The sequence below is a fragment of the Streptomyces sp. NPDC031466 genome, from assembly GCF_055581265.1.
In genome coordinates this window covers 113,933-170,217 of the sequence record NZ_JBVIJT010000014.1, presented here as the reverse complement: position 1 = coordinate 170,217, position 56,285 = coordinate 113,933, and the positions used below count along the sequence as shown (strand labels likewise).

Genomic DNA, 56,285 nt, shown 5'->3' with positions numbered 1-56,285 from the left:
GCGCCGAAGGCGACGCCCATGTAGAGGCCGATCTTGGTCGCCGCGACCGGGACGCCGACCGCGCGGGCCGCCTCCTCGCCACCGCCGACCGCGAAGATCCAGTTGCCGACGCGGGTCCGCAGCAGGATCCAGGTGGCGAGACCGATCAGGGCGAGCCACCACACGATGGTGATCTTGAAGTCGACGCCGCCGACGGAGATCGTGGAGGCGAAGACCTTCTTGGCGGAGGAGAAGCCCTCCATGTCGGCGATCGACTTGGTGGAGACCGTGCCGCTGATCAGCTTGGTGAACCCGAGGTTCATGCCGGTCAGCATCAGGAACGTGCCGAGCGTGATGATGAAGCTCGGCGGGTCGGTGCGGGTCAGCATGACGCCGTTGAAGACCCCGACGGCGAGGGTGGCGACGAGCGAGACGAGGACGCCGACCCAGACGTTCGCCGTCATCTGGTAGCTGAACATCGACGAGATCAGCGCGGAGGTCGTCACCAGGACGCCCGCCGACAGGTCGAACTCGCCGCCGATCATCAGCAGCGCCACCGGCACCGCCATGATGCCGAGGGTCGAGGCGGCGTACAGGACCGTGGCGAGGCTGTTGGTCTGCAGGAAGCTGTCCGCGACGATCGCGAAGAAGACGAAGACGGCGACGGCGCCGACGACCGACCCGAGCTCGGGGCGGCCCAGCAGCTTCTTCAGCGGCGAGGTCTTCAGGAGGCGCTCGTCGCTCTTGGTGTCCGGGGCCGGTGCCGGGGCGGTGGCGGTCATCGGGTGCCCCGCTTCGCGTAGTCCTCGAGCTCGTCGGCCTGGTTCTTGGTGACGATCTGCGGGCCGGTCAGGACGGGCTTGCCGCCGCCGAGCACGTCGGCGTTGTACTTGTACAGCCACAGCAGGTCGACGGCCTGGTAGCCCTGGAGGTAGGGCTGCTGGTCGACGGCGAAGCCGAGGGAGCCGGACTTCAGGCCGGCGGCGACCTTCTCGTTCAGGTCGAAGGTGTCGACCTCGGCCTTGCTGCCCGCGCCGTCCGCGGCCTGCACGGCGGCGTCCGCGAAGGGCGCGCCGAGCGTGACGACCGCGTCGATCGACTTGTCGGTCTGCAGGCGGGCCTCGATGGAGGACTGCACGTCGGGCATGTTGGTGCCGGTCACGTACAGGTTCTGCATCTTGCCCTCGAAGGTCTTCTTGGCGCCCTCGCAGCGCTGCTCGTGGCCGACGTTGCCCTGCTCGTGCAGGATGCACAGCGCCTTCTTGCGGCCGCGCTTGTTCAGCTCCTCGCCGACGGCCTCGCCCGCGATCATCTCGTCCTGGCCGATGTGGGTGAGCGCGCCGAACTTCCTGGACTCCGCGGAGCCGGAGTTCACGGTGATCACCGGGATGCCGGCCTTCTTCGCGCGGGCCAGGGCGCCCTTCATCGCGTCCGGCTTGGCCAGCGAGACGATGATCCCGTCGACCTTCTTGTCGATGTAGGAGTCCACCAGCTGGGCCTGCTGCTGGGCCTCGTCGTCATGGGCGTACAGGAACTTGATGTTGTCCTTGACGGCGGCCTGCTCGGCGCCGCTCTGGACGATGTCCCAGAACGTGTCGCCGTCACCCGAGTGGGTCACCATGCCGAAGGTCCAGCGCGGTGTGTCCACCGCGGCCCTCCCGCCCGCCGCCGCTGCCTTGCGGGCGTCCTCGGCGCGCTTGCCGCCGGTGCTGCTGCACCCCGCGAGGGACACTCCGAGCGCCGCCACCAGCACGGCGCCCACCGCGCGTACCCCTGTCCGAACCCTTGTCACGACGCCGTGCCCTTCTTGTTTCTGCTTCCTCGGTGCGGCCGGTGGGGATACCCGACCCCGGCCGCCCAAGTATCGACCACACGGCTCGCGCGTGCGTTCATCGGGTACCGCGGGCGGTGTGCTTGGGGGAGTTCTAGCGGCGGCCGCTCGGCAGCGTCAATGGCTTTGTCAGAACATTCTGTCGAACGTGGACGGCAGTGGACGACTGGAGACCTTACGGCCGTACGAGGAGCTGGAACTCGAAGGAGTACCGCGAGGCACGGTAGACGTGCGCGCCGAACTCGACCGCGCGGCCCGTGTCGTCGTACGTCGTGCGCCGCATGGTGAGCAGCGGGGCGCCGGCGGGTTCGGCGAGGCGCTCGGCCTCCTCGGCGGTGGCGGCGCGGGCGCCGACGGACTGGCGGGCGCTGTGCAGGGTCAGGCCGGCGGCGCGCATCAGGCGGTAGAGGCCGGTGGCCTCCAGGCGCTCGCTGCCGAGGTCGAGGAGACCGGGCGGGAGGTGGTTGGTGAGGTACGCCATGGGCTCGCCGTGGGCCAGGCGCAGCCGCTCGACGCGGTGCACCTCGTCGCCCTCGCCGACGCCGAGCGCGGCCGCGACGTCGGCGGAGGCGGGCTCGACGGTGTTGCGCAGGACGCGGGTCCCGGGGCGCTGGCCCGCCGTCTCCAGGTCGTCGTAGAGGCTGCTCAGCTCCAGGGGGCGCTTCACCTGGCTGTGCACGACCTGCGTGCCGACGCCCCGGCGCCGCACCAGCAGGCCCTTGTCCACGAGGGACTGGATGGCCTGGCGGACGGTGGGCCGGGACAGGCCGAGCCGCCCGGCCAGCTCGATCTCGTTGCCGAGCAGGCTGCCGGGGGTGAGGGCGCCGCGTTCGATCGCCGCCTCCAGCTGCTGGGCGAGCTGGAAGTAGAGCGGCACCGGGCTGCTGCGGTCGACGCCGAGCCTGAGGGTCAGGGCGGGGTCGGTGGCCCGCTTGTCCTGAGCTGGTTTGGCGACTGGTTTGGACACGGGCCGAGCGTAGTCCCGGTGGATGATGACGGGAAGTTCGGACGTTCCGTTGTCCGGACGATGTATTTGTCAGGACAAGGGATTGACAGGGCGGGCGGGCGTGGCGAGGGTGTGGCCATGCGTATCGGACTGGTCGGAACGGGCCGCATCGGCACATTTCACTCCGTGGCGCTGAGCCGTCATCCCGAGGTGACCTCGCTCGTCGTCGCCGACGCGGACCCCGTGCGGGCGGCCGGCCTCGCGGCGCGGACCGGGGCGGTGGCCGCCCCCTCCGTGGCGGACGTCTTCACCGTCGGCGTGGACGCCGTGGTGATCACGGCGGCGACGGCGGCGCACGCCGAGCTGATCGGCAGGGCGGCGCGCGCCGGGCTCCCGGTGTTCTGCGAGAAGCCCATCGCGCTCGGCCTGCCGGGCACGCTGGCCGCGCTCGCCGAGGTCGAGGCGGCGGGCACGGTGTTGCAGCTCGGTTTCCAGCGGCGCTTCGACAGGGGGTACGCGGCGGCGCGCGAGGCCGTGCGCTCGGGCCGGCTCGGGCGGCTGCACACCGTGCGGGCCCTCACCTCGGACCCGGCGCCGCCCCCGGCCGCGTATCTGCCGCTGTCCGGCGGGCTCTTCCGCGACTGCCTGGTCCACGACTTCGACGTCCTGCGGTGGGTGACGGGGCGCGAGGTCACCGAGGTGTACGCGACCGGTTCCGACGCGGGGCCCGTGATGTTCCGGGCGGCGGGCGACGTCGGCACCGCGGCGGCGGTCCTCACCCTCGACGACGGCACCCTCGCCACGGCGACGGCGACCCGGCTGAACGGCGCGGGCTACGACGTACGCATGGAACTGGCCGGTGAGATCGACCAGTTGGCGGTCGGCCTGGACGACCGCACGCCCCTCACCTCGGCGGAGCCGACGGGCCCGGCCGCGCCGCTCAAGCCCTGGCCCGGCTTCCTGGAGCGCTTCGCCCCCGCGTACGAGGCGGAACTGGCCGCCTTCATCGAGGTCGTACGCGGGGAGCGGACGAACCCCTGCGACGGCCGCGAGGCGCTGCAGGCCCTGCGGATCGCCGAGGCGTGCGAACTGTCGCGGCGGGAGCGGCGGTTGGTGGACCTGGCCGAGATCTCCGGGGGCTGAGAAGCCCCGGCGGGCCACTCAGCCTTCCTGGTCCAGCAGGCCCGCGTCATGCGCCAACAGCGCTATCTGTACACGGTTGTTGAGGCCCAGTTTCGTGAGGGTGCGGGACACATGGGCCTTCACGGTGGCCACGCTCAGGAACAGCTGCGCCGCGATGTCCGCGTTGGAGCCGCCCCGGCCCACGGCGACGGCGACCTCCCGCTCGCGTTCGCCGAGCGCGTCGAGCCGGGCCAGCGCGCGGCGCCTGCGGTCGAGTCGGGGGTCGGCGTCCGTCACCCGCGCGATCAGCTGCCGGGCCACCGCCGGGGACAGGACCGGCTCGCCCGCGGCGACCGCGCGCACCGCGCCGACGATCTCCGCGGGCGGCGTGTCCTTCAGGACGAACCCGGCGGCGCCCGCCCGCAGGGCCCGCAGGACCTGTTCGTCGGCGTGGAAGGTGGTGAGGACGATGACCTCGGGGGCGTCGGGGCGTCTGCGCAGCGCCTCCGTGGCGGCGAGACCGTCCATCGTGGGCATGCGGATGTCCATCAGGACGACATCGGGCCTCACTTCACCGACCAGCGGGGCGACTTCGCTGCCGTCGCCCGCCTCGCCGACGATCTCGATGTCGTCGGCGCCGCCGAGCATGAAGGAGAGTCCGGCGCGCACCAGCGGGTCGTCGTCGACGAGCAGCAGCCTGATCGGTTTCATGGCGCCCACGGTAGCCAGGCCTCCAGGTGGAATCCGCCGTCGGGCCCGGGTCCGTGGACGAGGCGGCCGCCCGCGAGCTGGGCCCGTTCGGTGAGCCCGATCAGGCCCTGCCCGGAGCCCGGCACCTCGGGCACGTCGCCGGGTGGCGCCGGGTTGCGCACGGTCAGCGTCAGGCCTTCGCCGGGCGCGCCCGCGACGGTGACGGTGACCCCGGCGCCGGGGGCGTGCTTGCGGGCGTTGGTCAGGGCCTCCTGCGCGATGCGGTACGCGGTACGGCCGAGGGCGCCGGGCACGCCCGAGGGGTCCCCGACGCGGCTGTCGAGGACGACCTGCATGCCCGCCTCGCGGGACTCGGCGACCAGCGCGTCCAGGGCGGCGAGCGTGGGCTGTGGGCGGCCCGGGGCGTCCGTGCCGCCGCCGCGCAGGACGCCGATCACCTGGCGCAGGTCCTGCAACGCCTCGTGGGCGCTCTCCCGGATGACACCCGCCGCGCGCACGATCTCGGGGCGGGGCGCGTCGGGGCGGAACTCCAGGGCGCCGGCGTGGACGCTGAGCAGGCTGAGGCGGTGGGCGAGGACGTCGTGCATCTCGCGGGCGATGGCCTCGCGGGCGAGCCGCTGGGCCTGTTGGGCGCGCAGGGCGGCCTCGTTCTCGGCGCGGACGGCGCGCTCGCGCAGGCTGAGCAGGAGTGCGCGGCGGGAGCGCACGAACATGCCCCAGCCGATGACCGTGAGGGTGATGAGCACCCCGAAGGCGACCGCCACGGCGTACGGCAGCTCGACGTCGGGCCGCATCCAGCACGCGACGGGGATCACCGCGATCGAGGCCCCGCCGATCCACGCGACGTGGCGGAGGGGTCGGTGCACGGCGAGGGTGAACAGGGCGACGGCCGTCGCGCCGCCCGCCGTGTCGGAGGCCATGCCGACCGGCACCATCGCGAGGGCGAGGCCCACCGGCCAACGCCTGCGCAGCCAGACCGCGGCGCAGGCGAGCGCCCCGAGGACCTGGTCGAGGTCCGCGACGCCCTGGGAGACGTGGGGATTGGCGGTGATGGCGTCGGCGCCGAACAGGCCGATGAGGACGGCCGCGACGAAGCAGCCGAAGTCGGCGAACCAGTCGCGTACGGTCCGCCGCGGCCTGCGCGCCGACCGCCCTGTCCTGCCCACCCGTCCCGGCCGTCCCGACCGCTCTGGCCGCTCGGCCTTGCCCGGGTAGAACTCCTGGGCGATCGCGGCGGGCAGTGCCCAGGCGCTCCTGGCCGGCAGCCCGGGCACGGCACGGGGTTCGGCGGGCTCGGGGCGCCCTATGGATTCGGTACCGCTCATGGTCGGCAAATCTACGCACGGGCCAGGGCCCGGGGTGCACTCCGTGCGCGGTCGTCGACCGAAGTCGCACGGGTCGCAGACTTTCGGACCGTGCGCCGGACGCATCCTCGCCCGGCGGCGGATGCGCGTGGGAAACGCGCGCGGCGAGGATCTTCGGCATGAAACGGCTACTGGAATTGTTCGGTTTCCTCCTGCTGGTCCAGGGCGCCGGCGGCGCGGTCCACGACCTCACCGACGAGCGCTACGGCTGGGGCCTGCTGCGGCGCTTCGGCGCCCTGGAGGGCTATGAGCTGTACGCGAGCATCGCGATGGTCGTGCTGGCGATCGCGCTGTTCGCCGCCGCGGAGAGCCAGAAGGAGGGCTGACCCCGCGCACACACGCTCGCCGCCGCTTACTAGTAGCTGCCGTATTCCGGCCGCCCCGCGCGCTCGTACGTGCTGATGACGACGCCCTTGGACGTCGTGCGCGAGCGGGTGAGCCGGAAGGCGGCGGGCGGGAAGCCCTCGGTGAAGAGCCGCTTGCCGGTGCCGAGGACGACGGGGAACGTCAGCAGGTGCAGGGTGTCGATGAGGTCCTGCGCCAGCAGGGAGCGGGCGAGGCCGCCGCTGCCGTGCGTCTGGAGTTCGCGGCCCGGCTGCTCCTTGAGCGCGGTGACGTCCTTGGCGAGGTCGTCGCGGCCGATGATCCGGGTGTGGGGCCAGTCGGCGTCGGTCAAGGTGGTGCTCGCGACGTACTTGGGCAGGGTGTTGAGCTTGGTGGCCACCACGTTGCCGGGGTCGGTCACGGCGGGCCAGTACCCGGCGAAGATGTCGTACGTCCCGCGCCCGAGGAGGAACGCGTCGGCCTGCGCGAACCCCTCGTCCACGAAAGCGCCGAAGTCCTCGTCGCCGTAGGGCACCGACCAGCCGCCGTGCTCGAAGCCGCCGCTGCGGTCCTCGTCCGGGCCACCGGGGGCCTGGAAGACCCCGTCCAGGGTGAGGAACTGGGTGAAGGTGAGCTTCATGGCGGACGCCTCTCCTTGAATGTGCCGTGCATATGCCGTGCATGTGCCGTGGTCGAGCCTTGGATGTGCGGTGCTGTCATCTACTCAGACCGTGCCACCGGCCCGAAGTCATCGCTGCCCGACGGGCACCTCGCAGATCGGCGTCCGTTTCCCGCCAGCCCCGTCCCATCCCACCGCGTTTCATTGAACCCGCAAGCACTTACCGCCCTGATCGGCGGAAACCCCTGACGCACACGGTGGTCCCCCTGCGGACCACGTGTGGCGCATACGCGGAAGAGGTACGGACATGTCCACTCCCACCCGGTTCACCGACCCCACCGGCCCGGCCGCTCTCACCGGCAGGACGGCGCTGGTCACCGGCGGCAGCCGCGGCATGGGCGCGGCGATCGCGCTGCGCCTGGCGCGGGAGGGCGCGGACGTGGCGATCACCTACGTCCACGGCGAGGCGGCGGCGCACGAGGTCGTCACGAAGATCGAGGCCATGGGGCGGCGCGGCTTCGCCATCCGGGCCGACGCGGCCGAGGCCGGGGACGCCGCCGGCGCCGTGGAGCGCGCGGCCGACGACCTGGGCCGCCTGGACATCCTGGTGAACAACGCGGGCATCGGTGTCCTCGGCCCCCTCGGCGACCTGACGCTCGCCGACGTGGACCGGGTCCTCGCGATCAACGTCCGCGGGGTGTTCCTGGCCTCGCAGGCCGCGGCCGGACGGCTGCGCGACGGCGGCCGGATCATCACCATCGGCAGCTGCATCGCCCAGCGCGTGCCCGGCCCCGGCGGCACGCTGTACGCGACGAGCAAGGCGGCGCTGATCGGCCTCAACAAGGCGCTGGCCCGGGAGCTCGGCGGGCGCCGGATCACGGCGAACCTGGTGCAGCCCGGCCCGATCGACACGGACATGAACCCGGCGGGCGGCCCCTTCGCCGAGGGCCAGAGCGCCATGACGGCGCTCGGCCGCTTCGGCTCCGCCGACGAGGTGGCGTCCCTGGTCGCCTACCTCGCGGGGGACGACGCCGCGTACGTCACCGGCACCGAGCTGTCGGTCGACGGCGGGCACGCCGCCTGACGCACGCCGGACATGAGTACGGGGCGCACCGGGGCTGTCCTCCCGGTGCGCCCCGCGTTGGGGGGCGGGGTCAGCCGCCCAGCTCCTGGTGGCGGGCGGCCAGCCCGGCCGCGCCGTCCTCGGTCAGCGAACCGAACAGGCGCAGGCGGGAGATGCCGCCGTCAGGGAAGATGTCGACGCGTACGTGCGTGCCGACGACCGGGGTGTCCAGGACGAAGCGGTGGTTGGTGTCGGGCTGCAGGCGGGTGCGGGGCAGCGCCTCGGCCCACTCGCCGTCCTCCCCGTCGCGCACGGAGAGGGAGGCCCAGCCGGCCGAGTTGCCCTTGAGGTAGGCGGTGTCGATCTCGACGGCGCGGATCTCGGACTGCTGGACGAGCCGGTAGCGGATCCAGTCGTTGCCGCGGTCGCGGCGGCGGCGGGTCTCCCAGCCGTCGTCCATCTTGCGGGAGCGGCCCGGCTGGATGGTGTTGGTGGCCGGGGAGTAGAAGCGGTCGGAGGCGTCCTCGACCTGGCCGCCGTTCTCCAGGGCGACGACGTCGAACGTGCCGAGCGCGGTGAGCCACTTCGGGTCGGCGGCGACCTCGCCGTAGACACGCAGGCGGGCGATGCCGCCGTCCGGGTGCTGGTTGACGCGCAGGTGCGTGAAGCGCTGCTCGACGTCGACGGCGAAGCCGTTGGCGGCGTGTCCGCCCACGGGCGTGCGCGGGACGAGCGTAGTCCATTTCACGTCGTCGCCGCACAGCTCCTCGGGCGTCGGGGAGCCCTCGACGCTGGTGCCCTCGACGGACACGGCCTGCGGGTAGTTGCCGCGGAAGTGGGCGGTGTCGACGACGATGCCGCGGATGACGCCGGGGGCGCCGAGGCGTACGAGCGCCCAGTCGTGGTCGTCGTCGGTGGGCCAGGGGTGCTCGCCGGAGACCCCGCGCCGGCGGCGGGTCTCCCAGCCGTCCATGACCTTGCCCTTGTGTCCGAAGTGCTCGGGGTCGAACACGGCGGGGTGCGCGAGCAGCAGGTTCTCGCGCATCGCGAAGAACTCGTCGTTGGCGGCGATCACACCGGCGCCGAGCTGTCGGTCGGCGAGGTTGGCGTACCGGGTGAAGGGGAAGTCGGCCGTGCGGTAGTCGGCGTAGGGCTCGCCGCCGCCGTAGGGGCTCGCGTCGCCGGTGTAAGAGGGTATCGCCGTCACTGTTTCAGTTGTTCCTTTCCAGAAGTCGGCCCGCGGGTTCGCTGAACTCGCCGCCGTGCAGGATGCGTTCGCCGCGCAGCCAGGTGGACTTCACGACGCCGCTGAGGGTCTTGCCCGCGTACGCCGTGACCCGGTTCCTGTGGTGCAGCTCCGCGGGGTCCACGGTGAAGGTCTCGTCGGGCGCGAGGACCGCGAAGTCGGCGTCGCGGCCGGCCTCGATGGCGCCCTTCTGGCCGAGTCCGGCCAGCTGTGCGGTGCGCGTGGACATCCAGCGCACCACGTCGTCGAGGGTGTGTCCCCGCTCGCGCGCCTCGGTCCAGACCGCGGACAGGCTCAGCTGGAGCCCGGAGATGCCGCCCCACGCGGTGGCGAAGTCCTCGGTCTTCAGGTCGGCGGTGGAGGGCGAGTGGTCGGTGACGACGCAGTCGATGGTGCCGTCGGCCAATGCCGCCCACAGCAGGTCCCGGTTGCCGGCCTCCCGGATGGGCGGGCAGCACTTGAACTCGCTGGCGCCGTCGGGGACTTCCTCGGCGGTCAGGGTCAGGTAGTGCGGGCAGGTCTCCACGGTCAGCCGGACGCCCTCGCGCTTGGCGGCGGCGATCAGCGGGAGCGCGTCCGAGGAGGACAGGTGCAGGACGTGCACGCGGGCGCCGATCCGCCTGGCGAGGGCGATGAGCCCCTCGATCGCGGTGTCCTCCGAGACACGGGGCCGGGTCCGGAGGTAGTCCGCGTACTTGGGGCCGCTCGTGTGCGGGGCGGCGTCCAGCTCGTGCGGGTCCTCGGCGTGGACGATGAGGAGCCCGTCGAAGCCGGCGATCTCGGCCATGGAGGCGGCGAGCTGGTCCTGGTTCAGCGCGGGGAACTCCTCGACGCCCGAGGGCGACAGGAAGCACTTGAAGCCGTACACGCCGGCGTCGTGCAGCGGCTTGAGGTCCGCGACGTTGTCGGGCAGGGCGCCGCCCCAGAAGCCGACGTCGATGTGCGCCTTGCCGCGGGCGACGTCCTGCTTGGTCCGCAGGTTGTCGACCGTCGTGGTCGGCGGCAGGGAGTTGAGGGGCATGTCCACGAGGGTGGTGATGCCGCCCGCCGCGGCGGCGCGGGTGGCGGTCCAAAAGCCCTCCCACTCCGTGCGGCCGGGGTCGTTCACATGGACGTGGGTGTCGACCAGGCCGGGCAGCAGGACGTCGTCGCCGAAGTCTTCGAGCCGGGCCCCGCGCGGCACCGCGTCGTCGTACCCGCCGACGGACACGATCTTCCCGCCACGGACGGCGACCGAGGCGGCGCGCGTCCCTTCCGGGGTCACGACGCGGGTGGAGCGCAGCACCAGCTCCGTACCCGCATCGACGCCCGCGTCCACGTCCACGCCCTGTTCGGACACCCGTGTCCCCTCTCTTCTGTTCCGCTTCACAGACCTTTTGTTTCCGCTTAACGGAATTCAACGTTCTGTTGAAGGAGTTTTCACGCTCGATCCGGTGGCGTCAAGAGTGGACTTCGGGCAGCCCTCCCCCAGCGGCAGCGTCTGGACGTTTCCACAAGGTGGAATTAGAATTCCACCTACCAGAACGTAGCTCCACACAGCCGCAGGTCGAGGCGCCAGGGGACAACCCAGCGAAGAACCGGGCAAAGTCCCCCCTGACCGGCGACGACGCCGCCGCGCGCGAGAACCCCCGCGAAGAACCGCCCGGTAGGCTGCTTCCTTGCCCGCCAGCACCGAAAGGAACGCGCCGTGCCGACGTCAAGCGCCAACGACGCCCCTGCTGAAGTCGCCGCCCCGAAGCCCCCCGCCGCGAGCGGCGGCGTCCAGTCACTCGAGCGCGCCTTCGATCTGCTCGAACGGATGGCGGACGCCGGGGGCGAGGTCGGTCTCAGCGAGCTCTCCGCCAGCAGCGGCCTGCCCCTTCCCACGATCCACCGCCTGATGCGCACGCTGGTCGCCTGCGGGTACGTACGCCAGCAGGCCAACCGCCGCTACTCCCTCGGCCCGCGCCTGATCCGCCTCGGCGAATCGGCCTCGCGGCTGCTCGGCACGTGGGCCCGGCCCTACCTCGCCCGGCTCGTCGAGGAGACCGGTGAGACGGCCAACATGGCGCTGCTCGACGGCGACGAGATCGTGTACGTCGCACAGGTGCCGTCCAAGCACTCCATGCGCATGTTCACCGAGGTCGGCCGGCGGGTCCTGCCGCACTCCACGGGCGTCGGCAAGGCGCTGCTCGCGCACACGCCGCCGGAGGAGGTCCGGGCGCTGCTCGCCCGCACCGGGATGCCCGCGGCCACCGAGAAGACGATCACCACGCCGGAAGGGTTCCTCGCCGCGCTCGAAGAGGTCCGCCGGGCGGGGTACGCCGTCGACGACAACGAACAGGAGATCGGCGTCCGGTGCCTGGCCGTCCCGGTGCCCAACTCGCCCACGGCGGCGGCGATCTCCATCTCCGGGCCCGCGGGACGGGTCACGGAGGCGGCCACGGAGCGGATCGTGCCGGTGTTGCAGCAGGTGGCGGTGGAGCTTTCCTCGGCGTTGGTCAGTGCGGGGGCTGGCTCCTGAGCCTGGGGCTGGCTCCTGAGCCTTGGGCGGGCGGCTCCTGAGCCTGGGGCGGGGGCTGGGGGGCCTTGTCCGCTTCGCGGTGGGTGGGTTGCTGTTTTTCCGCCCTTGCGGTCGGAGTAATTCGCCGCTTCGCGGCGGTCGCCTCCCACCCACCCGCCCGTTGCTCCGTGTTGGAAGGTGGGCGTAGGGGCTAGCCGTGGTGGAGGTGGCCGTCTCTCATCTCCGTCACTCGGTCCGCGCGGGTCAGCCCGGCCCTGTCGTGCGTGACCAGGACCGTCGCCGTGCCGCGCTCCTTCGTCAGGGTCGCGAGCAGCGCCAGCACCGCGGCCCCGCGCTCATGGTCCAGCGCGCTGGTCGGCTCGTCGACCAGCAGCACCGCGGGGCCGTTCATCAGCGCCCGCGCGATCCCCACCCGCTGGCGCTGGCCTCCCGACAGCTGGTGCGGCCGGCGCCCCGCCTGCTCCGCGAGGCCGACTGCCGCCAGCAGCCCCCGCGCCCGCTCGCGGACCCGGCCACCGGGGCGCCGCCCGTCCACATGCGCCATCAGCTCCAACTGCTCCAGCGCCGTCAGCGAGCCCAGCAGGTTCGGCTGCTGGAAGACGATGCCGAGGCGTCGCCGTCGTAGTTCCGCCTTCTCGGCCCGGCTCAGCGTCGCCGTGTCGACGCCGTCCACCATGACCCGCCCCCGCTCGGGCGTGACCAGCGTCGCCGCGACGGCGAGCAGGCTGGACTTGCCGGAACCGGAGGGGCCCACCACCGCGGTCATCGTGCCCGCCGGCACCTCCAGCCCCACGCCGTCCAGCGCGGTCAGCCGCCCCGCCCCGTCGGGGTACGTGAGCGTGACGTCCTCCACCAGCAAAGAGATGTTCATCGGGCACTCCCCAACGCGACCAACGGATCGACGGCGGTGATCCGCCGCACGGAAAGACCGGCCCCGACCGCGCCGAGCGCGATCATGACCCCGGCGGGCCCCAGCACGGTCGCCGGTTCCAGCACGAACGGGACGTCGCCGCCGCTGATGACCCCGCCGACCGCCGCCGCGATCCCGGACCCCACCGCCGTACCGGCGACGAGCATCGCCACGGCCTGGCCCAGCGCGTCCCGCAGCAGATAGGGAGTGGAGGCGCCCAACGCCTTCAGGACGGCGATGTCGGCGCCCCGCTGGATCGTCCACACGGTGAAGAACGCCCCTATGACCAGCGCGGAGATCACGAACAGAAAGCCCCGCATCAACTGGAGGGAGCCGTTCTCGGCCTGGTAGGAGCCGATGGCGGAGAGCGCTCCGTCGCGCGTCTTCGTCGCGGTCCCCGCGGCCTCGTCCCCGGCGGCCAGATCGACCCCGTCGCCGGTCCGCAGCGCGATCACCGTCGCCTGCTGCTCCCCGGACGGGCCCCGGACACCCCGGCGCCCGAGCCGCTGCCAGTCGTCGAGGGAGATCCACACCACGGGCGTATGGCTGTACGAGGCGTCGGACGCGATGCGTGCCACCCGCTCCCCGAGCAATCCGCCGCCGAGCCGGACGCGGTCGCCCACCCGGGCCCCGAGGTCCTCGGCCGCCTGCTCGGAGAGCACCGCGTCGCCCGGCGCGACACCGTCCGGCGCGATGCCGGCGTCCGGTGCGACGCCGAAGGCGGAGACCGCTGCCGAACGCTTGCCCGCGGTGGCACTGAGGGTGCTGATGCCGATGGGGTGCGCGGAGAGCACGCCGGGCCGTGCGGCCCACTTCTCCCAGGCACGCCGCTCCACCAGCGAGTTGGTGAAGGAGACCGACTGGCCGTCGGGCGGCGCGGCGAACGCCAGGTGGTCGGCCGGCAGCCCGGTGACGGCCGAGGTGTTCTCCCTGGCGAGCCCGGCGGTCAGCCCGGACAGCAGACCGACGAGCAGGGTGATCAGTACGACGACGGCCCCCATCAGGGCGAACCGGCCCTTGGCGAACCGCAGGTCTCTCCACGCGACGAACATGGCCCCACCCTGCGGCCAGGAGCGCGGGCGGGGCATCGCGCCACAGCACGGTTCACCCGGATCGAAGGGCGGCGCCGTACTTCAACCTTTCGGTTGACGGGGCCGAGGGGCTCCGCCCGTACCGTGGACGGGCACACGCGTACGCCCCAGCCGGCCGCAGCCCCAGCCCTCCCGCTCATCGAGCCCCGGACCTCCGAGACCCCATGCCCCGCACCCTCGTCCCCACGCCCACGCATCCGTCCGCCCGCACGCCCGTGGCCCTCGCCCTCCGCCTCTGCCTGCACGCCCTCCTCGCGGGGCTGCTGGCGCTCGCCGCGGTGAAGGCGCTGGCGCAGGACGGCCCGGCCCACTCACCGGGAGCGGCGCGTCCCGCGGCCGTCGTCGCGGCGGCGCTCCTCGTGGCCGCCGTGTACGCGGCCGGCACGCTGAGCACCGCCGTGGCCCGCTCGCGGCGCGCGGCGGCCTGGTGGCTGGCGGCGCTGGGCGCGGCCTGGCTGGTGTTGCTGGCACTGTCCCCGGACGGGCTGTGGGTCGCCTTCCCGCTGTACTTCCTGCAGCTGTGTCTGCTGCCGGTCCGCTGGGCGCTGCCCGCGGTCCTCGCCACGGCGGCGGCCGCCATCGGCGGCTTCCTGCTGCACGGCGCGCCGGTGACACCCGGCGGCTTCATCGGGCCGCTGCTCGGCGCGGCCGTCGCCGTGGCCACGGTCCTCGGGTACGCGGCGCTGTACCGGGAGAGCGAGCACCGCCGTCGGCTCATCGACGAACTGGTGGCCACCCGGGCCGAACTCGCCGCCGCCGAGCGCACCGCGGGCACCCTGGCGGAGCGGGAGCGACTGGCCCGGGAGATCCACGACACGCTCGCGCAGGGCCTGTCCTCCATCCAGTTGCTGCTGCGGGCCGCGCAGCGCGCGCTGCCGGACAGCTCCCCGGCGGCGCCGCACATCGAGCGGGCGCGGGCGGCCGCCCAGGACAACCTGGCCGAGGCCCGCCGCTTCGTGCGCGCGCTCTCCCCGCCCGGTCTGGAGCGCGGCTCGCTCGCCGGGGCCCTGGAGCGGCTGTGCGCGTCGAGCGCGGGCCCGCGTGTCCGGTTCTCCCTCAGCGGTACGCCGGTGGAGCTGCCCACGCCGTACGAGGTGGCGTTGCTGCGTGTCGCGCAGTCCGCCCTCGCGAACGCGGTGCGGCACGCGGGGGCGGCCCGTGCCGAGATCACGCTGACGTTCATGGACGGGTCGGTCACGCTGGACGTGGTGGACGACGGCAGGGGCTTCGATCCGGCGGGCGGCGAACCGCCACAGGGTGCGGGGGACGGCGGTTTCGGGCTGCCCGCGATGCGCGCGCGTGCCCGGGCGCTGGGCGGCACCTTCACGGTCGAGTCCGCACCGGGGCAGGGCACCGCGGTGGCGATCGCGCTGCCGCTGCCCGCCCGTCCGGCGGGGGCGGCGGCGTGACGCGGGCGTCCGGGGCGACGGTGCGTCTGCTGCTCGCCGACGACCATCCCGTCGTACGCGCGGGTCTGCGCGCGGTGCTCGACGCGGAGCCGGACTTCGAGATCGTCGCGGAGGCGGCGACGGCGGAGGCGGCGGTGGAACGGGCCGCGGCGGCGGGTCCGGACGGTGTCGACGTGGTCCTGATGGACCTTCAGTTCGGCGCCGGGATGCACGGGGCGGCGGCGACGGCCGCGATCACCGCGCGCGAGGGGGCGCCGCGGGTCCTGGTCCTGACCACGTACGACACGGAGGCGGACATCCTCGCGGCGGTGGAGGCGGGCGCGGCGGGCTACCTCCTCAAGGACGCGCCGCCCGAGGAGCTGGCCGCGGCGGTCCGCACGGCGGCGTCGGGGCGCTCCGCCCTCGCGCCCGCGATCGCGCACCGTTTGATGGACCGCATGCGGACCCCGGCGCAGGCCCTGAGCCGCCGGGAGCTGGAGGTGCTGCGCCTGGTGAAGGACGGCCTGTCCAACCAGCGGATCAGCAGGGAACTCTTCCTGAGCCAGGCCACGGTGAAGTCCCATCTGGTGCACATCTACGCCAAGCTCGGCGTGGACTCCCGCACCGCCGCGGTGGCGGCCGCGACGGCCCGCGGCCTGATCCGCAGCCGCCCCTGACGCCCCGCCCCGGGCGGTCCGCTCACTCCCCCACCAGCCGCGAAGTCCGCCGCCCACATGCCGCGCAGCGCCCGGCGCAGGCCCTTCGGCGGCCACGGGGACGGGACGCTCAGGACCGGGCAGGCGGTGCGGGCGCGGGCCCGGCGGTGGACGCGGCTCGGGCGGCGTCCGCCGGGGCGGGTGCCGAGCACGAGGAGGTCGTCGGGGTGGCGTCAGGCCTTGACCGCGAACCGCCGCCCGAGGGGACCGTGACACCCAGGCCGGTAACGCCGCCCGATGAGCTGGCGCGACATCCCGGCCCTCGAACTGCCGCCCCTGAGCGGCGTGACACCCCGGTCCCGAACCGCCGGCCACCGGAGTGGCGCAACGCCCCAGCCCCCACGCCACCGCCCCCGCGATGCCGCGACACCCCGCGTATCAGTGGCCCCGTGACTCGCCGAATGTCTCCACCGCGCCCCGTACCTCCGCGAGCGCCGTCGTCAGGGCGCTGACCGAGCCGATCGCGCCCGCGACGAGCAGCAGGGAGCGCCGCAACCGGCGCAGTTCGGGGGCGCCGCCGGAGGCCATCGCGGCGAGGGCGGCCAGCTCGTCCTCGGCTATGGCCCGGTCGGTGAACTCGACCGGGTGCGCCGCCAGCTCGCGACGCAGTCGGGCCACGGCGGCGCACAGCTTCGCCACCCGCGGGTCCCCGTCGTCGCCCGTCATCCGCCTCTGCTCCATGCCCCGCAACACAGCTCTCCCCCGCGCACACCCTCGTGCGCTGTCTCTCGTGCGTCGTTCCCGGCCTTCGGTGCTGGTCAGGCACCAGGGCCGCAGGTCAGTAAAGCGCCCCCGGGTCGGGACGCGCCACTTTCGGGCGGCGCCCCCGCGGTGCGGGGTATGCAGGAGCCATGACGACAGAAACGAAGGACGGACCGCCCGCCGGGGCGGGCGAGGTCGCCGGGCTGCTGCTCGCCGCGGGCGGCGGCCGGCGTCTGGGCGGCCGCCCGAAGGCGCTCCTGGAGCATCGGGGCCGCCCGCTGGTGGAGCACGCGGCGCGGGTGCTGCGCGAGGCGGGCTGCGCGCCGGTGCACGTGGTGCTCGGCGCCTCCCGCGAGGCCGTACGCGCGCGTGCCCTGCTCCCGGACTGTGTGCTGGTGGACAACCCGGACTGGGCACGGGGCATGGGTTCCTCCCTCCGGGCCGGCCTCGCCTCGCTCCGGGGCTCGGGAGCGCGGGCCGTGCTGGTCTCGCTGGTCGACCAGCCGGGGATCGGCGCGGTGGCCGCGGCGCGGGTGTGGGACGCCTACCGCTCGCCCGCGACGCTCGCGGCGGCCGCGTATCAGGGGCGGCGCGGGCATCCGGTGCTGTTCGGCCGCGACCACTGGGCGGGCATCGCGGAGACGGCGGCCGGCGACCGCGGGGCCCGGGATTATCTGCGGGCGCACGCCGAAGCGGTCACGCTGATCGAGTGCGGCGAGGTGGCCGACGCGTACGACATCGACACGGCCGAGGACCTGATCCACCTGGAGTGACGGGGGTGGCACTCAGCGACACGTTCTGTCGATGAGGAGAATCTCGACATCAACAAACGATTGAACTTCCACCATGAGGAAACTAGTATCCACTGACCAGAAGGCCCGTTCCCTCGGACGGGGCCCCGCAGCCGTACCTCGGCCCCTGTGGCACTCGGTGCCATCGCGTCTGCCCGGCGGCTCGCCCGGCACCGTCCGCGCAGCTCTCTGAAGGAAGTGACAGCTCATGTCCGCACTAGCGCCGTCGCCGCTGGCCATCGTCGACGCAGAGCCCCTGCCCCGGCAGGAAGAGGTGCTCACCGACGCGGCCCTCGCCTTTGTGGCCGAGCTGCACCGGCTGTTCACGCCACGGCGTGACGAGCTCCTCGCCCGGCGCGCCGAGCGCCGTGCCGAGATCGCCACCACCTCCACCCTGGACTTCCTCCCGGAGACCGCCGCGATCCGCGAGGACGACTCCTGGCGGGTCGCCCCGGCCCCGGCCGCGCTGAACGACCGGCGCGTGGAGATCACGGGCCCCACCGACCGCAAGATGACCATCAACGCCCTGAACTCGGGCGCCCGGGTCTGGCTCGCGGACTTCGAGGACGCCTCCGCGCCCACCTGGGAGAACGTGGTCCTCGGCCAGCTCAACCTCACCGACGCCTACGAGCGCCGCATCGACTTCACCGACGAGCGCACCGGCAAGTCGTACGCCCTCAAGGACGCCGACGAGCTGGCCACGGTCGTCATGCGCCCGCGCGGCTGGCACCTGGACGAGCGCCACCTCCAGGTCGACGGCCGCCCGGTCCCCGGCGCGCTCGTCGACTTCGGCCTGTACTTCTTCCACAACGCCAAGCGCCTCATCGAGCTGGGCAAGGGCCCCTACTTCTACCTCCCGAAGACGGAGTCGTACCTGGAGGCCCGCCTCTGGAACGACATCTTCGTCTTCGCCCAGGACTACGTCGGCATCCCGCAGGGCACGGTCCGCGCGACCGTCCTGATCGAGACGATCACCGCCGCGTACCAGATGGAGGAGATCCTCTACGAGCTGCGCGAGCACGCCTCCGGCCTGAACGCGGGCCGCTGGGACTACCTCTTCTCCATCGTCAAGAACTTCCGTGACGGCGGCGAGAAGTTCGTCCTGCCGGACCGCAACCTCGTGACGATGACCGCCCCGTTCATGCGGGCGTACACCGAGCTGCTCGTGCGCACCTGCCACAAGCGCGGCGCGCACGCGATCGGCGGCATGGCGGCGTTCATCCCCTCCCGCAAGGACGCGGAGGTCAACAAGGTCGCGTTCGAGAAGGTCAAGAACGACAAGGACCGCGAGGCCGGCGACGGTTTCGACGGCTCGTGGGTGGCGCACCCGGACCTGGTCCCGATCGCCATGGAGTCCTTCGACGCGGTGCTCGGCGACAAGCCGAACCAGAAGGACCGGCTGCGCGAGGACGTGCGGGTCTCGGCGGCCGACCTGATCGCCATCGACTCCCTCGACGCGAAGCCCACGTACGAGGGTCTGGTCAACGCCGTCCAGGTCGGCATCCGTTACATCGAGGCCTGGCTGCGCGGCCTCGGCGCCGTCGCCATCTTCAACCTCATGGAGGACGCCGCCACCGCCGAGATCTCGCGCTCCCAGATCTGGCAGTGGATCAACGCGGGCGTCGTCTTCGAGAACGGCGAGCGGGCCACGGCGGACCTGACCCGCGAGGTGGCCGCCCGGGAACTGGGCGCCATCCGCGCCGAGATCGGCGACGAGGCCTTCGCCACCGGCAAGTGGCAGCAGGCCCACGACCTCCTCCTCCAGGTCTCGCTGGACGAGGACTACGCGGACTTCCTGACGCTCCCGGCGTACGAGCAGCTCCGCTGACACCTCTCGCACCTCTCGCGGGTACGTCTCCCTCGCCCGCGTTCCCGATCCGCCCCCGGCACCGCACAGAGCCGGGGGCGGATCGTGTGTTTGACCGGGCAATCCGCGGGGCCCTCGGCTACGTATCAGTCATGTACGCCGACCCGCGTCCCGAAGGATCACCGCGTGAATGAAGTCGTCCGCATCGGCTCCCGGTCAGCGCCCGGACCCGACCTGCAAGAACTGGTCGCCCGCGTCGCCCGCGGCGATCAGGAGGCCTTCCCCGGTGTCTACGACGCCGTGGCGGGCCCCGTCCTCGGCGTCGTCCGCGGGGTGCTGCGCGACCACGCCCAGTCCGAGGAGGTCGCCCAGGAGGTCCTCGTCGAGGTGTGGCGCACCGCGCCCCGCTACCGGCCGGGCCTCGGCACCGCGATGAACTGGGTGCTGACCCTCGCCCACCGGCGCGCGGTGGACCGCGTCCGCTCCGTGGAGGCGGCCTCGGCCCGTGAGCACAAGGCCGCCCTGCTCTCCCGCACCCCGGAGTTCGACGAGGTCAGCGAGCAGGTCGAGACCCATCTGGAGCGCGAACAGGTACGCCGGTGCCTGCGCTCCCTGACCGAGGTGCAGCGCCAGTCCGTGACGCTCGCCTACTACCGCGGCCTGACCTACCGGCAGGTCGCCGAACTCCTCGCCCTGCCGCTGGGCACGGTGAAGACCCGCTTGCGCGACGGACTCATCCGGCTGCGCGACTGCCTGGGGGTGAACGCGTGAGCACCACAGCCGATCTGCACACCCTCACGGGGGCCTACGCCGCGAACGCCCTGGAGGACGCCGAACGCGCCCGGTTCGAGGAACACCTCGCGCTGTGCCCGCCGTGCGCCCAGGAGGTGCGGGAGCTGACCGCGACCGTCGCGCGGCTCGCGATGGCCTCGGCCGTCGCACCCCGGCGCGCCATGAAGGAGGAGGTGCTCGCGCGCATCGCCACGGTCCGTCAGGACGTCCCGCACGGCGAACCCGACCCGAGCCCGGCCGAGGACCCGGGTACGGACCGGGGAACGAGCCGGGACCCGGGCCCGCGCAGGGCACGTGTGACCCGGGAGGCGCCCCGCTGGGCCCTCGCCGCGTGCCTCGCCGCGGCCGTCTCCTTCGGCGGCACAGCGGTCTGGCAGCACCAGCGGGCGCAGGACGCGCGCGAGCAGGCCCAGCAGGTCCAGGAGCGGGCCGGGGAGCAGTCCCGGGAACTCGCGGAGGTACTGGCCGCCCCTGACGCCAGGTCACGCACCGGCACGTTCGACGGCGGGGCCAGGGGCACGGTCGTCGTGTCCAAGAGCCGCGACAAGGCCGTGTTCGTGGCCGACGGGATGGCGCGGCCGCCGCTGGGCAAGGTCTACCAACTCTGGTTCGACGACGGCGGAACCATGCGGCCGGCCGGCCTCATGGACCCCGACCGTCCGACCGGGGCCGTGCTGATGCGGGGCGAGGTCGGCGACGCGCGGGGCATGGGCGTCACGGTGGAGCCCGCGGGCGGCTCGGACGAGCCGACCTCGGCGCCGGTGGCACTCGTGGCCTTCCCGGCCTGACGTGCTCGTTCACTCGATCGGGTAATCGACCAATCCGCGCGGCCGTCGGCACCGAATACCCCTCGTGAAGACAGAACGGAAGGTCCCGTGGCGGCGCCTCGACCGGTGGCGTCTCCTGGCCGGTGCCCTCAGCGGGGCACTCGCCGGGTTCGCGGCGCTCGCGGCGGCGGAGCTGATCTCCTCCGCGGTGCGCCCCGAGTCCGGCCCGGTGGTGGCGGTCGGCGGCGCGGCCATCGACCGCACACCCGCGGCCGTCAAGGACTGGGCGATCCAGCGGTTCGGGACGGACGACAAACTCGTCCTCCAGGCGGGCATCCTCGCCGTCCTGGCCCTTCTCGCGCTCGTGCTCGGCCTGCTGGCCCTGCGCCGGCGCCGGACGGGCTCGGCGGGCGTCCTGTTCTTCGGTGTGGTCGGCGCCCTCGCGGCCCTCACCCGCCCGGACTCCACGGGCTTCCTCGACGCCGTGCCCTCGCTCGTGGGCGCGGCCGTCGGGGCCGCGCTCCTGTACGTACTGATGGGGCGGCTCCTCCCGCGCCCGGTCCCCGCGGCGGCCGGACTCGACACGGCTCCCCGGGGTGAGTGGGACCGGCGGGGCTTCCTGCTCGCCGCGAGCGCGGCCGCCGCCGCGTCGGCGGGGGCCGGTGTCCTCGGCAAGTCGCTGAACGCCGCGAGCGGCAAGGACGCCGTCGCCTCGCGCGCGGGCGTCGTGCTCCCCGCCCCGGCCTCGGCGGCCGCCGCCGTGCCGAGGGGCGTACGGCCGAAGGTGCCCGGTCTCAGCTCCTTCGTCACGTCCAACAAGGACTTCTACCGGGTGGACACCGCGCTCGTGGTCCCGAAGGTGAACGCCGACACCTGGCGGCTGCGGATCCACGGCAAGGGCGTCGCGCGCGAGCGGACGGTCTCGTACGCGGACCTGCTGCGGCGCGACCTGATCGAGCGGGACATCACCCTGACCTGCGTGTCGAACGAGGTCGGCGGCCCCTACGTGGGCAACGCCCGCTGGATCGGGGTGCCGTTGGCGGAGCTGCTCGACGAGTGCGGTGTGCGGCCCCCGTCCCGGGGCGGCCCCGCCGACCAGCTGGTGTCCCGGTCCGTGGACGGCATGACCATCGGCACTCCCGTGGACGACGTGATGGACGGCCGCGACGCGATGCTCGCCCTGGGCATGAACGGCGAACCGCTCCCCTTCACGCACGGTTTCCCCGTACGCATGCTGGTCCCCGGGCTGTACGGCTATGTGTCGGCCTGCAAGTGGATCAAGGACATCGAGCTGACCACGTTCGACTCCTACGACTCGTACTGGGTGAAGCGGGACTGGGCCCGTAAGGCACCGATCAAGACCCAGTCGCGCATCGACGCCCCCAAGCCGTTCGCCCGGCCCCGCGCGGGCACGGTCATGGTGGCCGGGGTCGCCTGGGCCCAGCACCGGGGCATCGACAAGGTCGAGGTGCGCGTGGACGACGGCCCCTGGCGGCCCGCCGACCTCGCCGCCGAGAACACCCGGGACACCTGGCGCCTGTGGTCCTTCGCGTGGCAGGCCACTTCCGGCGGCCACACCCTCACCGTGCGGGCGACCGACCGCACGGGCACGGTCCAGACCGACGAGCGGACCCGCACGATCCCCGACGGGGCGAGCGGATGGCATTCGGTGGTGGTCACCGTCGACTGAACCGCACGTCACGGCGCTTGCCCGCGCCCCCACTCGTACCTCTTCGCACCTAACACCTCATATCTCAGGAGAAGACATCATGAACACCACTTCCCGCCGTCTGCGCCGTACCGCTCTCGCCGTCGCCTCGGTGGCGTTCCTCCCGCTGGCCCTCACGGCCTGCTCGGACGACAGCGACGACAGCGGCTCGTCGTCCGACGCGTCCAAGTCGTCGGCCACGGAGAAGAAGGCCGACGAGAGCCCCTCCGAGGACATGGCGAGCATGACGAAGCCCTTCGGCCCCGCTTGTTCGGCCGTGCCCGAGGGCGGCAAGGGCAGCTTCGACGGCATGGCCAAGGACCCGGTCGCCACCGCCGCCTCGAACAACCCCGAGCTGTCCACCCTGGTCACGGCGGTCAAGAAGGCCGGCCTCGTCGACACGCTGAACAGCGCCAAGGACATCACCGTCTTCGCCCCGACGAACGACGCGTTCGCGAAGATCCCGAAGGCGGACCTGGACAAGGTCCTCAGCGACAAGGCCCAGCTCACCAAGATCCTCACCTACCACGTGGTCGGGCAGAAGCTCACCCCCGGTGACCTGGAGAAGGGCTCCTACGAGACGCTGGAGAAGAGCAGGCTGACGACGGCCGGCTCGGGTGAGTCGTTCAAGGTGAACGACTCCGCCAAGGTGGTCTGCGGCAACGTCGAGACCTCCAACGCGACGGTCCACATCATCGACACCGTCCTGATGCCCAAGAGCTGATCCCCCTCCGCCCTCGTGCGGCAGGCTGACGGCGCGCGCTCCCCTCCCGGTGGGCGCGCGCCGTCAGCCGAGGTGCGCCGACCAGTCCTGTTCCGCCGCGGGCTTGCCGTGCAGGTCCGGTACGCGCTTGAGCCAGTCGGGGCGCCCCTTCTCGGTGGCGGCGGCGCGGCGGGCGTCGGCGGCGGCCAGCTCGCCGCGGGTCGGGAAGTCGGTCGGCAGCCAGACGGCGGAGGAGCGGGCACGGGCCAGCAGATGAGCGACGTACGCCTCGCGCACGGCGTCCGGCGAGGCGAACCCCGGCTCGTCGGCGAGCCACGCGTCGGGCACGAGCGCGACGACCTCGCGCAGCATGGACTGCGTGACGAGCGGCGCCAGTTCGGCGTCGGCCGCGGCCGTGTCGGGGCCGTATCCGCCGAGGGCGTGGTGGCGGAAGTCGTACGCCTTGTCGGGGGCGGACGCCCCCCAGCGGTGGTGGAAGACGAGGGCCGCGCCGTGGTCGATGAGCCACAGCTTCGGCGGGCGCGTACCGAAGGTGGGCCACACCATGAGGTTCGAACTGTGCACGGTGCGGTCGACGTTGGCGGTGAGCGCGTCGAACCACACGACCTTGCCTGCCTCCAGCGGGTCCACGTCGAGGGCGTCCGGCGTGAAGTCCCGCGCGCCCGGCAGCAGATCCATGCCGAGGTTGAGGCCGGCGCTGGCGTGCAGCAGGTCCCGCACCTCCTGGTGCGGCTCGTCGGCGGCGACCGCGGGGTCGAAGTGGACGAGGACCAGCTCGGGAAAGCGCAGCCCGAGCCGGCGCGCCAGCTCGCCGACGACGATCTCGGCGACGAGCGCCTTGCGGCCCTGGGCCGACCCGGTGAACTTGACGACGTACGTACCGAGGTCATCGGCCTCGACGACACCGGGCACGGAGCCACCGGTGCGCAGGGGCTCGACGTAACGGGTCGCGGTGACCTCTCTCAACACTTTCCGGGCCACCCATCTCCTCCACGGCCGACTCGGGAGAAGTGTAGTGGCGAGGATGACCCTCACCGATTCCCGCGTGACCGGAGAAGCAATGCGGATGGGTGATGTCCTGCCGGCGGTCTCCCTCGTTGAGCAGTCGCCGATCTTGTGCGGCCGCAGGCCGCGGCACGACGGCGTGGCTGTCCGGAGCGTTCCGCTTCGGCGCGAGAAGAACGCGAGAAGAAGGAGAACCTTGTGCGTCGCATCAGCATCGCCCTGACCCTGGCCGTGGCCGCCGGCGGGCTCGGCCTGTCGGCGGTGACCGCCCAGGCCGCCCCCGCCGTCCAGGGGCCCCCGTTCCCGTACGCGGACTGCCTCAAGGCGACCGCGCAGAAGGGGGAGAGCCGGGCGTACGGCAAGTGGCACTGTGACCAGCTGGTCAAGAAGGGGTGGGTCAAGCCGGCCCATCGCTGATCGCGCCCTCGGGGCCACCCTCGACGGTGGCCCCGAGGTCCGTCCGGGCTCGTGCCGTGCCCCGTACCGCCCCGTCAGCCGGCGACTTCCTCGGCGCGGATGGTGTCCCCGTGGTACCAGGGGTTTCCCGCGGCCTCCGAGATCAGTTCGCGCGAACGCGTCTCGTGCGCCCGGCCGAGGTCCAGGGTGAGGTACTGGATGAATTCGAGCGCGGTGAAGTACTTGCGGGTGAAGGTGGGTTCGGCGAGGGGCACCACCGAGACCTCGATGTTCCGGTTCTCCGGGCGGTCGCCGGTGAGCAGCCCCACCAGGTTCTCCATCTTCGCCTTGGTGTAGTCGTCGTCGTCCTCGTCCCGGAAGATGATCAGGCTGTGCTTCCTGGTCGGGTCGGACAGCGTGGCGACCTCGCTGTGGCAGAACTCGTGGAAGTAGTTGCGGGCCGCCGGCACCATCGCGATCTCGTTGAGGTGCATCTTGCCGAGCTTCAGCAGGCTTTCGTGCCACTTCGGGGAGGCCAGCATGATGACGTTGGCGTCACGGCTGCGCTCGGCCACCGTGCGGGCCAGCTCGCGGTGCGCCTCGGTGAAGTCGTTCTCCAGGTGACCGGGGAGCAGGCGCACCTCCTGCCGGTGGTCCTGCTCGATCAGGCCCAGCTCGAGGAACATGTCCAGCAGGATGGCGAAGTACTGCCCGACGTGGAACAGCGGGTACTCGCGGTCCGGCTCGCTCAGCGTCCAGCGCGCGATCGACACCCCGGCCTCCTCGCCGAGGGCGCCGAGGCGTCCGCCCGAGGTGAGCAGCAGCATCCTGTCGTGGGCGTGCCGCAGCTGGTGGAAGACGTGGACCGGCTCGTTGGAGTGGCCGCTGTAGGAGCTGAGGATGATGAGCGTCCCCTCGTCGTCCATGAGGGAGGACGGGAGCAGGTACCGGTGGTCGTAGTCGTTGAGGACATGGAACTCCAGTTCGCTGCCCGCCGATTGGAAGAAGGCCGCCACGACGTCGGAGACAATGGCCGAGCATCCCATCCCGGTGAACACGACCCGCTTGAACTGTCCGGACTTTATCTTGAGCCGGAGGTCGTCCGTCATGTCCGCGAGGGAGTACTCCTCGGGCTTGAGGAAGCCCTTCCGGTACTCGTTGGTGAGGAAGTTCTCGTAGCGTTCCATGCGTGACTGCATGTGACGTGCCTTTCGTTGAGGGGTCTGTGCCGGATCGGGCAAAAGGCGTTCCGGGGCGAGGCGGGACCGGGCGCGGCGGGGTGGGCCCTCACCACATGAACTGGCCGCCGTCGACGATCATCTTCTGTCCGGTGATGTACGAGGCCTTGTCGCTGACGAGGAATTCGAGTGCGTCGGCCATGGCCTCGGGGCTGCCGATGCGCCCCTGCGGGATCTCGGCCAGCAGCCGGTCACGGAATTCCGGTTCGTCCGTCCTGAACCGGGTGTTCATCTCTTCGGTGTCGATCATCCCGGGGATCAGGGAATTGACCCGGATCGTGGGCGCGAGTTCCAGGGCGAGGCATTTGGTGAAGTGGAGCAGGCCCGCTTTGCTCGCGCAGTAGTTGGTGCCGTTCAGGCGCGGCCGGATTCCGGTGGTGGCGGCGACATTGATGATGCTGCCGCCGCCGGCGTCGAGCATGGCGGGCGCCAGGGCCCGGGTGAGGTAGAAGGGTGCCGACAGGTTGGCCTGGATGACCTGGTCCCAGTCCGAGGGCGTCATCTCCAGGAAGGGCCGGTCGATGTTGCGGCCCGCGTTGTTGACGAGCACCTGGGGGGTGCCGTGCTCCGCCAGTATCTGCTCGGCGGTGCGGAAGGCCTCCTGGCTCTCGGCTATGTCCGACCGGAGAGCCGTGAAACCGTCGCCCAGTTCCTTGTCGGCGGCCGCGGCGGCCTCCTGGTCGCCGCGGTACAGGGCGACGACCCGGTACCCCACGGACAGCAGCCTGCGGCTGAGGCTCAGGCCGATGCCCTTCGTACCGCCGGTGACCACGGCGAGTGGCGTCTGCATGGACAACTCCTTGATCGGATCGGGGTCTTGCGCGCCCGCGTCTCCACGAGCCCGCACGCGCGGCGCAGGACGTCATCAGCGGCTCCCCGGAGATCCACGGCTCGCTCCGGCACGGGCCGTGGTCAGGCCTGCGGGGGCCAGGTGAGGACCGCTTCGTTCTGGCTGGTGAACTTGGACATGGGCGCGAAGCGGAAGTAGAGGTCACGGCCCAGGGCGGAGAACGGGCCCTCCAACTGCTCCGTGAGGCTGAGCGCGCGGGCCGCGCCGACCAGTGCCTCGGTGCGCGGCCTGCGCTCGTCCTCGTAGCCGCGCAGCGCCGCGGGCAGGTCCGTCGCCCCCTTCAGGTGCTGGGCGAGGACGACGGCGTCCTCGATGGCGAGCGCCGCGCCCTGGCCGAGGCTGACGAGCATGGGGTGTGCCGCGTCCCCGAGGAGGGTCATGCGTCCGGTGCCCCACCGCGCGAGGAAGGGGCGGTCCTGGGCGGTGATGCGGACGATTGTCTCCTCGGGGGTGACGCGGATCGCCTCCCGCACCTCGTCGGCCCAGCCGGCGAAGAGGCCGGCGAGGCCTTCCTTGCCGCGCCGCAGGTGTCCCGACGCGCCGGGCGGCACGTTCTTCGTCGCCCACCAGTAGGCCCGGCCGTGGCCGATGTCGGCGAGGCCGAAGCGCTGGCCGCGCCCCCAGTAGTGCGCGGCGTAGCCCTTGGTCAGCCGCGGGTGGTCGAAGGGCACCGTCGCCAGCCAGCACGCGTAGCCGCCGGACCGGGGCCCGTCGTCGGCGGGTGCCACCTGGCGGCGGATCGCGGAGTTGAATCCGTCGGCGCCGATCAGGATGTCGCCGCCGGCCTTGCGGCCGTCCTCGAAGGTGACCTCGACGCCGTCGTCGCCGGTGGTGAACCCCGTGGCCGCAGCGTTCAGTTCGATCTCCTGGTCGTCGCCGATGGCGTCGAGCAGTGTCTGCTGGAGGTCGGCGCGGTGCACGGCGTAGTTGGCCGCGCCGAGCCGGTCGGCGAGTTCGCGGAACGGCAGTGCCCTGATCGGCCGGCCGCTCCGGGTGCGGAACTTCAGCTCGTCGAACACCTCACCGCGTTTGGCGAGGCCGGGGGCGATGTCGATGTCCAGGGTGCGCAGCGCCAGGATCGCGTTGGACATCAAGGAGACGGCCGTGGTGCCGGGGCGCAGCTCGGGCGCCTTCTCGAAGATCTGGACCTCGACACCGGCCCGGCGCAGGGTGGCCGCGGTGGCGAGGCCGCCGATCCCGGCCCCGATGATGAGCGCCTTGGGCGTGGCGCGCCCGGAGTTCTCCTGCTGGGTCATTTCCCGCTCCCGTCGGCCGGGTGACGGTCGAGCCGTCCGGCCATCACATCTGCGATCTTCTGGGCGACGACGTTCACGTGCGGTTCCTCCAGGAGGACCAGGTGGTCCCCGGGGACGTCCACGACCTGGAGGTGTCCGGTGGTCAGGTCTCCCCAGCCGTTGGTGGGGTCCTCGTGCAGGCTCTGTGCGGCTCCGTGCATCGGCTGGAGGATCGGGGGCAGTTCCGCGGTGGCGCGGAGCAGCGTCAGATCCTCGTCGCCCTGTTCGGGCCGGTAGGAGAGGATCGCGTGCCAGTGCGCCTTGAACATCGTGAACAAGCGCCGCACGGTGGCGCGGGAGCTGCCCGCCGGGAGCACACCCGCCTCCGTGGCGTGTCCGACGATGAAGTCGAACGTCGCCTCCTCGTCGAGGCCGTCCGGCAGCGAGATCACCGGGGCGGTCCCGCCGCGCTCCATCCACAGCAGTTCCCAGAAGAACCATTCGAGGAGCGAGTGGTCCTCGACGTCGGGCCGCTCTCCCTGTTTGACGGCGATCGGGTCGATCAGCACGGCGCTGTGGACGGCGTCCGGGTCGGTGCGCCGCAGCTGCCGCGCCATCTCGAAGGCGATGAAGCCGCCGAACGACCAGCCGCCGATGACGTACGGGCCTTGCGGACAGGCCCGCCGCATCGCCTTCAGGTAGGTCTCGGCCAGCTCGGGGATGGAAGTGAGCGGTTCCGTGCCGGGCACGGTCCCGGCGGCCTGGAGCGCGTAGACGGGCTGGTCGTCGGGCAGCCGGCGGGCCAGGCGTACGTAGCACAGGACGTGGCCGCCGAGCGGGTGGACCAGGAACAGGGGCGGTTTGTCGCCCTGGGTGCGGATCGGCACGACGGGGTCGAACTCCGCCGCCGAGTCGCCGGCCCGCAGCCGCTGCGCGAGCCCGGCCACGGTGGGCGCCGCGACGAACGCGGAGAGCGGGACGCTGACGCCGTACCGCTTCTCGATGGTCATCACCAGCCGCATCGCGGTCAGCGAGGTGCCGCCGATGTCGAAGAAGTTGTCCCGCACGCCCACCGAGGGCAGTTCGAGGAGTTCCGCCAGGATGCCCACCAGCGCCGTCTCGTGCTCGTCGGCCGGCGGAGCGGCGTCCGCGGTCGGTGCGGCCAGTGGCATACGGCGCAGCAGCGCGTCGTCCCGCTTGCCGCTGGGCGTCAGGGGCAGGCGCGGCAGCCACTCCAGGTGCGAGGGCACCATGTAGTCCGGCAGGGCGCCGCGCAGGCGGGTGCGTACCTCGTCGAGGTCCACGGCCGTCGCGTCGCCGACGAGGAACGCCGCGAGGAAGGCGTCGGAGCCCTCCCGGCGCCGGGCCACCACCGCGGCCTCCCGGATGCCGGGCTGCTCCTCGGCGAGTTTGGCGATGGCGATCTCCACCTCGGCCAGCTCGACGCGGTAACCGCGCACCTTGACCTGGGAGTCGGCGCGGCCGAGCCATGCGAGGTTGCCGTCGGGCATGACCCTGGCCAGGTCCCCCGTACGGTAGAGGCGGGCGCCCGGCTCCCCGGAGGGGTGCGGCACGAAGCGCTCCTCGGTGAGGTCGGGCCGGTCGCGGTAGCCGTGGGCGAGGCAGACGCCGCCGATGTAGACCTCGCCCTTGGCGCCGGGCGGCACGGGCCGCATGAGGCCGTCGAGCAGGTGGACCTGGATCCCGGGGAGCGGGACGCCGATGGGCGGCAGGTCGGGGAAGCGCGCCGGGTCGCCGGTCATCGTGTGGTGGGTCAGCAGGTGCGTCTCGGTCGGCCCGTACTGGTTCTCCAGGACGGTGCCCGGCAGTGCGGCGCAGAACCGCCGGATCTCGTCGGTGATCCGCAGTTGTTCGCCGGAGGAGATCACGACCCGCAGCGCGCGGGGCCGGATGCCCAGCATCTGGGAGGTCTCGGCGAGCTGTTGCAGCGCGACGCACGGCATGAAGACCCGCTCGACCTCCTCGCGGTCCAGCAGCCGCAGCAGCGCCGGCATGTCCCGGCGCTCCTCCTCGGCGAGCAGGTGGAGGGTGCCGCCGCCGCACAGCGTGGAGTAGATCTCCTGGAACGCCACGTCGAAGCTGAGCGGCGCGAACTGGAGGGTCTTGCCGCCGGCGGCGCCGCTGGCGGAGGGGATCTGCCAGTCCATGTAGTTGGCGAGCACCCGGTGCGGCAGTTCCACGCCCTTGGGTTCACCGGTGGACCCGGAGGTGAAGAGCAGGTAGGCGACGGTCTCGCCGGTGATCTCCGGCAGTGGGCCGGCGTCGGGCGCCGGTTCCGCGGCAAGCAGGTCGTCCACCGACAAGAGCCGGGAGGAGTCCTCGAAGAGGTGCGTGTGCCTCTCGTGGGTGATGATCCGCAGCGGGTCGGCACGGGTGACCATCGCCGCGAGTCGGGCCGGCGGATAGCTGACGTCGAGCGGGACGCAGGTGGCGGCGGCCTTGCCGACGCCGAGCACGGTGGCCAGCGTCTCGGGCGAGCGGTCCATGGCGATGCCGATGGTCGAGCCGGGCCGGGCGCCCGCGGCGATCAGGCCACGGGCGATCCGGGTGGCGGCCCGGTCGAGTTGGGCGTACGTCCACTGCCGCGAGCCGCGGGAGACGGCCACCGCGTCCGGGGTCCGGGCGACGTGTTCGGCGATGCGGGCGATGACGTTCCGGGAGGTGTCCCCACCGGCGTCGGCGCCGGGCCGCAGGGCCGCCGTCGCCCTCGGGTCGCACAGGAAGCCGAAGTCCACGCCCGTCTCGGGGTGTTCGGTCATCCGCTGGAGGACGGCGAGGTAGGTCCGGCCGATGCTCTCCACCTGCGAACGGGAGAAGGTGTGGCCGTCGCAGTCCATCCGCAGCCACAGGCGCTCGTCGATCGGGTCGGTGATCGCGTTGAGCAGGAGCTTGAAGTTCGTCTCCTCCCAGGTCCTCAGCTCGGTCAGCTCCATGTCGGTGTCCTCGAACAGCGAGGTCAGGACGTGCGGGTTGACGTAGTTGAAGGCCGTTTCGAAGATGACGTCGCCGCCGCGGTCCTCCTGGATCGCGCTGAGCGGGTAGCGCCGGTGCGGGTGGCTGTCGCGCTCCTGCCGGTAGACCTCGCGGGCCGCGTCGAGCCAGGTGCGCGGCCGGGGGTCGAGGCGCAGCGGCAGCGTCTCCAGGAAGAGTCCGGTGACGCGTTCGGCGCCGGCTTCCTCCGGCCGTCCGCCGGTGACCAGGCCGGTGGTGATGTCCGGGGTGTCGGAGAACAGCCGCAGGGTCAGGCAGTGGGCCGCGAGGAGCAGGGATTTGACGGGCAGCCCGTGGTCGCGGGCCAGGTCGCGCAGCCGGGCGTCGAGGCCGTCCGGCAGCTCCACCTCGTGGATGATGACGCCTTCGTCGCCCGCGGGTTCGTAGGGCCGCAGTCCGTCGATCTGGAGCAGTTCCGCGCCGTCGAGCAGGCGTTGCCAGTAGCGCTTGCTGAGGTCGGAGGCGAGGGCCCGGCGTTCCTCGCGTACGTAGAGGGCGGGTGAGGGCAGTTGTCCGGCGGGGACGGCGGGGACGGGCTGTCCGGCGTGGTGGGCGAAGTCCTGGAGGAGTTCGCGGACGACGGTGGCGACGCTCCAGCCGTCCAGGATGGCGTGGTGGAAGCTGAACACCAGCTCCAGGGAGTCCTTCAGGACGTGCGCGCGGAACAGGTAGAGCGGCGGGCGGTCCAGGCGGTACGCGTGGTAGCGCCGTTCCTGGACGTGCCGGTCGACCTCGGCCCGCGCCCGTTCGTCGGGGAGGTCGCGCAGGTCCGCGATCTCCAGGCCGCCGTCGACGTCGGGGTGGACGAGTTGCAGGGGTTCGGAGTACCCGCCGAGGTCGAACGCGGAGCGCAGCACCGGGTGGCGCCGCACCAGGTCGTCGAAGGCGCGGCGCAGCGCCGCCTCGTCCCAGACCGTCTTGAGGGAGTAGCGGAAGACGTCGTGGTAGACGGCGGAATTCTCGTGTTCGCGGCTGTGGTAGAGCAGGCCGAGGTGCAGTCGGGTCGCGGGGTAGGCGTCGTCCAGGCCGGCCAGGCGCGCGCGGTCGACGCCGGAGATCAGCGCGAACGGCTCCAGCGGGGCGTCCCGCTCGCCCCCGGACGCGGTGGTCGCGGTCGCGGCGAGCGCCGCCACGGTGGGGTTGCGGACCATGTCGGCCAGGGTGAAGTGCACGCCCGCCCGGCGTGCCTCGGCCTGGATGCGGAGCATGAGGATCGAGTCGCCGCCCAGGGCGTAGTAGTCCTGGTCGACGCCGATCACGTCGGTTTCGAGGACGGCCGCCCAGGCCGCCGCGATCTTCGCCTCGGTCTCGTTGGTGGGCGTCGCGACCTTGGTCTCGGCCTCCGCGGCGGGCGCGGGCAGCCTTCGGCGGTCGGCCTTGCCGTTCGCGGTGAGGGGGATCCGGTCGATCCGTACGAAGAACGCCGGGATCATGAACTCCGGGAGCGCGTCCAGGAGCCGGGCCCGCAGGTCCGCGGGCGGCATGTCCTCGTCCGCGACGTAGTAGCCGACGAGGTGGAGGCCGCGGGCGGTTGTGCTGCGGTCCACCACGATGGCGTCCCGGACGCCCGGGAGGGCGGTCAGGCGGTTGCGGACCTCGCCGAGCTCCACCCGGTTGCCGCGGATCTTGACCTGGTCGTCCAGCCGGCCGAGGTATTCGAGGGTGCCGTCCGCGAGCCAGCGCGCGCGGTCGCCGGTGCGGTACATCCGCCCCTCGCCGGTGAACGGGTCGGCGACGAACGCCGCCGCGTCCAGTTCGGGCCGGTCCAGGTAGCCGCGGGCCACGCCCACGCCCGCGACGCACAGCTCGCCGGCCACACCGGCGGGCTGGAGGTCGCCGTGGGCCCCGACGACGTAGAGCCGGATGTTGTCGATGGGCCGCCCGATCGGTACGCGCCGCACTTCCTCGCCGGCGTCGCCCGGGCAGTCGTAGCAGGTGACGTCGACGGTGGCCTCGGTCGGGCCGTAGAGGTTGACCAGGCGCGGCGCCCTGGCGCCGGCTGCCGTGAACGCCCGGTTGAACCGCGTCACCTGAGCGGGTGTCAGGGCCTCACCGCTGCAGAACACCAGGCGCAGCGAGGCGATGGCGTCGACCCGGGCCGGGTCCTCTTCGAGCAGGTCGAGGAAGGGGCCGAGCATCGAGGGCACGAAGTGGGCGACGCTCACGCGGTGTGCCTCGACCGTCCGGAGGATGGCTCCGGGGTCCCGCTCGCCCCTGGGCGGGAGCAGCGCGAGTCCGGCGCCGGTGATCGCCCACCAGAACAGCTCCCACACCGAGACGTCGAAGGTCGTCGGTGTCTTCTGGAGCAGGACGTCGCCCTCGCCGACCGGGTAGGCGCGCTGCATCCACTCCAGGCGGTTCACCACGGAGCGGTGTTCGACCTGGACGCCCTTGGGCTGCCCGGTGGAGCCCGAGGTGTAGATGACGTAGGCGAGGTCGTGCGGGCCGCCGAGGGGCCCGGGCGGCGCGGACGAGGTGCGCGGGGTGGCGTCCAGGCGGCGTACCGGGGCGGCGTCGCCCACCAGGGAGTCGGGCACCGTGCTGCCCAGCAGTACGGTCTTGGCCCCGCTGTCGGTGAGCAGGAACCGGACGCGTTCGGCGGGGTGGCTCGGGTCGACCGGCACGTACGCGCCGCCCGCCTTGAGGACGCCGAGGACGGCCGCGACCAGTTGCGGGCCGCGTTCGGCCAGTACCGCCACCCGGTCGCCGACGCCCACGCCGTCGTCGCGCAGCCGCTGCGCGACGTGGTTCGCCCATCCGTCGAGGCGCGCGAAGGTGAGCGACTGGGCCGGGTCGTCCGCGAGGACGGCGGGCCGGTCGGGCGTGGTGGCCGCCTGCTGCTCGAAGAGCGCGTGGAGCGTGGTGTTGGCGGAGAAGTCGGTCACCGGGCCGCTGCCCAGGGCGAGCAGGGCGGCCCGTTCGGCGTCGCCGAGCATGGGGACCTCGGCCAGTGGGCGGTCCGCGCCGTCGAGGGTGCCCCGGAGGATCGCCTCCAGGTGGGTGGCCACCGACTCGATGGGGAAGTCAGCGTCGAAGACGTCGAGGGCGTAGTCCATGTCGACCAGGACATCGCTGACGTCGTCCAGTTCGTTGACGACGACCGCCAGCACGTCGTCGTCGTGGGCGCGGGCCTGCACGACGGTCTCGTACGTGACGCCGTGGACGGCGAGCGGGCGGGGCCAGCGCAGGTAGGCGATGGTGGTGTCGAACAGCCGCTTGGGGCCGCTGCCCTGGAGCGGTACGGAGCGCAGCAGGTCCCCGAGGGCGAACCGCTCGTGGGGTTTGAGCGCCCGGGTGGCGGCCTGCACGTCGGCGACCAGGTCGCTCATCGTGCGGTCGTTCCCGGGGGCGATCCGCAGCGGCAGGGTGTTGGCGAAGTGGCCGACGGTCTGCTTCTGCCCGGCGGTGGTCCGGTTCATGAGCGGTACGCCGAGGACGACCTCGTCGCTGCCGTGGATCCGGGAGAGGTAGACGGCGAAGGCACTGGCGACGAACGCGAAGACGGAGTCCCCGCGCTCCCGTATGCGGTCGATGAGGGCGCGCTCGATGAGGAAGCTGTGGCGGGCGCTGCGCCGGGAGCCCGCGGGCGCGGCGCGGCGGAAGAAGGCCGGGGCGACGTCCTTGAGCCGCTCCTGGAAGAAGGCGCGGTCCTGCTCGTGGTCGTCCGAGGCCTGGTAGCGGCGCTGCTCCTCGGCGAAGTCCAGGTAGGACGGCGCGGGCGGGTCGTCGAACTCCCCGGTGCGCCGCGCCCGGTCGTACTCGGCGCGGACCTGGGACATGAACAGGTTCAGGCCCCAGGCGTCGGCGACGATGTGATGCACCTTGACGTAGGTGCGGACGACGTCCTCGCGCTCCTTGAGGACGGCGATCGCGAACAGCCGGCGGCGCTCCACCTCGATCGGGACGTCGAACGCGTCCTTGATCCACGCCTCGCAGGCCGCACGGGGCTCGTCGGCCGCGGAGAAGTCGACCGTCGGGATGTCGAACGTCTCGTCCTCGGCCCACTGGCCCGGGGTGCCGTCCTGCGGGTCGATCCGCAGCCGGAACGCGTCGTTGCGGTCGACCGCACGGCGCAGGCACTCCTTGAGGAGGTCGACGTCGACCTCGCCGGTGAACCGGTCGGTGATGAAGCAGTTGAACTGCGGGAGGTCCGGGAAGAGGGAGTTCGCTGCCCAGATGTCCTGCTGATAGGCCGTGAGAGGGTTGCGCGGCCGGAGATTCACGATCGCTCCATTTTCCTCGGCTGTTGGCTTCGGTGCATGAGACGCGTGCCCGGCGCCGGGCGTGCCGCAGGCGTGGGACGCGTGTGGGACGCCTGGGTCGGGCGCGGACGGCGGATCGCGAGGCGGGGGCTCAGTCGGCCTTGGGCTTGCGGGCGCGCATGATGATGTCGAACCGGCCGGGGTACTGGCGGTCCACCGGCTCGAATCCGGCCTCGGTGAACCACTGCTCGAATTCGCGGGGCGTGTAGGTGCGGCCCTCGGGCGAGGCGATGGTGTGGACGTACGCCGACATGAACGCGGCGTGGGCGGGGCCGGTCTCGTCGTCGTCCTCGGCGCAGGCGACGATCACCATGTGGCCGCCCGGCTCCAGCGCGCGGTAGGTCTTCGCGAAGAGGTTCTGGACCTGCTCGGGGGACCAGATCTCCAGGAACCGGGAGTACACGACGCAGTCGTGGGACGACGTCGGGAACTCGTCCTGCATGATGTCGGTCCCGACCGCGCGGACGCGCTCGGACAGACCGGCCTCGGCGATCCGCTCGTTGGCCATCTCCGCCACATTGGGCAGTTCCAGGATGGTGGCCTCCAGGTGCGGCCAGCGCTGGGCGAAGCTGATGGCGTTGGTGCCGGTGCCGCCGCCGACGTCCAGGACGCGCCGGTAGGCGGAGAAGTCCACGGCGTTGACCAGGTCCTCGACCACCGAGCGGCTCTGGTGCTCCATCATGGCGGTGAACACCTGCTCCAGGTTCTTGTCCTGGCCGAGGAGTTCGTAGAGCGTGGTCGCCGACGAGCCGGCGAGCAGCTCGCGGTGCAGCCCCAGGTTGTCGTTGTCCACCAGCGATTCGTAGAGCCAGCCCATCGGCCGGTACAGCATCTCGTGGGTGTAGCGGACGATGACGGGCATGAAGCCGTCCGGGTCGCCCGCCAGGAGGTCGGTGGCGGCCGTGTTGTGGTAGCCGTCGCCCTCCTTGCGTATGAGGTCGAAGGCGCAGCAGCCCAACAGCAGGGTGTGGCCGGCGCGTTCTTCCAGGCCCAGCTCGGTGGTGATCTCGTCGAGGGTGGTGCCCGGCCGCTCCTTGAGCAGGGTGAACAGCTTCAGGCGGAGTGCGGCGTGCATGAACGGGAACCGGAAGCTGGTGTACACCAGCTTCCACAGCTCGTCCATGGCGGTCGTCGAAGGCTCGGTCATGGTGATCCCCTTCTGATGACGCGGGCCTCAGGTGCATACCATCGGCCGCGTACTGGTGAAGTCAGGCGTCGTCCGGCTGCCCCGGCAGAGGCAACATCAAATGCAGGGGTCACACAAGGCCTTATTGATCACCGACCCCTTCGCGGGTGGCGTGAAATGTGCGGTGTTCCGCTTCTCACTCCCTCCACTTTCGGCCGTCGGATGCGCAAAGGCGGCCGAAACCTGTTCGACTACGAGACCGAAAACCCACCTGAGCAGGAACCGGTTGATAGACGGACCATTTTCCCCACACGCTCAAAAGGGACAGGTGACGGGGACCGCCCCGATCCGCAGGCACTCGGATCGGGACGGCACACCGCCGGATCTGGCCGAAATTCATCGCTGATCGTCCGAGACCGTGTGCTATGCGCCGACAGGCGCCGCCGGGCGCCAACTCGGTACCCCTGGGCGGGGTTTGAAGCATGCCTCTGCTGTCAGCAGAAAGGCCCCCCGGACCCCGGTGCGTGGCAGGGGAACGTGTTAGCTTCAAACGAGGCTGGGGAGGCGAATTCGTGCTCGCTCACCCGACGTAGCTCCCCCCGGGATGCCTGGGGCTCGGCCAAGAATCAGGGGAAGACATGAATAACCAGACGTTCAACCACCCGGCATCGTCGAACGCTCCGTACGCCTTGAGCCCGAACGGCGGCGCCGCATTCGGTGACCAGATCTACAACCGTCTCCTGAACGATCGCATCATTTTCCTGGGCAAGGAAGTCGATGACGAAATCGCGAACCAGATCACGGCGCAAATGCTGACGCTGGCCGCCGATCCGGGAGACATTTACCTGTACATCAACTCCCCCGGCGGCTCGATCATGGCCGGCCTCGCGATCTACGACACCATGCAGTACATCCAGAACGACGTCGTCACCATCGCGATGGGCTTCTGCGCGTCCATGGGGCAGTTCCTGCTCACCGCCGGCGCCCCGGGGAAGCGGTTCGCGCTGCCGCACACCAGGATCCTCATGCACCAGCCGTCGGCCGGACTGGCCGGTTCCGCGACCGACATCAGGATCTACGCGGAGCAACTGCGCCAGACGAAGCGGGAGATGGCCGAGCTGATCTCCCAGCACTCGGGGCAGACGCAGGAGCGCATCACCCAGGACTCCGACCGGGACCGCTGGTTCACCCCGACCGAGGCCAAGGAGTACGGCCTCATCGACGAGATCATGACCAATGCGACGGGGGCGCCGGGCAGCGGCTCCTTCCCCGGCAAGACCGCCGAATGACGTGCCGTGGGACCATTGCCCCCCTTTTCGCATGGAGGTGTCGCGCTCAGTGAAGCGGTTTGAATTCTCGTCCCGTGCCCGGGATCTGGACATACAGAGTCGTTATGTCGTGCCGAGCTTCGTGGAGCGCACCTCGCAGGGCACCAGGGAGATGGACCCGTACGGCAAGCTCTTCGAGGAGCGGGTCATCTTCCTCGGCAGCCAGGTCGACGACACGTCGGCCAACGACATCATGGCTCAACTGCTGTGCCTGGAGGCCCTGGACCCGGACCGGGACATCTCCCTCTACATCAACTCACCCGGTGGCTCGTTCACGGCCCTCACGGCCATCTACGACACCATGCAGTTCGTCAAGCCCGACATCCAGACGGTCTGCCTGGGGCAGGCCAACAACGCCGCCGCGGTGATCTTGGCCGCGGGCACTCGCGGCAAGCGGATGGCGCTGCCGAGCGCCCGCGTGCTCATCCACCAGCCGACCAGCCAGGGTACCCAGGGGCAGGTGTCGGACCTGGAGATCCAGGCCGCGGAGATCGAGCGGCTGCGCGCGCTCATGGAGCGGCTGCTGGCGGAGCACTCGCACCAGACGCCGGAGCGGGTCGCCGAGGACGTCGAGCGGGAGAAGATCTTCACCGCCCAGGCGGCGCAGGAGTACGGCCTGATCGACCAGGTGGTGGCGCCCCGGTCCATCGCCGGAGTACCGTCCGCGTAGTCACGCCCGGTGCGGCACCGGACAGGACGTGGCCCGTGCGATGAGCAGGGCCACGTCGTCGTGGTCCCCCGCGTGGCGCAGGGTGTCCAGGAGCAGGTCACACGTCTCCTCGAGCGGGCGGTCGGCGTCGTCGAGGACGTCCAGGAGGACTTTGAGACGCGTGTCGAGCGACTCGTCGCGGGTCTCGACCAGGCCGTCCGTATAGAGGATGAGCTGGTCGCCCGGCCTGGTCTCCAGGCAGGTGGTGTGGAAGCTGACGCCGCACCCGCCGAGGGGCGCGCCGGTCGGCAGGTCGAGGAGTTCGCGGGTGCCGTCCGGGTGCAGGAGCGCCGGCGGCAGATGCCCGGCCAGGGCGATGTGGCACTGGCCGCGGTAGGGGTCGTAGATGGCGTAGACGCAGGTGGCCAGCGTTTCCAGGCCGTCGGTGACCCGGTCCAGGTGGTAGAGGACCTTGGCCGGGTCGAGATCCAGGTCGGCCAGCGTCCGGGTGGCGGTGCGCAGCTGGCCCATGGTGGCGGCCGCCGCCACCCCGCTGCCCATGACGTCACCGACCACGAGGGCGGTCTTGTCGCCGCCGAGCGGGATCACGTCGAACCAGTCGCCGCCGATCTCCATGGTCGCCTCGGCGGGGCAGTAGCGGGTGGCGACCTCCAGCCCCGGCCGCCACGGCAGGGGGCGGGGCAGCAGGCTGCGCTGGAGGGTCAGGGCGGCGTGCCGCTGCGATTCGGCGGTGCGGTGCCGCTCGGTGACGTCCACGCTGGAGGTGGCCACTCCGAGGACTTTCCCGTTGGGCGCCTCCAGGCGGTAGAAGGAGATCGACCAGGCGTGGTCGTTGTCGGGGTCGGCCGGGGTGCGGCCGATGGCGTACTGGTCGAGGATCGGGACGCCGGTGGCCAGGACGTCGCGCATGCAGCCTTCGATGGACCGGTCCAGGCCGGGCAGCACCTCCTGGACGTGCCGGCCGACGTGCTCCGCGGCCGGTACGCCGTTCATCCGCTCCTGCGCCGGGTTGACCGAGAGGTAGCGCAGGCCGGTGTCCAGCACCGCCAGGCCGATCGGCGACTGGGAGACGAGCCGGGCGGACAGCGCGAGGTCCTGTTCGACCTGCCGCAACGTGTCCTGGTCGGTGGCCAGGCCCAGGGCGTACAGCGACTGCCTCTTGTCCTGGAGGCGCATGTTGCGGAACTCCACCCACCGCGTGCCGCCGTCCTTGTGCTGGACGGGGAAGACTCCGGCCCAGCTGCCGCCGCCCCGCATGACCTCGGCGAACAGTTCGAGCACCTGGTCCAGGTGGTCCGCGTGGACCAGCAGCGGGCCCGCGTACTCCCCGAGGGCCTCCGCGGCGCTGTAGCCGAACAGCTCCTCGGCCTGCGGGCTCCACAGCCGGATCCGGCCTTCCTCGTCGAGGACGATGGCGGCCACGTTCAGGACGTCGAGCAGGCCGCCGGAGCCGGTCGGTGCCGCCACGGCCGCCGGGGCGACTCGCGCGGCCATCGCACCCTGGGCGTCTCGCGCGCCCCTCGCGCCCGGAGCGCCTCGCACGGGCTCGTCTGCACCCATCATCCGGTCTCTCCTTGCGCCCGTCGCTTGGCGGGCCGGACACCTGAGCCGTGAACGGGTCGGGGATGCTCCCGCCATTTTACCCGCCGGGTGGGTAACCACCCCTTTCCCCCGGCGGCCCCGGCCCATTCCCCGGCGCCCCGGCGGCCCTGCCCTGCGTTCCCGACCATGCGTTCCCGACCATGCGTTCGACCACTCCGGAGCGTGATTCTGCCATTACCTCACGCGCTCGGCACGGCGCTTCTAGCATGAGCGGCACCGCTTGGTCCTCCCCCTCGGCCTGGAGCAGCGATGCGCATCACCCTGTCCGAAGCCTCCGGCTCCACCATCGGGCAGCTGCGGTTCCGCGTCTGCCACCGGTGCCGGACCGGACGCGTCCAGAACATCTGGATCACCGAGGCGCACCAGCGGCAGGGCCGGGGCAGGGAGGCGCTGCACACGCTGCTGGCCGAGCTTCCCGGGTACCGGTGGAACACCACGATGCAGTCCCGGGCGGGCCGGGGCTTCTTCCGGGCCATGGGCGGCGAGACGGGGGTGTCGTTCCCGTCCGGGGGGCCGCTGTGCCCGCATCTCGAAGGGCGGCTGCGGCGCTGGGCGCGGCGGGTGCGCGACCGGTCGGCTGCCTGAACCCAGGGCGCGTCGGGCGCCTACCCCGGGATGGGGCCGGGCCCCGTCCCCAGAGCGGCGCCCGGTCAAGAGGCGCGCAGAGCGGTGCCCGGTCAGGAGGCGCGCAGGGCCTTGGCGAGGACTCCCTCGCCGGAGATCTCGATCCGCCCCTCGCGCGCGCCCTGTCCGACGGTGAGTTCGCCGCGGCCCACCGCCACGCAGGTGGCGGCGTCCAGGGCGAGGCCGGCGTCGGGTTCACCCGGGGCGGGTCCGTCGCCGTAGGCCGTCTCGCCGGCGCCGAGGCGCACATGGAAGCGGCCCGCGTCGAGCCGCACCTCCACCACTCCCTCGGCGCCGGTCCGCGCGAGGTGGCGCAGCAGCGGGAGCGCGAACCAGTGCGCCCGTACGGCGTCGGTGGGCCTGCGCTCTTCGAGGCCGTGCGCGCCCCAGGCGGCAAGGGCCTCCAGAACGGGCAGCAACTCCCTTCCCTTGCCAGTGAGTTCGTAGACGTACGCGGCGGCGGGCGGGGGCAGCCTGCGGCGCGTGGTCAGGCCCTGCTGCTCCATGTCCTTCAGGCGCGAGGCGAGGACGTCCGTACTGACGCCCGGCAGGTCGGCGTGCAGGTCGGTGTAGCGACGGGGGCCGACCAGCAACTCCCTGACGACCAACAGGGTCCAGCGGTCGCCCACGGCGTCCAGGGCCCGGGCCGCCGCGCAGTACTGGTCGTAGCTTCGGCGAGGTGACATGGGACGCAGTCTAGACAGGTTGTTGGACTTTCCAAGGCGGGACTTGGTAAAACCAAGTAACTCACGTCACGGGAGGCGCAGCGCATGGAGTTCCGGCAGTCGAGCAAGCTCAGCGAGGTCTGTTACGAGATCCGGGGTCCCGTCATCGAGCACGCCAACGCCCTGGAGGAGGCGGGCCACAGCGTGCTGCGCCTCAACACCGGCAACCCCGCGCTCTTCGGCTTCGAGGCGCCCGAGGAGATCGTCCAGGACATGATCCGGATGCTCCCCAAGGCCCACGGCTACACGGACTCGCGCGGCGTCCTGTCCGCCCGCCGCGCCGTCGCCCAGCGCTATCAGGCGCTCGGCCTCGACGAGGTCTCCGTGGACGACGTCTTCCTCGGCAACGGCGTGTCCGAACTGGTCACGATGGCCGTACAGGCGCTCCTCGAAGACGGCGACGAAGTCCTGATCCCCGCGCCCGACTTCCCCCTGTGGACGGCCGTGACGACCCTTTCCGGGGGCAAGGCCGTCCACTACGTGTGCGACGAGTCCGCCGACTGGTACCCCGACCTGGACGACATCGCCGCGAAGATCACCGACCGCACCAAGGCCGTCGTGATCATCAACCCCAACAACCCGACGGGCGCGGTCTACCCCAAGGAGATCCTGGAGGGCGTCCTCGACCTCGCCCGGCGCCACGGCCTGATGGTCTTCGCCGACGAGATCTACGACCAGATCCTGTACGACGACGCCGTGCACCACAGTGTCGCCGCCCTCGCGCCCGACCTCGTGGTCCTCACCTTCTGCGGTCTGTCCAAGACCCACCGCGTGGCGGGCTTCCGCTCCGGCTGGCTGGTCGTCACCGGGCCGCGCCAGCACGCGAAGAACTACCTGGAGGGGCTCACCATGCTCGCCTCCATGCGACTGTGCCCCAACGCCCCGGCGCAGTACGCCATCCAGGCGGCGCTCGGCGGCCGCCAGTCGATCCATGAACTCACCGCGCCCGGCGGACGGTTGCACGAGCAGCGCAACCGGGCCTGGGAGAAGCTGAACGAGATCCCCGGCGTCTCCTGCGTCAAGCCGAAGGGCGCGCTGTACGCGTTCCCGCGCCTGGACCCGAAGGTGCATCCGATCCACGACGACGAGAAGTTCGTCCTCGACCTCCTGCTCCAGGAGAAGATCCAGGTGGTCCAGGGCACCGGCTTCAACTGGCCCCGCCCGGACCACTTCCGCATCCTCACCCTCCCCCACGCCGACGACCTCGACGCGGCGATCAGCCGCATCGGCCGCTTCCTGAGCGGCTATCGTCAGTGACACCGAACACCTGGGAGCGCGCCGTGCCGTCCTGCACCGCCTGCACCGTGCCCGCCCTCACCCGGTTCGCCTCGCCCGAACCGGTCGGCCCCATCGTGTAAAACTCGCGCCGTTCCCTGCGCCCCAGGCCTCCCGGCGAGGGCCGGCCCCGGGCCTGCGGGTGCGTTGTGGTTGCTCGCGCAGTTCCCCGCGCCCCTAACGCCCCGGCCGGGGCCGGCCCGGGACCCGCGGGTGTGTCCTGGTTGCTCGCGCCACCCTGCTGGGCTCTGGCCTGGCCTGGGGTCAGCCTCCCTGGCGCTGCTCGCGGGCGGCGCGACGTCGGCGTTTTGGGGGATGTGGGGCAAGATCAATAGTATCCGGCGATGATCACAAGACAACGGCCGGCGGTCTGGGTCATCGCCCTGCTCGCCGCCCTGACCGCCGGACTCGTCACGGCAGGCCCCGCCGCCGCCGCCGATGACGACGAACCGGCGCAGCCCTCCCCCAAGGTCGAGCTGGTGCTCGACGTCAGCGGCTCCATGCGGGCCCGCGACATCGACGGCAAGTCCCGCATGGCCGCGGCCAAGCAGGCGTTCGGCGAAGTCCTGGACGCCACCCCGGACGAGGTCGCGCTCGGCATCCGTACGCTCGGCGCCAACTACCGCGGCGACGACCGCAAGGCGGGCTGCAAGGACACCGAGCTGCTCTACCCGGTGGAGCGCCTCGACAAGGCGGGCCGCACCGACGCGAAGACCGCCGTGGCGACGCTCGCGCCGACGGGCTGGACCCCGATCGGCCCGACGCTGCTGAAGGCCGCCGACGACCTGACGGACGACACGGCCGAGCGCAGCCGCCGCATCGTGCTGATATCCGACGGCGAGGACACCTGCCAGCCGCTCGACCCCTGTGTGGTGGCCCGGGAGATCTCCGCCAAGGGCATCCACCTCACCATCGACACGCTCGGCCTGGTGCCGGACGCCAAGACCCGCGACCAGCTGAGCTGCATCGCGGAGGCCACCGGCGGCACCTACACCTCGATCCGGCACACCGATGAACTCGCGGGCCGGGTAAAGCAGTTGGTGGACCGCGCCGCCGACCCGGTGGTCACCCCCGTGGCCGCGAAGGGCGCCGCGCGGTGCACGGACGCGCCCCGGCTGAAGTCGGGCCTCTACACCGACCGCGAGGAGTTCGGCGAGCACCGCTGGTACCGGGTGGACGTCCCCGCGGGCAAGGAGCTGCGGGCCTCCGTGAGCGTGGCGGCCGACCGTGCCGTCCACCAGGACTACGGCGTGCTGCTGCGCGCCGAGACCGAGGGCGGGCGCGAGATCGTACGCGGCCAGGAGTCCGGCGACGGCCGCACCGACGTCATCTCGACCGGCCTGCGCTACCCGAGGCCCGAGGCCGACGACATGGACGAGGACGACAAGTACGGCGCCGACGAGACGGTCTGCCTGCGCGTCAGCAACTCCTTCTCCGCGCCCGCCTCGGTGAAGAAGACACCGGGCCTGCCCGTCGAGCTGGCCGTCGACCTGGTGGACTCCCCCGACGAGGCCTCGGACGTCGCCGCCTTCGGGCTCGGCCACGGCTGGTGGCTGCTCGGTCTGCTCGTACTGGTGGGCTTCCTCGCCGGTCTGGTCTGGGGCTGGCTCTCGCGCTGGCGCTTCGCGGTCTGGAGGACCAACTGATGCATGGGACCCGAGCGTGGGGACGGGCGGCCCTGCTGGCCGCGGCCGCCCTGCTGGCCTTCCCCGGAGCCGCCGCCGCCGACAGCGACGGTGACGACACCGCCGATGCCGCCCCGGCCGAGGCGGGCACCTCCTTCCGTACCGCCACCGCGATCCGCCCCGACCAGGAGGCCACCGCGGAGGCGTCCACGGGCGACTACCTGTACTGGGCGTTCCCGGTGGACACCGGGCAGCGCGCCACCGTGCACGCCACGGTGAAGCTGCCGGACGCCGCCGCCCGGCACGCCGCGTCCACCTGGCAGGTCGACGTGTACGACGGACTGCGGCGCCGCCAGGCCTGCCGGCTCGGCACGCCGAAGCGGACGGCCGGGCGGGACGCGGGGTCGGTCTCGCTGTCCTGCACGCTGCGGACCGTCCGGGCCTGGTCGGAACAGTGGGCGAACGACCCGCTGCCGGGCACGTACTACCTGCGGCTCACGGTCACCGACCTGAAGGCCGACGACCTGGGGCTGCCGGTGCGGGCCGAGGCGAAGGTCACCACGACCGACGCGGGGGGCGCGCAGGCCGTCGACGGATCGCTCGGCGAGCCGCTCGTGCCGGGCGCCGGTTCGGACCGGTACAAGCCCGCCGCCATGAGCGAGCCGGAGGACGGCTGGTCCTCGGGCTGGTGGTCCTCGCGCTGGCTGTGGACGGCGGCCGGCGGCGTCCTCGCGGCCCTCGCGGGGGTCGGCGGATACGCGCTGACCCGCGGCTCGGGCCGCCCCGCGCGGGCGCCGCAGGGCCTGTAGGCGCGCCCTCGGCGGGCCCGCCCCGCGGGTGACCCGCGGGGCGTGGCAGGCTCGTCGGTGGCCGGGCCGCACGGTCCGGCCACCGACGACAAGAACAGGAATGGCGCGACCATGGGCGATCTGCTCCTCGTCCGGCACGGCGAGACGTCGTGGGCCCTCACCGGGCAGCACACCAGCTGGACGGACATCCCCCTCACCGACAACGGCAGGAAGCAGGCCCGCTCGCTGGCCCCGCTCGTCGACCGGTTCCGGATCGGCGCGGCGTTCACCAGTCCGCGCCTGCGCTCGCGCGAGACGGCGGAGCTCGCCGGGTTCCCCGACGCGTACGTCGACCCCGATCTCTCCGAGTGGGACTACGGCGCGTACGAGGGTGTGACGACCGTGGAGATCCACCGCACCCGGCCCGACTGGTACCTCTTCACCGACGGTGTCGCCCCCGGCCCGCCGGAGCACCCCGGGGAGAGCCCCGAGGAGGTGGGCGAGCGCGCCGACCGCATGCTGGCCAAGGTGGACGCGGCGCTCGCCAACAGCGAGGGCAGCGTGGTCCTGTTCGCCCACAGCCACTTCCTGCGCGTCCTCACCGCCCGCCGCCTCGGCCTGCCCGCGTCGGGCGGCTCGATGTTCCTCATGGCCACGGGCACGATCAGCCGCCTGAGCACGGAGCACGGCCGCCCGGTGGTGGCGAGCTGGAACCTGCGGCCCTGAAGCCCGTACCGGAAGTGGATCTCGGCGGATCGGAGCGGCACTCCACGAACTGGGGCGCGATTGGCGCGATCACCGGCAGGTGATCGACGCGATCGCGTCCAAGTTCCGGAGGAACGGCCTAGTCACGTGGTGCCAGGCTGCGCACGACGTCGAACTCGTTGCCCTCCGGATCAGCCATGACCACCCAGTTCCGGTCCGGGCCCTGGCCCACGTCCGTCGTCGTGGCGCCGAGGCCGAGCAATCTGGTCACCTCGTCCTCGGTACTGCCGTCGATCGGGCTGACGTCGAGGTGAAGCCGGTTCTTCACGGTCTTGCCCTCGGGCACCTGGATGAACAGCAGGGTGGGCGGCATCTGGCGGGCCCGGACATCCTCGATGGTCGGCACCCAGGAGCCGATTTCCACCTTGCCCTCGCTGCGGTCGATCACCTTGAAGTCCAGGACCTCGCACCAGAAGGCCGCGAGCCGCTCCGGATCGTGGCAGTCAACGACCAATTCGGTGAACCTACTTGTCATGACTCTCCCAGATAGTACGGACGGGGTTCACAGTAGGCCGCCCGTTCGACACCGGCCTCGGTACTGGTGAGCTCGCCTGTTCAACTGTCGCCGGTTCGCCGTGGAGTCCGGCCCGATGGTGACCGTAGGTGATCGCCGGCGGCGTAGTTGACGGTCCGGGCTCTTCGGCCCGTTCCTGCCGGACCCCGGGTACGCCCCGCTGCTCGACCGTGGGCCAGGTGTTCTGTCGCGGGAGGTTGTGGACGGGTGAACCAGGTCTCGGCTGAGGGATCTTGAAAGGGTGTGACCCGGATATGCCAGAAACCCGCCGGAACTTAATCTCGGCCTGCTGAGTGCGTGACGTTGTCGGGGATGTTGGCGATGACAGTCGGCCATGCCCTGTACATCCCAGCCTCCAAGATCCCCGACCTCGTCACCCGCGATCAGCCCTGCGTCTCCTCGCGGCGTCCGAGAGCGGCCGCATCGGGTACGACGAGCAGCTTGCCGGTGGTACGCCGGGCCTCCAGATCGCTGTGGGCCCGGGCGGCCTCGGACAATGCGTAGCGGCCCGTCACGGTGACCTCAAGCGCCTTGGAGCGCACCCACTCGAACACATCGGCGGCCCGTCGGAGCAGTTCGGACCGATCGGCGATGAAGTCCCCGAGGCTGGGCCGGATCAGGGTCAGCGAACCGCCGTCGGCGAGCCGAATCGGATCAAACGGAGGCACGGCACCACTTGCCGCGCCGAAGAGCACGAGGTGGCCGCGGGTTCGCAGGCTGGCGAGGCTCGCATCGAAGGTGTGCGCGCCGACGCCGTCGAAGACAACCGGCAGTCCCTGACCGCCGTTGAGCCGCCTCACCTCGGCTGCGAGATCGTCGACCGCGGAGGAAAGGATCACCTCGGCGGCCCCGGCCCGCTTCGCCAGCTCGGCCTTCGCCGTGGTCGACGTCGTGCCGATCACCCTGCCGCCGACATGGGTGATGAGCTGGGTCAGAAGCAACCCCATGCCACCAGCAGCCGCATGCACGAGCACCGTGTCGCCCCTCTGAACCGGATAGGCGTCCTTGACGAGATAGTGCGCGGTCATGCCTTGGAGGAGCACGGCGGCGGCTGTCTCGAAGCCGATATCGTCGGGCAGCGGCACCAGCCGGGAGGAGTCCACGACGGCCCGCTCGGCATACGTGCCGGGGATCTCCACCCAACCGACCCGGTCCCCGACTGCGACGTCAGCGACGCCGGGTCCGATTTCGACGACCGTGCCGGCGCCCTCAGCGCCCGGGGTGAAGGGCAGCGGGAGGCGGTACCGGCCTTCGCGGTGGTAGACGTCGAGGAAGTTGACCCCGGATGCGGCGACCTCCACGACCGCCTCGCCCGGACCCGGCCGCGGCTGGTCCACCTCGGTCTCCTGCAGCACCTCGGGACCGCCCACTTCGTACACCTGAATCGCTCGCATGACCCCTCCAACAACGGCTTTTCTCCACCAACCCCGTTGATGGGCGATCCGATTCCCGGCAAGCAGACCAGCCCGCCGCCCCCGCCGAGCGTGCCGCGCTCGACCAGGGGGCGACCGTACGGCGCGGCCAGGGCTACACCCCGCGCGTCAGCGCCGTCCCCGCCGTGCACCGACGGTAGTTGCTCTGTTGGGCCAAGTTCCCGCGACCGGACCGATGTCAGTACAGGCGCCGTGGGACCTGATGGTTGACTCCCACACCCATCCCCCGTGGGCCGCTGTTTACATCACCAACGGTGGGTGCTCTGACGACGGCTTCGATTACTTCCGCGGGTGGCTGATCGCTCAGGGCCGTGAAGTCTTCGAGCGCGCAGTCGCCGATCCCGATGCCCTGGCCGAACTGCCCATCGTTCACGCCTCTGCGGCCGACGGCATCGACCTGGAGGGTGAGGGCATGCCGGACACGTCCGAGACTTTTCCTTGATCCGGAGGAAACGGCCTAGTAGTGCTTCGTTAGGTTCTTGTTCTGGTTCTGCTGGTTTTGAGGGGGCGGCCGCAGGTAGTGCAGGTTCCGGTCCAGCACCTCAGCAGGCCTTGGAGTGTGTCGAGGGTCTGGTAGAGGCTCGGGCCGGTGCCTGGACTTTTGGGTCGAGCCTGCGGAGGGTGAGGAAGGCCTGGGCGGCGGTGACGAGGGTGACGTGGTGGTGCCAGCCGCGCCAGGTGCGGCCCTCGAAGTGGTCCAGACCCAGGCCATGTTTGAGTTCGCGGTAGTCGTGTTCGATTCGCCAGCGCATCTTCGCCCACCGCACCAGGTCAGCGACCGGGGTGGTGGCGGGCAGGTTCGATATCCAGTAACCGGTCGGGGCGTCCTGGTCGTCCGGCCATTCGGCCAGGAGGGTCTGGGTGGGCAGGACGCCGTCCCAGCGGTTGCGGCCGCCGCCCGCCTCCTGAGCTGCGGCCAGGGACTGCTTGCCGGCAGGCCGCACTGTCAGCACCGTGAACCGTGAGGTCATCGCGCCTTTGCTGCCCTGCCGCCAGGTCACCTCGGTGAACCGCTCCGAGCCCGTCTGTGCCGCGAGGGTGGAGATGGCTCGCGGCGGGGTGCGGTAGCGGGGAAGGGTGGGCGGTCCGAGCCCTGCGTAAGCGGGCCGGTGCGGCTCGGCATCTTGTGGGTGGGCGACTTCCTTCCCGTTCAGGGCCAGGACATAGGACAGTCCCCGCCCCTGGAGAGCGAGCCGGAACGGGGTGCTGACGCCATAGCCGGCGTCGGCGACCACGACCGGGGCCTTCAGCTGCCACTGGGCGAGTGTGTCCAGGAGGCCGAGTGCCAGACGCCACTTCTCCTGGTGCACCACGTTGTCGGGGACTCCTGCCCTTCGGCATCGGTCCGGCTCGTCCGTCCACTCACGGGGCAGATACAACTGCCATTCCAATGGGCACGAGGCGTTGTCGGTGGCGGCATGGACAGTGACCGCGACCTGGCAGTTCGCCCGTTTACCGACCGCTCCGCAGTACTGGCGGGCCACCCCGACCGACGCCTTGCCGCACTTGGGGAACGACACGTCGTCGATCACCCACACCTCGGGCCTGACAAATCCGCTCAGCCGCTCGGCGATCCGCTTCCTGACCGGCAGCGGATCCCACGGCGACTGGTTCACGAACTGCTGCAGGGCCTGCATGTTCCCCTCCGGCAGACGTCCGGCCATCGGCTGGATCGACTTGCGCCGACCGTCGAGCATCAGGCCCCGCAGATAACACTCACCCTTGGCCCGCTGATCCCTACGCGGCACAGAGGCGAAAACATCCGCCACGAACATCGCTAACGCCGCCCGCAATCGGTTCACTTCATGCGCATCCACACACCCCAACATGCTCTTGATCAGCGTCAACGAAAAGACCTAACGAAGCACTACTAGGTCGAAAGTCGCTCTGGCGCCGACGGAAGGCGCGGGAGAGGATCCGGGCATGATCGACCCGCATCGGCTCCTGGCCTTCTGCGCCATGTCCGTCCTGTTGTCCGCCATTCCAGGACCGAGCGTGCTGTTCGTCATCGGCCGGGCGCTGGCCCATGGCCGCCGGACAGCGCTGGCCTCGGTGTTGGGCAACGCGCTCGGTGGCTACGCGCTGGTCATCGCGGTCGCCCTGGGGATCGGCACTCTGGTCGAGACCTCGGTCGTCGTCTTCGACGTGATCAAGCTGGCCGGAGCCGCCTACCTCGTCCACCTCGGCGTGAGGGCTCTGCGGGCAAGCTGGAGGAACCGGACAGAAGCGGTACGTGTCGCCCCGGCGCCGTCCAGCGGTGGCAGCTCGGTGCGGGCGGGGTTCATGGTCGGGGTGACGAATCCGAAGAGCATCGTGTTCCTCACCTCGATGCTGCCTCAGTTCGTCGACCGAGAAGCCGGTCACGTCAGCCTCCAGATGCTGATCCTCGGCCTGGCCGGTGCCGTGTTGGCCCTGGTCTCCGACGGTTTGTGGGGGCTGACGGCGTCTGCCGCACGGACCTGGTTCGGCCGCTCCCCCAGGCGGATGTCGCTGATCGGTGGCACGGGTGGGCTGGCCATGATCGGGCTGGGCGCCACGGTGGCCGTCACCGGCCGGGTCGACCAGGGCGTGTGGTGAAAGTAGCGTCGTCCGCCCGCAGGCCGGGCAGACGGGACTTTCGCAACACGCCCCAGCACCGCCCCCGTGGCGCCCGCGGAACCGAGCGCTGCCGCACCCGACCGCGTGGCACTCACGGTGGCCGGCCGCCGGGTCGCAACGCGGCGGTCGGCCCTCGCGGAAGCCGGCCTCGCGGGAGCCGGACCTCGCGGCAGCCGGACCTCGGCACGGAACCGGACCTCGGCTCGGAACCGTATGCCGTCGATCAGTTGTCGCCGGGTCCGGTAAGGCGGCCGTCCCCCCGCCGTCCCCATCGGCGGCAACGGCTCTGGCGCCGCCCACCTGGGTCGCCACCCCAACGGGCGCCGTCGGCAGGCCCGTTCGGCATCCGCGTGGGCGTGATTCGACACCTGCGTCCTTGATCACCAAGACTGACGTCATGCGATACGGCGTGAACCTCCTGAACTTCGGCTCCGGCACCACCCCCGACTCCCTCGTACGGCAGGCCGCCGACGCCCGTGAACTCGGCTTCGAGTTCGCGATGGTCTCCGACCACATCGCGGTGACGCCCGATGTCCACGAGGTCTACCCGGCACCGTTCTACGACCAGTTCGTGCTCGCCGCGCACCTCGCGGGGCGGGTGCCGGGGTTGCGGCTCGGGACGACGATCACCGTGATCCCCTACCGGCATCCGCTGCAGACCGCCCGCCTCGCCGCCAACCTCGACCGGCTCAACGCCGCCGGCTTCATCCTCGGCGCCGGGGTGGGCTGGTCCGCCGCCGAGTACGCGGCGCTCGGCGTCCCCTTCGGCGAGCGCGGCGCGATGACCGACGAGTACCTCACGGCGATCCGCGCCGCGTGGCGCGAGGACCCGACGTCCTTCCACGGCACGTACGTCTCGTACGAGGGGGTCCGCACCGCCCCCGCCCCCGCGACCCGGCAGCTGCCGGTCTGGGTCGGCGGCAACTCCCGGGCCGCGCAGCGCCGCGCGGCCCGGCTCGGCGAGGCCTGGCATCCGTTCATGCCGACGGCGGCCGCGCTGCGGGAGGCGCTGCCCTTCGTCGCGGCCGAGGCCGAGGCCGCGGGCCGCCCCTTGCCGGTTCTCGCGCCGCGCCTGCAGATCCGGCTCGACGCCCGGCCGGACACCCCTGACCGCCCGCTCGGCCACGGCAGCGTGGACCAGGTGGCCGACGACCTGGCGACCCTCGCCGGGCTGGGCGCCACGGACGTGCTCCTGGACACCTACCCCGGGACGCCCGGCGAACGGGCGGGCGCCGACGACGACCGGCGCGTGCTGGAGCTGGCGATGTCAGTGGCACAGGGCACCATCGGTAGCAGTTGACGCCGACCGACGCGGGAACGGGAAGGGGTGCGGGCGCCATGAAGCCACCCACGGCCACGCAGCGACGGATCATCGAGGCCGCGGATCCGGAGACGGGCCGGCTGTCGGGCAGCGAGGCCCAGCTGGCGGGCCTGGTGCGGGCCCGCCTGGCCTTCCGCCATCCGAGACCCCCGCACGCGTACTTCCTGACGCCCGCGGGCCACCGCCTGCGCGGGGCGGCACAGGCGCCGGCTGCCGCGTCCTCGCCCGCCGGTCCGGCGGCCGCCCCGGGGGTCTTCGCCGCCCGCACCGGCACGGAGAGCGCGCCGAGCGGCAGCGAGGGTGCCGCGCGGGCGCGGGAGGTCCGCAGCGCGTGGGAGGGCCTGGTGGAGCTGCGCCGGATGACGAACACCGACGGCGCCCGGGACCGCCCCTGCGCGTGGGAGCGCACGCATCTCGTGCAGGCCGCCGCCCTGGCCCTGGAGGCGGCCGGTCTGCCTCCCGCCCGCCCCGGCGGCGCGGGCTACGAGGTGACGGACACCCCGCAGCCCGAGGCGGTCGCCGTGCGCGAGCCGTCACCGGAGGGGCTGCGGGCCTGTGCGGCGGCGCTGGAACGGGCGGGCTGGCAGACCGGCGAGCACGCGGCGCCGCGCGGCGGGGACCGCTACCTACTGGCTTCCCCGAAGCGCACCTGACCGCCGCCGCGGGGGCTCCGCGAACTGGGCGGCACGAAGCACCGGGGTAAACCGGCACGACCGGGCATCGCCCGCCGCGGCCTCAGCCTAGGCGGCCATCCCCAGCGAACCCAGCCGAGCCGACTGCTCGCGGCAGGCGCCACTCCCCACCGCACTTCCTCCCGCCAAGCCGCCGTCACCCCCCCCACCTGGGGCAGAGCCCTCTCCGCCGCCCACCGCAGCCCGAGCCGAGGCCCTCGACCCCCGGCCCAGCCGACACGGCTCCCCACCTCGGGCGAGCCGCACCGGCCACGTTCCCGACGGCCGCAGGACGCGCCCCGCACGACACCAGTGCCTCGGCGCGTCGGGGCCGCACCGGCACCAACCGCCCCCGGCAGCACACTGACCTCGCGCCCGTGACCAGCGGGTTCGGGCAGATCACCGCATGGTGGCCGCTACCGGACACGGCTCACGCACGCACCTTGTGAACGCGTACATGACATCGTTACCCGACCGACCCAGGACGTTCACACGCTCGTCCGCACATCCATGTCACTCTCCCGATGGTTGATCGGTCAACTCGCGTAGAACGCGCGCTCATCGGACGGCGCACGGCACGTGAGACCTCCGGGAAAGGACCCACCCCCCATGCACGTCCCACGCGTACGCCGCTGGAAACCCCTCGCCCTGAGCGCCGCCGCCGTGCTCGTCGGCCTCACCGTGCCCACCACGGCCACCGCCTCCCCCGCCCCGGCGGCCCCGGCCTCGATGTATGTCGGCGCCTACGACGACACGTACTACCGTGACGCGCTCGGCAAGACGGGGCCCGCCCTGAAGTCCGCGCTGCACACGATCATCGGCAAGCAGACCAAGGTCTCGTACAGCCAGGTCTGGGACGCCCTGAAGACCACCGACCAGGACCCGGCCAACAGCGCGAACGTGATCCTGCTCTACACCGGCGCCTCGCGGAGCAAGAGCAGCAGCGGCGGCGACCAGGGCGACTGGAACCGCGAGCACGTGTGGGCCAAGTCCCACGGTGACTTCGGCACGGCGACCGGCCCCGGTACGGACCTCCACCACCTGCGCCCGGAGGACGTCACGGTCAACAGCATCCGGGGCAACAAGGACTTCGACAACGGCGGCGGCGCGGTCGCCGGGGCCCCGGGCAACCTCACGGACGGCGACTCCTTCGAGCCCCGGGACGCGGTCAAGGGCGATGTGGCGCGCATGATCCTCTACATGGCCGTGCGCTACGACGGTGAGGACGGCTTCCCCGACCTGGAGCCCAACGACCGCGTGGACAACGGCAGCGCGCCCGCCATCGGCCGCCTCTCCGTGCTGAAGCAGTGGAGCGACGAGGACCCGCCGGACACCTTCGAGAAGAACCGCAACCAGGTCATATTCGACAAGTACCAGCACAACCGGAACCCGTTCATCGACCACCCGGAGTGGGTGGAAGAGGTCTGGTGACGCCCCGCCGCCGACGGCGTGGTTCAGCCGCCCTCGCCGAGCGCGTCCAGTTCCGCGAGGTCCTCGGGGCTCAGGGTGAGGGCGGCGGCGGCCACGTTCTCCGCCAGGTGCGCCGGGGACGAGGTGCCCGGGATGGCCAGCATCGCCGGGGAGACGGCGAGCAGCCAGGCGAGGGTGACCTGCGCGGGGGTCGCGCCGTGCCGGGCGGCGACGGCCTCGACGCGGCCGAGGTCGGGGGCGCCGGTCCCGCCGAAGGGGAAGTACGGCACGAACGCGATGCCGTCGCGCGCGCAGTGGTGCACCAGCTCGGCGTCGGGCCGGTCCAGCGGACTGAATCGGTTCTGCACCGCCGCCACGGGGGCGATCGCCCGCGCCTCGGCGAGCTGTTCCGGGGAGGCGCTGCTCACGCCGAGGTGGCGGATCACGCCCTCCTCGCGCAGTGCCGCCAGGGTGGCGAAGCGGTCCCCGCCCGGCCCGTCGCTCCCCAGGAAGCGCAGGTAGACGAGGTCGAGGTGGTCGCGGCCCAGTTCGCGGAGGTTGCGGTGCACGGCCCTGCGCAGCTCCGCGGGGTCGGCCGGGTCCGTCCAGCTTCCGTCCGGCAGCCGGCCGGGGCCGACCTTGGTGGCGATGACCAGGTCCTCGGGGTAGGGGTGCAGGGCGGCACGGATGAGGTCGTTGGCGGCGATGTCCTGGAAGAAGTAGAACGCCGCGGTGTCGATGTGGTTCACGCCGAGCTCGACCGCGCGCCGCAGCACCTCGACGCCCCGCGCGGGGTCGTGCGCGGGCCCCTCCCACGCGGGCGCGGGCAGGCGCATCGCGCCGAAGCCCATGCGGTGGACGGGGAGTTCGCCTCCGATGAGGTACTGGCCCGCGGCGGCGGCCGGCCCGCTGATACCGCCGCCCCGGCCCCCGGGATGCCGCGTACCGGACGAATCGTAGGTGCCGCTGTGCGTGCCGTGCTCCGTGGTCGTCATGGCCCAGATCCTGCGGCGTGCCTCTTTCCCTTGCGAACGGGTGGCCACTTGCTGCCAGGTGACCGCGGTCGCAGACTGGCCCGATCATGGAGAGCGCGACGAACACCGATCTGATCGTGTACCTGCGGGGTGAGCGCGAGTTGGTGCGCAGGGCGGGCGCCCTGTTCACCGGCGCCCGCGAGGAGTTCCTGTGCGCGGCGGCCGACCTGGCGACCTTCTCGCGGGGCGTGAACGCGGCCTTCGCCGGGAGCGGGCGGCCGCCACTGGTGCCGGGCGGCCTGGCGATGCGCAAGGTGTACACGGGGCGGGCGCTCGCGGACGCGGCGTCGGAGGCGCGGCTCGTCAGGATCGCCGAGTCGGGTGCGCAGGTGCGGATCTCGGCGGCGCCGCTGGTGCACGAGGCGATCGTCATCGACCGGCGCGTGGCGATCCTCGCCGGGGCCCCGGTGCGGGGCACGCGGACGTACACGGTGATCCGCTCGCCGGACGCCGTCGAGGGCGTCCGGTCCCTGGTGTACGCGGCGTGGGAGACCGCCGCCGAGCTGGACGAGTACCGGCGGACGCGGCCGCCCGCGCTCGACGAGGGGGCTCGCCGGGTCCTGCGGGCGCTGAGCGCGGGGCACACCGACGAGACGGCGGCCCGCGAACTGGGCATGTCGCTGCGGACGTACCGCAGGCGCGTGGCGGAGCTGATGGCGGCGCTCGGCGCGACGTCACGTTTCCAAGCGGGTTTGCGAGCGGCTCAGTTGCATGACGGGAACCGGCCCAGGGCAGGCAACTGACCGGTGCGACCCACCATCTGGACCGCCGTCTAGATTGGTGCTTGATCGTCGAACCACATGACGCAGGTTTCCAGGAGGCTCCTCGTGACAGAGAACGACCCCCAGCTCGGTTCCGCCGCCGACGTGCGTGCCCGCATCGACACCAGCAAGCCGCACTCGGCCCGCTTCTGGAACTACTTCGTGGGCGGCAAGGACCACTACGAGAAGGACCGCGAGCTGGGGGACCACATCAAGGAGATCTTCCCGGGCCTGGTCGACGTGGCCCGCACCAGCCGCCTCTTCCTCGGCCGCGCGGTGCGTCACCTGGCCACGGAGCGGGGCGTGCGGCAGTTCCTCGACATCGGCACGGGCCTGCCCACGGCGGACAACACGCACGAGGTGGCGCAGCGCGCGGCCCCGGACTCGCGCATTGTCTACGTCGACAACGACCCGCTGGTCCTCGCCCACGCGCGGGCCCTGCTGACCAGCACGCCCGAGGGCGAGACGGCGTACATCGACGCCAACCTCTACGACCCGGAGGCCATCTTGCGGGAGGCCGCGAAGACGCTGGACCTCTCGCGGCCGGTCGCCCTGATCATCCTGAACACGCTCGGCCATGTCGCCGACCACGCGCAGGCCCGCGACCTGGTCTCCCGCCTCATGTCGGGCCTGCCGTCCGGCAGTTACCTGGTGATAAGCGATTCCACCACCACGAGCGAGGGCATGATCGCGGCGTCGAACGAGTACAACAAGAGCGGCGCGATCCCCTACTACGTACGCAGTGTGGAGGAGATCGGCGCCTTCTTCGACGGCCTCGAACTGGTGGAGCCGGGCGTCACGCAGGTCACGCGCTGGCGCCCGGAATCCCAGGACCCGACGGAGGTCGACGCGTACGGAGCGGTGGCCCGCAAGCCGTAGCCCGGCCTCGGCGGAGGGCCACCACATCACCGGT

The 56,285-nt window shown here is 71.9% G+C and carries 49 protein-coding genes and 1 pseudogene (1 of these 50 cut by a window edge); 27 read left to right on the top strand and 23 right to left on the bottom strand.

Features of this window, described 5'->3' with window-relative positions:
* The 3 genes from ACZ5GP_RS30965 to ACZ5GP_RS30955 form a co-directional block, all read right to left on the bottom strand.
* A protein-coding gene (locus tag ACZ5GP_RS30965) for an ABC transporter permease (protein WP_468754004.1) crosses the window boundary here: on the bottom strand, window positions 1-761 show its 5' portion. 295 nt of this gene lie to the left of the window's left edge; 761 of the gene's 1,056 nt are visible here — the first part of the coding sequence; it begins with the start codon at window positions 759-761; its stop codon lies off the left edge, out of view.
* A complete protein-coding gene (locus ACZ5GP_RS30960) occupies window positions 758-1,771 on the bottom strand; it encodes a sugar ABC transporter substrate-binding protein (protein WP_468754003.1) in 1,014 nt (337 codons plus the stop codon). The genes ACZ5GP_RS30965 and ACZ5GP_RS30960 overlap by 4 nt, the downstream gene beginning before the upstream one ends.
* A gap of 214 nt (window positions 1,772-1,985) precedes the next feature.
* The gene (locus ACZ5GP_RS30955) at window positions 1,986-2,723 is read right to left on the bottom strand and encodes a GntR family transcriptional regulator (protein ID WP_468754035.1); all 738 of its coding nucleotides are present in this window, start codon (window positions 2,721-2,723) and stop codon (window positions 1,986-1,988) included.
* A gap of 171 nt (window positions 2,724-2,894) precedes the next feature.
* On the opposite strand from ACZ5GP_RS30955, the gene ACZ5GP_RS30950 reads away from it, so the two are divergent.
* Window positions 2,895-3,899, top strand: coding sequence for a Gfo/Idh/MocA family protein (locus ACZ5GP_RS30950; RefSeq protein WP_468754002.1), 1,005 nt, complete (start codon window positions 2,895-2,897; stop codon window positions 3,897-3,899).
* 18 nt (window positions 3,900-3,917) lie between these two features.
* On the opposite strand, the gene ACZ5GP_RS30945 is transcribed toward ACZ5GP_RS30950, so the two are convergent.
* Window positions 3,918-4,589: a response regulator transcription factor gene (locus ACZ5GP_RS30945; protein WP_468754001.1), complete on the bottom strand. Its 672-nt coding sequence runs from the start codon at window positions 4,587-4,589 to the stop codon at window positions 3,918-3,920.
* The gene (locus tag ACZ5GP_RS30940) at window positions 4,586-5,914 is read right to left on the bottom strand and encodes a sensor histidine kinase (RefSeq protein WP_468754000.1); all 1,329 of its coding nucleotides are present in this window, start codon (window positions 5,912-5,914) and stop codon (window positions 4,586-4,588) included. Before ACZ5GP_RS30940 ends, ACZ5GP_RS30945 begins: the two co-directional genes overlap by 4 nt.
* Window positions 5,915-6,072: 158 nt before the next feature.
* On the opposite strand from ACZ5GP_RS30940, the gene ACZ5GP_RS30935 reads away from it, so the two are divergent.
* The gene (locus ACZ5GP_RS30935; protein WP_468753999.1) at window positions 6,073-6,279 is read left to right on the top strand and encodes a hypothetical protein; all 207 of its coding nucleotides are present in this window, start codon (window positions 6,073-6,075) and stop codon (window positions 6,277-6,279) included.
* A 29-nt stretch (window positions 6,280-6,308) separates the two neighbouring features.
* Here ACZ5GP_RS30935 and ACZ5GP_RS30930 read toward each other — a convergent pair whose 3' ends face one another.
* Window positions 6,309-6,917, bottom strand: coding sequence for a dihydrofolate reductase family protein (locus ACZ5GP_RS30930; RefSeq protein ID WP_468753998.1), 609 nt, complete (start codon window positions 6,915-6,917; stop codon window positions 6,309-6,311).
* Between the two features lie 286 nt (window positions 6,918-7,203).
* Here ACZ5GP_RS30930 and ACZ5GP_RS30925 point away from each other — a divergent pair, with 286 nt between their 5' ends.
* Window positions 7,204-7,980: a 3-oxoacyl-ACP reductase family protein gene (locus ACZ5GP_RS30925; RefSeq protein ID WP_468753997.1), complete on the top strand. Its 777-nt coding sequence runs from the start codon at window positions 7,204-7,206 to the stop codon at window positions 7,978-7,980.
* Window positions 7,981-8,050: 70 nt separating this feature from the next.
* Here ACZ5GP_RS30925 and alc read toward each other — a convergent pair whose 3' ends face one another.
* Together alc and allB are read right to left on the bottom strand one after the other, a co-directional pair.
* Window positions 8,051-9,166, bottom strand: coding sequence for an allantoicase (gene alc / locus ACZ5GP_RS30920; RefSeq protein WP_468753996.1), 1,116 nt, complete (start codon window positions 9,164-9,166; stop codon window positions 8,051-8,053).
* A 4-nt stretch (window positions 9,167-9,170) separates the two neighbouring features.
* A complete protein-coding gene (gene allB, locus ACZ5GP_RS30915) occupies window positions 9,171-10,544 on the bottom strand; it encodes an allantoinase AllB (RefSeq protein ID WP_468753995.1) in 1,374 nt (457 codons plus the stop codon).
* Window positions 10,545-10,892: 348 nt separating this feature from the next.
* Here allB and ACZ5GP_RS30910 point away from each other — a divergent pair, with 348 nt between their 5' ends.
* Window positions 10,893-11,708, top strand: coding sequence for an IclR family transcriptional regulator (locus tag ACZ5GP_RS30910; protein WP_468753994.1), 816 nt, complete (start codon window positions 10,893-10,895; stop codon window positions 11,706-11,708).
* A gap of 190 nt (window positions 11,709-11,898) precedes the next feature.
* Here ACZ5GP_RS30910 and ACZ5GP_RS30905 read toward each other — a convergent pair whose 3' ends face one another.
* Window positions 11,899-12,573, bottom strand: coding sequence for an ABC transporter ATP-binding protein (locus tag ACZ5GP_RS30905; protein ID WP_468754034.1), 675 nt, complete (start codon window positions 12,571-12,573; stop codon window positions 11,899-11,901).
* Window positions 12,574-12,575: 2 nt separating this feature from the next.
* Entirely contained in the window at window positions 12,576-13,670 is a 1,095-nt protein-coding gene (locus ACZ5GP_RS30900) for an ABC transporter permease (protein ID WP_468753993.1), read from the bottom strand.
* 203 nt (window positions 13,671-13,873) lie between these two features.
* Here ACZ5GP_RS30900 and ACZ5GP_RS30895 point away from each other — a divergent pair, with 203 nt between their 5' ends.
* Entirely contained in the window at window positions 13,874-15,118 is a 1,245-nt protein-coding gene (locus ACZ5GP_RS30895; RefSeq protein WP_468753992.1) for a sensor histidine kinase, read from the top strand.
* A complete protein-coding gene (locus ACZ5GP_RS30890; protein WP_468753991.1) occupies window positions 15,115-15,774 on the top strand; it encodes a response regulator in 660 nt (219 codons plus the stop codon). The genes ACZ5GP_RS30895 and ACZ5GP_RS30890 overlap by 4 nt, the downstream gene beginning before the upstream one ends.
* Before the next feature lie 417 nt (window positions 15,775-16,191).
* Here ACZ5GP_RS30890 and ACZ5GP_RS30885 read toward each other — a convergent pair whose 3' ends face one another.
* Window positions 16,192-16,506 (bottom strand): DUF5955 family protein, encoded by a 315-nt coding sequence (locus ACZ5GP_RS30885; protein ID WP_468753990.1) that lies wholly within the window; start codon window positions 16,504-16,506, stop codon window positions 16,192-16,194.
* 158 nt (window positions 16,507-16,664) lie between these two features.
* Between ACZ5GP_RS30885 and ACZ5GP_RS30880 the strand changes: the two genes are divergently transcribed.
* From ACZ5GP_RS30880 to ACZ5GP_RS30855, 6 genes are all read left to right on the top strand, one after another.
* Window positions 16,665-17,288: a nucleotidyltransferase family protein gene (locus ACZ5GP_RS30880; RefSeq protein WP_468753989.1), complete on the top strand. Its 624-nt coding sequence runs from the start codon at window positions 16,665-16,667 to the stop codon at window positions 17,286-17,288.
* Between the two features lie 226 nt (window positions 17,289-17,514).
* Window positions 17,515-19,134, top strand: a complete 1,620-nt coding sequence (gene aceB, locus ACZ5GP_RS30875) for a malate synthase A (RefSeq protein ID WP_468753988.1) — start codon at window positions 17,515-17,517, stop codon at window positions 19,132-19,134.
* Window positions 19,135-19,299: 165 nt separating this feature from the next.
* On the top strand, window positions 19,300-19,884 hold the full coding sequence (locus ACZ5GP_RS30870; protein ID WP_358584313.1) for a sigma-70 family RNA polymerase sigma factor: 585 nt from the start codon (window positions 19,300-19,302) through the stop codon (window positions 19,882-19,884).
* Window positions 19,881-20,693, top strand: a complete 813-nt coding sequence (locus ACZ5GP_RS30865; RefSeq protein WP_468753987.1) for an anti-sigma factor — start codon at window positions 19,881-19,883, stop codon at window positions 20,691-20,693. The genes ACZ5GP_RS30870 and ACZ5GP_RS30865 overlap by 4 nt, the downstream gene beginning before the upstream one ends.
* A gap of 64 nt (window positions 20,694-20,757) precedes the next feature.
* Window positions 20,758-22,362, top strand: coding sequence for a molybdopterin-dependent oxidoreductase (locus tag ACZ5GP_RS30860; protein ID WP_468753986.1), 1,605 nt, complete (start codon window positions 20,758-20,760; stop codon window positions 22,360-22,362).
* Window positions 22,363-22,441: 79 nt separating this feature from the next.
* Window positions 22,442-23,104, top strand: a complete 663-nt coding sequence (locus ACZ5GP_RS30855) for a fasciclin domain-containing protein (RefSeq protein ID WP_468753985.1) — start codon at window positions 22,442-22,444, stop codon at window positions 23,102-23,104.
* Between the two features lie 63 nt (window positions 23,105-23,167).
* On the opposite strand, the gene ACZ5GP_RS30850 is transcribed toward ACZ5GP_RS30855, so the two are convergent.
* Window positions 23,168-24,073 carry a HipA family kinase gene (locus tag ACZ5GP_RS30850; protein ID WP_468754033.1) on the bottom strand — a complete coding sequence of 302 codons (906 nt, stop codon included), beginning with the start codon at window positions 24,071-24,073 and terminating at the stop codon, window positions 23,168-23,170.
* A gap of 234 nt (window positions 24,074-24,307) precedes the next feature.
* Here ACZ5GP_RS30850 and ACZ5GP_RS30845 point away from each other — a divergent pair, with 234 nt between their 5' ends.
* Window positions 24,308-24,526, top strand: a complete 219-nt coding sequence (locus ACZ5GP_RS30845; protein ID WP_468753984.1) for a hypothetical protein — start codon at window positions 24,308-24,310, stop codon at window positions 24,524-24,526.
* A 74-nt stretch (window positions 24,527-24,600) separates the two neighbouring features.
* Here ACZ5GP_RS30845 and ACZ5GP_RS30840 read toward each other — a convergent pair whose 3' ends face one another.
* From ACZ5GP_RS30840 to ACZ5GP_RS30820, 5 genes are all read right to left on the bottom strand, one after another.
* Window positions 24,601-25,692, bottom strand: coding sequence for an SIS domain-containing protein (locus tag ACZ5GP_RS30840; RefSeq protein ID WP_468753983.1), 1,092 nt, complete (start codon window positions 25,690-25,692; stop codon window positions 24,601-24,603).
* Between the two features lie 100 nt (window positions 25,693-25,792).
* Window positions 25,793-26,533 (bottom strand): SDR family NAD(P)-dependent oxidoreductase, encoded by a 741-nt coding sequence (locus ACZ5GP_RS30835; RefSeq protein WP_468753982.1) that lies wholly within the window; start codon window positions 26,531-26,533, stop codon window positions 25,793-25,795.
* Between the two features lie 122 nt (window positions 26,534-26,655).
* On the bottom strand, window positions 26,656-27,849 hold the full coding sequence (locus ACZ5GP_RS30830; RefSeq protein ID WP_468753981.1) for an FAD-dependent monooxygenase: 1,194 nt from the start codon (window positions 27,847-27,849) through the stop codon (window positions 26,656-26,658).
* Window positions 27,846-35,063 (bottom strand): amino acid adenylation domain-containing protein, encoded by a 7,218-nt coding sequence (locus ACZ5GP_RS30825; protein ID WP_468753980.1) that lies wholly within the window; start codon window positions 35,061-35,063, stop codon window positions 27,846-27,848. Before ACZ5GP_RS30825 ends, ACZ5GP_RS30830 begins: the two co-directional genes overlap by 4 nt.
* A 130-nt stretch (window positions 35,064-35,193) precedes the next feature.
* Complete coding sequence (locus tag ACZ5GP_RS30820; RefSeq protein ID WP_468753979.1) at window positions 35,194-36,249, bottom strand: methyltransferase; 1,056 nt, start codon at window positions 36,247-36,249, stop codon at window positions 35,194-35,196.
* Window positions 36,250-36,866: 617 nt separating this feature from the next.
* Here ACZ5GP_RS30820 and ACZ5GP_RS30815 point away from each other — a divergent pair.
* Together ACZ5GP_RS30815 and ACZ5GP_RS30810 are read left to right on the top strand one after the other, a co-directional pair.
* A complete protein-coding gene (locus ACZ5GP_RS30815; protein WP_468753978.1) occupies window positions 36,867-37,517 on the top strand; it encodes an ATP-dependent Clp protease proteolytic subunit in 651 nt (216 codons plus the stop codon).
* Window positions 37,518-37,548: 31 nt separating this feature from the next.
* Window positions 37,549-38,226 (top strand): ATP-dependent Clp protease proteolytic subunit, encoded by a 678-nt coding sequence (locus tag ACZ5GP_RS30810; protein WP_468753977.1) that lies wholly within the window; start codon window positions 37,549-37,551, stop codon window positions 38,224-38,226.
* Here ACZ5GP_RS30810 and ACZ5GP_RS30805 read toward each other — a convergent pair whose 3' ends face one another.
* Window positions 38,227-39,720, bottom strand: coding sequence for a SpoIIE family protein phosphatase (locus tag ACZ5GP_RS30805; RefSeq protein WP_468753976.1), 1,494 nt, complete (start codon window positions 39,718-39,720; stop codon window positions 38,227-38,229).
* A 357-nt stretch (window positions 39,721-40,077) separates the two neighbouring features.
* Here ACZ5GP_RS30805 and ACZ5GP_RS30800 point away from each other — a divergent pair, with 357 nt between their 5' ends.
* Window positions 40,078-40,413 carry a GNAT family N-acetyltransferase gene (locus tag ACZ5GP_RS30800; RefSeq protein WP_468753975.1) on the top strand — a complete coding sequence of 112 codons (336 nt, stop codon included), beginning with the start codon at window positions 40,078-40,080 and terminating at the stop codon, window positions 40,411-40,413.
* Window positions 40,414-40,505: 92 nt separating this feature from the next.
* On the opposite strand, the gene ACZ5GP_RS30795 is transcribed toward ACZ5GP_RS30800, so the two are convergent.
* A complete protein-coding gene (locus ACZ5GP_RS30795) occupies window positions 40,506-41,138 on the bottom strand; it encodes a winged helix-turn-helix transcriptional regulator (protein ID WP_468753974.1) in 633 nt (210 codons plus the stop codon).
* A gap of 84 nt (window positions 41,139-41,222) precedes the next feature.
* On the opposite strand from ACZ5GP_RS30795, the gene ACZ5GP_RS30790 reads away from it, so the two are divergent.
* The 4 genes from ACZ5GP_RS30790 to ACZ5GP_RS30775 all read left to right on the top strand — a co-directional run bounded on the left by ACZ5GP_RS30790 (window position 41,223) and on the right by ACZ5GP_RS30775 (window position 45,591).
* On the top strand, window positions 41,223-42,434 hold the full coding sequence (locus ACZ5GP_RS30790) for a pyridoxal phosphate-dependent aminotransferase (RefSeq protein ID WP_468753973.1): 1,212 nt from the start codon (window positions 41,223-41,225) through the stop codon (window positions 42,432-42,434).
* A 362-nt stretch (window positions 42,435-42,796) separates the two neighbouring features.
* A complete protein-coding gene (locus ACZ5GP_RS30785; protein WP_468753972.1) occupies window positions 42,797-44,098 on the top strand; it encodes a VWA domain-containing protein in 1,302 nt (433 codons plus the stop codon).
* Window positions 44,098-44,886 carry a hypothetical protein gene (locus tag ACZ5GP_RS30780; protein WP_468753971.1) on the top strand — a complete coding sequence of 263 codons (789 nt, stop codon included), beginning with the start codon at window positions 44,098-44,100 and terminating at the stop codon, window positions 44,884-44,886. Before ACZ5GP_RS30785 ends, ACZ5GP_RS30780 begins: the two co-directional genes overlap by 1 nt.
* 111 nt (window positions 44,887-44,997) lie before the next feature.
* Entirely contained in the window at window positions 44,998-45,591 is a 594-nt protein-coding gene (locus ACZ5GP_RS30775) for a histidine phosphatase family protein (protein ID WP_468754032.1), read from the top strand.
* A 118-nt stretch (window positions 45,592-45,709) separates the two neighbouring features.
* On the opposite strand, the gene ACZ5GP_RS30770 is transcribed toward ACZ5GP_RS30775, so the two are convergent.
* Window positions 45,710-46,105, bottom strand: a complete 396-nt coding sequence (locus ACZ5GP_RS30770) for a VOC family protein (protein ID WP_468753970.1) — start codon at window positions 46,103-46,105, stop codon at window positions 45,710-45,712.
* Between the two features lie 422 nt (window positions 46,106-46,527).
* Window positions 46,528-47,538, bottom strand: a complete 1,011-nt coding sequence (locus ACZ5GP_RS30765; protein ID WP_468753969.1) for a quinone oxidoreductase family protein — start codon at window positions 47,536-47,538, stop codon at window positions 46,528-46,530.
* Between the two features lie 223 nt (window positions 47,539-47,761).
* On the opposite strand from ACZ5GP_RS30765, the pseudogene ACZ5GP_RS30760 reads away from it, so the two are divergent.
* Window positions 47,762-47,989, top strand: a pseudogene (locus ACZ5GP_RS30760) (DUF4240 domain-containing protein); the annotation flags it as partial.
* A gap of 130 nt (window positions 47,990-48,119) precedes the next feature.
* Here the strand turns inward: ACZ5GP_RS30760 and ACZ5GP_RS30755 are convergent.
* Window positions 48,120-49,394, bottom strand: coding sequence for an IS701 family transposase (locus ACZ5GP_RS30755; RefSeq protein ID WP_468753968.1), 1,275 nt, complete (start codon window positions 49,392-49,394; stop codon window positions 48,120-48,122).
* A gap of 106 nt (window positions 49,395-49,500) precedes the next feature.
* On the opposite strand from ACZ5GP_RS30755, the gene ACZ5GP_RS30750 reads away from it, so the two are divergent.
* From ACZ5GP_RS30750 to ACZ5GP_RS30735, 4 genes are all read left to right on the top strand, one after another.
* Window positions 49,501-50,154 carry a LysE family translocator gene (locus tag ACZ5GP_RS30750; protein ID WP_468753967.1) on the top strand — a complete coding sequence of 218 codons (654 nt, stop codon included), beginning with the start codon at window positions 49,501-49,503 and terminating at the stop codon, window positions 50,152-50,154.
* A 418-nt stretch (window positions 50,155-50,572) separates the two neighbouring features.
* The gene (locus tag ACZ5GP_RS30745; RefSeq protein WP_468753966.1) at window positions 50,573-51,475 is read left to right on the top strand and encodes a TIGR03619 family F420-dependent LLM class oxidoreductase; all 903 of its coding nucleotides are present in this window, start codon (window positions 50,573-50,575) and stop codon (window positions 51,473-51,475) included.
* 38 nt (window positions 51,476-51,513) lie between these two features.
* Window positions 51,514-52,149, top strand: coding sequence for a hypothetical protein (locus ACZ5GP_RS30740; RefSeq protein WP_468753965.1), 636 nt, complete (start codon window positions 51,514-51,516; stop codon window positions 52,147-52,149).
* A 627-nt stretch (window positions 52,150-52,776) separates the two neighbouring features.
* Window positions 52,777-53,598: an endonuclease I family protein gene (locus ACZ5GP_RS30735; RefSeq protein ID WP_468753964.1), complete on the top strand. Its 822-nt coding sequence runs from the start codon at window positions 52,777-52,779 to the stop codon at window positions 53,596-53,598.
* 23 nt (window positions 53,599-53,621) lie between these two features.
* Here ACZ5GP_RS30735 and ACZ5GP_RS30730 read toward each other — a convergent pair whose 3' ends face one another.
* The gene (locus tag ACZ5GP_RS30730) at window positions 53,622-54,572 is read right to left on the bottom strand and encodes an aldo/keto reductase (protein WP_468753963.1); all 951 of its coding nucleotides are present in this window, start codon (window positions 54,570-54,572) and stop codon (window positions 53,622-53,624) included.
* 86 nt (window positions 54,573-54,658) lie between these two features.
* Here ACZ5GP_RS30730 and ACZ5GP_RS30725 point away from each other — a divergent pair, with 86 nt between their 5' ends.
* Together ACZ5GP_RS30725 and ACZ5GP_RS30720 are read left to right on the top strand one after the other, a co-directional pair.
* Window positions 54,659-55,354, top strand: coding sequence for a helix-turn-helix transcriptional regulator (locus ACZ5GP_RS30725; protein WP_468753962.1), 696 nt, complete (start codon window positions 54,659-54,661; stop codon window positions 55,352-55,354).
* 84 nt (window positions 55,355-55,438) lie between these two features.
* Window positions 55,439-56,251 (top strand): SAM-dependent methyltransferase, encoded by an 813-nt coding sequence (locus ACZ5GP_RS30720; RefSeq protein WP_468753961.1) that lies wholly within the window; start codon window positions 55,439-55,441, stop codon window positions 56,249-56,251.
* Window positions 56,252-56,285 lie beyond the last annotated feature (34 nt).

Excerpts from the sequence above, each read along its gene's own strand:
- ACZ5GP_RS30895 (WP_468753992.1), top strand. The coding sequence starts at position 13,874 with ATGCCCCGCACCCTCGTCCCCACGCCCACGCATCCGTCCGCCCGCACG.
- ACZ5GP_RS30795 (WP_468753974.1), bottom strand. The coding sequence starts at position 41,138 with ATGTCACCTCGCCGAAGCTACGACCAGTACTGCGCGGCGGCCCGGGCC.
- ACZ5GP_RS30900 (WP_468753993.1), bottom strand. The coding sequence starts at position 13,670 with ATGTTCGTCGCGTGGAGAGACCTGCGGTTCGCCAAGGGCCGGTTCGCC.
- ACZ5GP_RS30835 (WP_468753982.1), bottom strand. The coding sequence starts at position 26,533 with ATGCAGACGCCACTCGCCGTGGTCACCGGCGGTACGAAGGGCATCGGC.
- ACZ5GP_RS30830 (WP_468753981.1), bottom strand. The coding sequence starts at position 27,849 with ATGACCCAGCAGGAGAACTCCGGGCGCGCCACGCCCAAGGCGCTCATC.
- ACZ5GP_RS30730 (WP_468753963.1), bottom strand. The coding sequence starts at position 54,572 with ATGACGACCACGGAGCACGGCACGCACAGCGGCACCTACGATTCGTCC.
- ACZ5GP_RS30880 (WP_468753989.1), top strand. The coding sequence starts at position 16,665 with ATGACGACAGAAACGAAGGACGGACCGCCCGCCGGGGCGGGCGAGGTC.
- ACZ5GP_RS30930 (WP_468753998.1), bottom strand. The coding sequence starts at position 6,917 with ATGAAGCTCACCTTCACCCAGTTCCTCACCCTGGACGGGGTCTTCCAG.
- ACZ5GP_RS30840 (WP_468753983.1), bottom strand. The coding sequence starts at position 25,692 with ATGGAACGCTACGAGAACTTCCTCACCAACGAGTACCGGAAGGGCTTC.
- ACZ5GP_RS30735 (WP_468753964.1), top strand. The coding sequence starts at position 52,777 with ATGCACGTCCCACGCGTACGCCGCTGGAAACCCCTCGCCCTGAGCGCC.
- ACZ5GP_RS30935 (WP_468753999.1), top strand. The coding sequence starts at position 6,073 with ATGAAACGGCTACTGGAATTGTTCGGTTTCCTCCTGCTGGTCCAGGGC.
- ACZ5GP_RS30780 (WP_468753971.1), top strand. The coding sequence starts at position 44,098 with ATGCATGGGACCCGAGCGTGGGGACGGGCGGCCCTGCTGGCCGCGGCC.
- ACZ5GP_RS30765 (WP_468753969.1), bottom strand. The coding sequence starts at position 47,538 with ATGCGAGCGATTCAGGTGTACGAAGTGGGCGGTCCCGAGGTGCTGCAG.
- ACZ5GP_RS30790 (WP_468753973.1), top strand. The coding sequence starts at position 41,223 with ATGGAGTTCCGGCAGTCGAGCAAGCTCAGCGAGGTCTGTTACGAGATC.
- ACZ5GP_RS30805 (WP_468753976.1), bottom strand. The coding sequence starts at position 39,720 with ATGGCCGCGCGAGTCGCCCCGGCGGCCGTGGCGGCACCGACCGGCTCC.
- ACZ5GP_RS30810 (WP_468753977.1), top strand. The coding sequence starts at position 37,549 with ATGGAGGTGTCGCGCTCAGTGAAGCGGTTTGAATTCTCGTCCCGTGCC.
- ACZ5GP_RS30945 (WP_468754001.1), bottom strand. The coding sequence starts at position 4,589 with ATGAAACCGATCAGGCTGCTGCTCGTCGACGACGACCCGCTGGTGCGC.
- ACZ5GP_RS30750 (WP_468753967.1), top strand. The coding sequence starts at position 49,501 with ATGATCGACCCGCATCGGCTCCTGGCCTTCTGCGCCATGTCCGTCCTG.
- ACZ5GP_RS30775 (WP_468754032.1), top strand. The coding sequence starts at position 44,998 with ATGGGCGATCTGCTCCTCGTCCGGCACGGCGAGACGTCGTGGGCCCTC.
- ACZ5GP_RS30940 (WP_468754000.1), bottom strand. The coding sequence starts at position 5,914 with ATGAGCGGTACCGAATCCATAGGGCGCCCCGAGCCCGCCGAACCCCGT.
- ACZ5GP_RS30925 (WP_468753997.1), top strand. The coding sequence starts at position 7,204 with ATGTCCACTCCCACCCGGTTCACCGACCCCACCGGCCCGGCCGCTCTC.
- ACZ5GP_RS30855 (WP_468753985.1), top strand. The coding sequence starts at position 22,442 with ATGAACACCACTTCCCGCCGTCTGCGCCGTACCGCTCTCGCCGTCGCC.
- aceB (WP_468753988.1), top strand. The coding sequence starts at position 17,515 with ATGTCCGCACTAGCGCCGTCGCCGCTGGCCATCGTCGACGCAGAGCCC.
- ACZ5GP_RS30950 (WP_468754002.1), top strand. The coding sequence starts at position 2,895 with ATGCGTATCGGACTGGTCGGAACGGGCCGCATCGGCACATTTCACTCC.
- ACZ5GP_RS30815 (WP_468753978.1), top strand. The coding sequence starts at position 36,867 with ATGAATAACCAGACGTTCAACCACCCGGCATCGTCGAACGCTCCGTAC.
- ACZ5GP_RS30745 (WP_468753966.1), top strand. The coding sequence starts at position 50,573 with ATGCGATACGGCGTGAACCTCCTGAACTTCGGCTCCGGCACCACCCCC.
- ACZ5GP_RS30800 (WP_468753975.1), top strand. The coding sequence starts at position 40,078 with ATGCGCATCACCCTGTCCGAAGCCTCCGGCTCCACCATCGGGCAGCTG.
- ACZ5GP_RS30770 (WP_468753970.1), bottom strand. The coding sequence starts at position 46,105 with ATGACAAGTAGGTTCACCGAATTGGTCGTTGACTGCCACGATCCGGAG.
- ACZ5GP_RS30820 (WP_468753979.1), bottom strand. The coding sequence starts at position 36,249 with ATGACCGAGCCTTCGACGACCGCCATGGACGAGCTGTGGAAGCTGGTG.
- ACZ5GP_RS30785 (WP_468753972.1), top strand. The coding sequence starts at position 42,797 with ATGATCACAAGACAACGGCCGGCGGTCTGGGTCATCGCCCTGCTCGCC.
- ACZ5GP_RS30740 (WP_468753965.1), top strand. The coding sequence starts at position 51,514 with ATGAAGCCACCCACGGCCACGCAGCGACGGATCATCGAGGCCGCGGAT.
- ACZ5GP_RS30725 (WP_468753962.1), top strand. The coding sequence starts at position 54,659 with ATGGAGAGCGCGACGAACACCGATCTGATCGTGTACCTGCGGGGTGAG.